Origin of the sequence: Pseudomonas sp. MSSRFD41, from assembly GCF_014230245.1 — a bacterium.
Classification (GTDB): Bacteria; Pseudomonadota; Gammaproteobacteria; order Pseudomonadales; family Pseudomonadaceae; genus Aquipseudomonas; species Aquipseudomonas piscis.
Genome location: NZ_JACKZK010000032.1, coordinates 1 through 55,596 on the forward strand (window position 1 = coordinate 1; position 55,596 = coordinate 55,596).

Sequence of the window (55,596 nt, forward strand, 5' to 3'; positions counted from 1 at the left end):
GTCCCCTTCGTCTAGTGGCCTAGGACACCGCCCTTTCACGGCGGTAACAGGGGTTCGAGTCCCCTAGGGGACGCCAGGTTTACCCGCTATGCGGGATTTCAAGGGTCATTCGATTATTGAATGACCCTTTTGTTTTTCTGGCATCCGGCAATTTCTCTCTCTTCTTTTCCCAGCTTGTCCCTCCTGACCGACGGTCACGCTAGCGACTTGCGGAAAATTATTATGGGAATAATATTTTTCGTAATATTCGGAGGCAACGATGAACGATAAAAAAGCTCAGACCCGGGAGCGCATTCTCCAAGCCGCCAGCTCGGCGTTGATCCAGCGTGGTCCGGCCGAGCCGAGCGTGGGTGAGGTGATGGGGGCGGCCGGGCTCACGGTCGGTGGTTTCTACGCGCACTTCGAGAGCAAGGACGCGCTGATGCTGGAGGCCTTCACCCAATTGCTCGCGCACCGGCGCGGCCTGCTCGACGAAATGGACAGCAACCTGAGCGGTGTGGAGCGTCGGGCGTTGACCGCCGCCTTCTACCTGTCGCGCAAGCATCGTGACTCCACCGAACTGGCCTGTCCGATCCCCGCCTCGGTAGGGGAGCTAGGACGCCTGCCGGATAGCTTCCGCAAGGCCCTGAGCGAGCATATGGAACTGATGGTGGCGCAACTGGCCGAAACTCCCGAGGATACGGATAAAGCCCTGGCGGACATGGCCTTGATGATCGGCGGCCTGTCCTTGGCGCGCGCCCTGGGGCCGGGGGAGTTGTCCGATCGCCTGCTGCGCGCTGCCAAATCCGCCGTGCTCTGACCTGAAGCCGTAGCGAGCCCTGTTGCCACTTGGCCATTCACATCGCGAATGATCATCCAGCCAAGATTCAATACGCCCCCGCGAGCCCCGGTTCGCCAGGTCCTCGAAGCAGCAAGACCCTGAGCCAGAGCTAGCCGGGCCTGGGTGGATGCGCCAATCGGGCTGGCCATCCGTTACACTGCATCGGTCAAAAAACTGACCGGGAGTCGGGCATGAGTTGGGATCTGGCAGCGCCGTTCGTCATCGATCTGCAGGTGGCGGCCGAAGATATCGATGGCTTGGGGCACGCCAACAATGCGGTCTATGTTACCTGGCTGGAGCGTTGTGCCTGGCGCCATTCCCAGCGCCTGGGGCTGGACCTGGCTGAATATCGCCGTCTGGACCGGGCCATGGCCGTGGTGCGGCATGAAATCGACTACCTGGCCTCCGCCTACGAGGGCGATGAGTTGCAATTGGCCACCTGGATCGTCGATTGGGACCAGCGCCTGAAGATGACCCGGCGTTTCCAACTGGTGCGCCCGAGCGATGGCGCGACCCTGCTGCGGGCCCAGACCACGTTCGTCTGCATCGAGCTGTCCAGCGGCAAGCCCAAGCGCATGCCCGCCGAGTTCCTCGACGGCTATGGGCCGGCCCTGCAATCCTGCTGAGGCGTCCCCCGGTGCGTGGAGTGCGGGCTCCGCTTGCCGGCAGTTGCTAACGGCAAGGTACTGCCAGCGTTTGAAACCCAGTAAACTGGCGCCCGTTTTTTCGCCTGTTTTCGTCGAGTGTGTTTCATGCAAATTGCCCTGGCGCCCATGGAAGGGTTGGTCGACAACATTCTGCGGGATGTACTGACCCGTGTTGGTGGGATCGACTGGTGCGTCACCGAGTTCATCCGCGTCAACGACCGCCTGCTGACGCCTGCCTATTTCCACAAGCTTGCTCCCGAATTGCTGCAAGGTGCACAGACGGCGGCCGGGGTGCCGCTACGGGTGCAACTGCTCGGCTCCGATCCGGTCTGCCTGGCCGAGAACGCGGCGCTGGCCTGCGAGTTGGGGAGCGAGGTCATCGACCTGAACTTCGGTTGTCCAGCCAAGACCGTCAACAAGTCCCGCGGCGGTGCGGTGCTGCTCAAGGAGCCCGAGCTGCTCAACCAGATCGTCGAGCATGTGCGGCGGGCGGTTCCGGCGCATATCCCGGTCACGGCCAAGATGCGCCTGGGTTTCGATAGCCCGGATGGTGCTTTGGTATGTGCCACCGCGCTGGCCGAAGGTGGCGCCGAGCACATCGTGGTGCATGCGCGGACCAAGGTCGATGGCTACAAGCCCCCGGCCCATTGGGAGTGGATTCCTCGGGTCCAGGAAGTGGTCAAGGTGCCGGTGTTTGCCAACGGCGATATCTGGAGCGTCGAGGACTGGCGGCGCTGCCGGGAAATCAGCGGGGTCGAGGACATCATGCTGGGGCGCGGGCTGGTTTCACGTCCGGACCTGGCTCGGCAGATCGCCGCGGCTCGGGCTGGCGAAGAAGTGGTGGCGATGTCCTGGGCCGAATTGCTGCCCTTGATTCATGACTTCTGGACCCAGGTGGTGGCGCAATTGACTCCGCGTTCGGCCCCGGGGCGGCTGAAGCAGTGGTTGGCGATGCTGACCCGCAATTACCCCGAGGCGGTCGAGTTGTTCACCGCGTTGCGGCGGGAAACCGAGCTGGACCAGGTTGGCAGGTTGCTGGGTATGCCGTGCAGCGAGACGGCTTGAAGAAATTTCCATGGACGCTCTTGAAATGCCTCGGACGGTCCTTATCTCTTGGGTACGCGACGCCGAACTCGGGTCGCGTAGATAACCACTCGCTGACTATCAGGAGATTTACCCATGAGTACTGCATTTTCCCTGGCTCCGCTGTTCCGTTCCTCTGTTGGCTTCGACCGTTTCAACGAGCTGTTCGAGTCGGCCCTGCGCAACGAACCGGGCAGCAGCTATCCACCCTACAACGTTGAAAAGCACGCCGATGACCAATACCGCATCGTGATCGCCGCCGCCGGTTTCCAGGAACAAGACCTGGAGCTGCAAGTGGAGAAAGGCGTGTTGACCGTGAGCGGTGGCAAGCGTGATGCCAACGAGGGCGTCACCTATCTGCACCAGGGCATCGCCCAGCGGGCTTTCAAGTTGTCCTTCCGTCTGGACGACCATATCGAGGTCAAGGCCGCGGCCCTGAATAATGGGTTGCTGAACATCGACCTGCTGCGGGTCGTACCGGAAGAAGCCAAGCCCAAGCGCATCCCGATCAACGGCATGCAGCAAGCGGTCCTGCAGCACTAAGACCTGCAAGCAGGACAAGGGCGCCCCGCGGGCGCCCTTTTTCGTGCCTGTCATTCCAGCAGTTTCTTGAATTCGCCTAGCGGGAGTGGCCGGCTGTGCAGGTAGCCCTGGTACAGGTGGCACTCCAGGCCCCTCAGGAACTCCAGCTGTTGCGGGGTCTCGACGCCTTCGGCGATCACCTTCAATTCCAGGCTGCGGGCCATGGCGACGATGGCCCGGATGATCTCCGCATCATTGGGATCGTGGGTGGCATCGCGGACGAAGGACTGGTCGATCTTCAGTGTGTCCACTGGCAGGCGCTTGAGGTAGGTCAGGGATGAGTAGCCCGTGCCGAAGTCATCCATGGCGAAGCTGACCCCCAGCTTCTTCAGGCGGCGCATTTTGTTGATGGTGTCTTCCAGGTTCTGGATCACGATGCCTTCGGTGATCTCCAGCTTCAGTAACGAGGAAGGCAGGGCATAGGCCGCCAGGCTGTGCTCGATTCGCTCGACGAAATCGTTCTGGCGGAACTGCCGGGGGCTGATGTTCACGCACAGGCTGAACTGGTGCGGGTCCACCAGGCCTTCTTCGATCAGTTGGCTGAAGGCCAGGCAGGATTCATCGAGGATCCAGGTGCCCACCTCGAGGATCAGCCCGCTGTCCTCGAGCACCTTGATGAACTCGGTCGGCGACTGCGCCCCCAGTTCCGGATGTTGCCAGCGTACCAGCGCCTCGGCGCCGACGATGCGATTGTCGCGAGCATCCACCTGGGACTGGAAGTGCACGCTGAACTCGCCCCGGGACAGCGCCAGGCGCAGGTCGGTTTCCATGCGCAAGCGTTCGCTGGCGGCCTTTTGCATGGTGTTGTGGTACATCTGCGTGGTATTGCGTCCCGAGTCCTTGGCGCGATACAGAGCGATATCGGCACGCTTGAGCAGGTCGGTGGGGGTCGAGCCGTGGTCGGGGATCAGCGCCACGCCAATGCTGGGCGTGACCTGCAGGCGCTGGCCGTCGAGAAACATCGGCTCCGACAGCAGTTCGCGCAAGGTGCCCGCCAGTTGCCGCACCTGTTCGCTGACGTCGTTGCGCGAGCCCTCCAGGCCGCTGAGCAGGACCACGAACTCGTCGCCGCCCAGGCGCGCCACCGTGTCCTCCATGCGTACGCTGGCTTCCAGTCGCGCAGTGATGATCTTCAGCACCGTGTCGCCCACCGGATGCCCCAGGGAATCGTTGATGTGCTTGAAGTGGTCCAGGTCGAGGAATAGCAGGGCGCCGCGCAGGTTATGCCGCTTGAGCAGGGCGATCTGCTGGCTCAGGCGGTCCATCAGCAGGGCGCGGTTGGGCAGGTTGGTCAGAGGATCGTGGTAGGCCAGGTGGCGGATCTGCGCCTGGGCATTCTTCAGCAAGCTGACGTCCCGGGCGGTCAGCAGCAGGCAGGGGGTTTCATTGAGGGTGATCGGCTCTACCGATACCTCGAGGGTGAAGATTTCCCCGCGCTTGTTGCGCCCCAGCATCTCCAGATGGCGCGCCCGACCCTTGAGCTTGAGCTCGGCCAGCAGCGTGGCCAGTTGGGTTTCCTCGGCCCAGATCCCGACCTCGTACAGGGTATGGCCCATCACTTCGTCGGTGCGGTAGCCGGTCAGGCGGCAGAAACCGTCGTTGACCTCCAGGTAGCGGCCGGTATCGCGTTCGGTGATGGTGATGGCGTCGGGGCTGGAGTGGAAGGCCTTGGCGAACTTCTCTTCGCTGGCCTTGAGCGCCGCTTCCGAGCGTTGCTGCTGGGTGATGTCGCGCAGGGTGGTGACGATGCACGGTTGCTTGTCGACGATGATCTGGCGGCTGGAGATGATGCAGGTCAAAGGCTGGCCGTCCTTATGGTTGACCACCACCGCCACGTTGTTCAGCGCCTGTTCGCGGATCACCTGTTCGATTCGCCGCAGGCGCGGCGCAGTGTCTTCCCAGAGGCCGATCTGCTCGGCGCTGCGATTGATCACATCGTCCAGGGTCCAGCCGAAGGTCTGGGTGAAGCTGGAGTTGATCTCGATGAACTGGCCGGTTTCCAGCAGGGTGACGCAGATCGGGTCGGGGCTGACCTGGAACAGGCTGGCGAATTTCTCTTCGGAGGTGATCAGGCGCTGCTCGCGTTCCACCTGCTCGGTGATGTCCAGCAGGGTTCCGGCCATGCGCAAGGGGTTGCCTTGCTCGTCGCGATAGAGACGGGCGCGGCTTTCCAGGTAACGCGAGCTGCCATCGGCCAGTTGCACGCGATAGGTCAGCTGGTAGTTGCCCGCCGGGCCTTCGCGCAGGCTGCGATAGGCGTCGCGCATGGAGTTGCGCTCCTCGGTGGGCACGCCCTCGAAGAAGGCATCGAAGGACTCGTGAAACGGTACAGGCTCCAGGCCGTGCAGCTGCGCGGCTCGTGCCGAGCCATAGAGCATGCCGCTGGGGATGTGCCAGTCCCAGGTGCCCAGTTGCGCCGAGTCCAGGGCCAGGTCCAGGCGTTCCTGGCTGTCCTTGAGGGCCTGTTCGGCGCGTTTGCGCTCGCTGGTATCGAGAAAGGTGCTGAGCAAAAAGGCCTTGCCCTCCAGTTCGACCTTCTGTGCGCTGAGGATGCCGTCGTGGATCTGCCCATTGCTGGCGCGCAGTTGCACTTCGAGGCTGGCGGCCTGGCCCTTCTTTTGTACGGCCTTGATCAGTTGGGCGCGCTGTTCGGGATTGACCCACAAGCCGATTTCCAGGGTGGTGCGGCCGATCACATGCTCGGCGGGCCAGCCGAACTGGCTCTCGAAGTACTGGTTGGCTTCGCTGATCAGGCCATCTTCGAGGCGGGTCAACAGCACCATGTTGGGGCACAAGTGGAAGAGGGTGGCAAAACGCTTTTCCGAGCTGCTCAGGGCCTCTTCGCGCTGGCGCTGGTGGGTGATTTCGCGGATTACCCCGATCATCCGGGGTTTGCCATGCTTGTCAGGCAGCACGCTGCCGTTGATTTCCAGCCAGTGCAGGCTGCCATCGGGCCAGCGGATGCGATGGTGCATGGCCTGTTCCAGGGGCGCGCCGGCCAGCACCGAGTGGAAGGCGCGTACGGTTCGGGCCCGGTCCTCGATGGGCAGCAGGTCGAGATATTCGAGGTTTTCCGGTAGGGGTTGGCGCGGATCGAAGCCGAACAGCGCCTGGGTGCCCCGGGACCAGCTGATTTGCCCGCTTTCGATATCCCAATACCAGGCTCCCAGCCTCGCGCCGTTGAGCGCGGCGAGCAGTTGTGGCGCACTTTCCCAGCTCTGTTCCGACTCCCTGGGGTCGACGGCGTGGATGCGCGGCATGGGCGGAATACGGTCAGCGGGTTTGGGCATGGTGATCAGGCCTTGTGCTGAGTAGTTCGTTTGGCGCGAGGGCTCATGGTGGGAGGCGGCAGGGCACGGGCAATACCCGGAATACTTATGCCGGGTTCCCTGGCCAATCGACCTGTGCGTCCAATAAGGCCATGAAAGCCCGCGCAGCATTCGACAGTGTCCGTTCGGTATGCAGGATATAGCCTAGCTGGCGGTGTAGTTGTATGCCCGGTAAAGGGATGCGCGCCACTTGTTCGTCGAGCATTGTGCGCGGCAGCACACTCCAGGCCAGGCCGATGGAGACCATCATCTTTATGGTTTCCAGATAGTTAGTGCTCATGGCGATGTTCGGCGTCAGCCCCTGGGCCTCGAACAATCGCTGGACGATGTGGTGGGTGAAGGTATTGCCGCCGGGGAAAACCGCCGGATGCAGGGCGATATCCGCCAGGCTGACCTGGCCGTTGCTGACCAACGGGTGTTCCGGGGCGGCGACGAAGTCCAGTGGGTCGTCCCAGACCGCGGTGGCCTTGACCAGGCCGTGGGGCTCGGGAGCCAGGGTGATGACCGCGAGTTCGGCGCGGCCGTGGAGGATTTCCTCATAGGCCACCTCCGAGTCGAGAAACTGGATGTCCAGGGCCACTTGTGGGTAGCGCCGGGTATAGGCCCGCAGCAGGGGCGGCAGGCGATGCAGGCCGATGTGATGGCTGGTGGCCAGGGTCAGGCGCCCGCTGACTTCGCCGGTGAGGTTGGTCAGGGCCCGGCGCGTGTCGTCCAGCACGTTGATGATCTGATAGGCCCGGGGCAACAGGGCCCGGCCAGCCTCTGTAAGGCCGACTTCACGGCCCAGGCGATCGAACAGTCGCACATTGAGCTGTTGTTCCAATGCGGCGATGCGCTTGCTGATGGCCGGTTGGGTCAGGTGCAGGCGCTCGCCCGCGCCAGAGAAGCTGCCGGTTTCGGCGATGGCGATGAAGGCATTGAGGTTGGCCTGGTCCATCTTGCATTCCTGTTGGTTATCCAAATCATGAAAAATATGAATTTGAGTTATTTAATCTAACGCCATAGCATCAGCCTCACAAGCCAAGGGGTTATTGATCGGCGCACGGTCAGGGCCCAGGCGTAGAAACAAGCTGATGAGGAAAGGTCCGATGGCTGGCAAGACGCTCTACGACAAGCTCTGGGAAATGCACGAGGTGAAGCGCCGTGACGATGGCTCGTCGCTCATCTACATCGATCGTCACATTCTTCACGAAGTGACCTCGCCGCAGGCCTTTGAAGGCCTGCGTCTGGCCGGCCGCCAGCCATGGCGCATCGATGCCAACATCGCCACCCCGGACCACAACGTGCCGACCACCCAGGCCGAGCGCAAAGGTGGCCTCGACGCCATCGCCGACGAAGTGTCGCGCATCCAGGTCAAGACCCTGGACGAGAACTGCGACGATTTCGGCATCCTCGAATTCAAGATGAACGACATTCGCCAAGGCATCGTCCACGTGGTCGGCCCTGAGCAGGGGGCCACCCTGCCGGGCATGACCGTGGTCTGTGGCGACTCGCACACCTCGACCCACGGCGCCTTCGGCGCATTGGCCCACGGTATCGGCACTTCCGAGGTGGAGCACGTGCTCGCCACCCAGTGCCTGGTGGCCAAGAAGATGAAGAACATGCAGGTGCGTGTCGAGGGCCGGTTGCCCTTCGGCGTGACCGCCAAGGACATCGTCCTCGCGGTGATCGGCAGGATCGGCACCGCTGGCGGCAACGGCCACGCCCTGGAGTTCGCCGGCAGCGCCATCCGCGACCTGTCCATGGAAGGCCGCATGACCATCTGCAACATGTCCATCGAGGCGGGCGCCCGCGTCGGCATGGTGGCCTGCGATGACAAGACCATCGAGTACGTGAAGGGTCGTCCGTTCTCGCCGCAAGGCAGCGACTGGGACAAGGCCGTGGAGGCCTGGAGCGACCTGGTGTCCGATGCCGACGCGCATTTCGACACCGTCATCGAGCTGCGTGCCGAAGACATCAAGCCACAGGTCAGCTGGGGCACATCCCCGGAAATGGTGCTCGCGGTGGACCAGAACGTACCGGATCCGAGCGTCGAAACCGATGCGGTCAAGCGCGACTCCATCGTCCGGGCGTTGAAATACATGGGCCTGAATGCCAACCAGGCGATCACCGATATCCAGCTGGACCGCGTATTCATCGGCTCCTGCACCAACTCGCGGATCGAAGACCTGCGCGCCGCCGCCGCCGTGGCCAAGGGGCGCAAGGTCGCCTCCACCGTGAAGCAGGCGCTGGTGGTGCCGGGTTCGGGCCTGGTGAAGGCCCAGGCCGAGCAGGAAGGTTTGGACAAGATTTTCCTCGAGGCGGGCTTCGAGTGGCGTGAGCCGGGCTGCTCCATGTGCCTGGCGATGAACCCGGACCGCCTGGAGAGTGGCGAGCATTGCGCGTCCACCTCCAACCGCAACTTCGAGGGCCGCCAGGGCGCCGGCGGGCGTACCCACCTGGTGAGCCCGGCCATGGCCGCGGCTGCCGCGGTGACCGGTCGTTTCATCGATGTACGTGAATTGATGCAGGCCTGAGGAGACCAGAGATGAAAGCATTCACCCAGCACACAGGTCTCGTCGCGCCGCTCGACCGTGCCAACGTCGACACCGACCAGATCATTCCCAAGCAGTTCCTCAAATCGATCAAGCGCACCGGCTTCGGCCCGAATCTGTTCGACGAATGGCGCTACCTCGATGTGGGCCAGCCCAACCAGGACAACTCCAAGCGTCCGGTGAATCAGGAGTTCGTGCTCAACTTCCCGCGCTACCAGGGCGCCAGCGTGCTGCTGGCCCGTGAGAACTTCGGCTGCGGTTCCTCCCGCGAGCATGCGCCGTGGGCGCTGGACGAGTACGGCTTCCGTACGGTGATCGCGCCGAGCTTCGCCGACATCTTCTTCAATAACAGTTTCAAGAACGGTTTGTTGCCGATCATCCTCAAGGATGACGAAGTCGACGAACTGTTCCAGCAGACCGAAGCCACCGAGGGTTACCAGCTGACCGTCGATCTCGCCGCGCAGACCGTGACCCGCCCGGACGGCAAGCAGTACCGCTTCGAGGTGGACGCGTTCCGCAAGCACTGCCTGCTCAACGGCCTGGACGACATCGGCCTGACCCTGCAGGACGCCGACGCCATCCGCCGTTTCGAGGTCGGCTACAAGCAGCGCCAGCCCTGGTTGTTCCGCGACGCCTGAGTGCCTGCGTCCCGGCCCTTGCCGTTCGTTGCAGGGCCGGCCAGTGAGCACCGTTCTCTACGCCCCAAGGAGCCAAGCATGACCAGCAATGCCCATACCCAGGTGGTACAGCAGCAATTCGGCGAACAGGCCGTGGCCTACCTCAACAGCGCAGTGCATGCCCAGGGCGCCGAATTCGCGCTGCTACAGACCGAAGTGACGGGCAAGGACGAGGCCCGGGTGCTGGATCTGGGCTGTGGTGCCGGGCACGTCAGCTTCCATGTGGCGCCGTTGGTCGCACAGGTGGTGGCCTATGACCTTTCGCAGCGGATGCTGGATGTGGTGGCAGCGGCGGCTCGGGAGCGTGGCCTGGAGAACATCCGCACGGTAGCGGGTGCGGCGGAGCGCCTGCCGTTCGCCGATGGCGAGTTCGACTTCGTCTTCAGTCGCTATTCGGCCCACCACTGGAGCGACCTGGGCCTGGCCCTGCGCGAGGTGCGCCGGGTCCTGAAGCCTGGCGGCGTGGCGGCGTTCATCGATGTCCTGTCACCTGGCAGTCCATTGCTGGATACCTACTTGCAGAGCGTCGAAGTGCTGCGCGACACCAGCCATGTCCGCGACTATTCGGCCGGGGAATGGCTGCACCAGCTCAATGAGGCCGGTTTGCAGGCCCGCAGCAGCGCCCGGCAGCGCCTGCGCCTGGAGTACGACTCCTGGGTCGAGCGCATGCGCACGCCCGAGCCGCTGAGGGTGGCGATTCGCCAATTGCAGCAGGCGATGGGCAATGAAGTGCGCGAATATTTTCAGATTGAGGCCGATGGTTCGTTCAGTACGGATGTACTGGTACTGTGGGCCGAGCGATAGAATTTTTCCGGGTGCGCCCAAGGGCGTACCGACAGAACGAACGAGGAACCCCATGAGCAAGCAGATTCTGATTCTCCCTGGCGACGGCATTGGCCCGGAAATCATGGCCGAAGCGGTCAAGGTCCTGGAGTTGGCCAATGACAAGTACGGCCTGGGTTTCGAGCTGAGCCACGATGTGATCGGCGGCGCGGCCATCGACAAGCACGGCGTGCCCCTGGCCGACGAGACCCTGGACCGGGCCCGTGCCGCCGATGCGGTGCTGCTGGGTGCGGTGGGCGGTCCGAAGTGGGACAAGATCGAACGCGATATCCGTCCTGAGCGCGGGCTGTTGAAGATTCGCGCGCAACTGGGGCTGTTCGGCAACCTGCGGCCGGCGATCCTCTACCCGCAACTGGCCGATGCCTCCAGCCTGAAGCCGGAAATCGTTTCCGGCCTGGATATCCTCATCGTCCGCGAACTGACCGGCGGTATCTACTTCGGCGCTCCTCGCGGCACCCGCGAGCTGGAGAACGGCGAGCGCCAGTCCTATGACACCTTGCCCTACAGCGAGAGCGAGATCCGGCGGATCGCCCGGGTCGGCTTCGACATGGCGCGGGTGCGCGGCAAGAAGCTGTGCTCGGTGGACAAGGCCAACGTCCTGGCGTCCAGCCAGCTGTGGCGTGAAGTGGTCGAGCAGGTGGCCAAGGACTATCCGGACGTCGAGCTCAGCCACATGTACGTCGACAATGCGGCCATGCAGCTGGTGCGCGCGCCCAAGCAGTTCGACGTGATCGTCACCGACAACCTGTTTGGCGATATCCTCTCCGACGAGGCCTCGATGCTCACCGGTTCCATCGGCATGCTGCCTTCGGCCTCCCTGGACGCCAACAACAAGGGCATGTACGAGCCTTGCCACGGTTCGGCGCCGGACATCGCCGGGCAGGGCATCGCCAACCCGCTGGCGACCATCCTCTCGGTGTCGATGATGCTGCGCTACAGCTTCAACCTGACCGCAGCGGCGGACGCCATCGAGCAGGCCGTGAGCCGGGTGCTGGACCAGGGCTTGCGTACCGGTGACATCTGGTCGGCCGGTTGTACCCGGGTCGGTACGCAGGAAATGGGCGATGCAGTAGTCGCGGCGCTGCGGAATCTGTAATCTTTCGGGCCCACTGCACTGACAGTGGCCCACTTTTGTATAGGTGTAGTTGCGATGAAACGTGTAGGTCTGATCGGTTGGCGCGGTATGGTCGGTTCCGTGCTCATGCAGCGGATGCTTGAAGAGCAGGACTTCGATCTTATTGAACCGGTGTTTTTCACCACTTCCAATGTCGGTGGCCAGGGTCCGTCGGTAGGCAAGGATATTGCCCCGCTCAAGGACGCCTACAGCATTGAAGAGCTGAAAACCCTCGACGTGATCCTGACCTGCCAGGGTGGCGACTACACCAGCGAAGTCTTCCCCAAGCTGCGCGAAGCCGGTTGGCAGGGCTACTGGATCGACGCTGCTTCCAGCCTGCGCATGCAGGACGACGCGGTGATCATCCTCGATCCGGTGAACCGCAAGGTCATCGACCAGCAGCTGGATGCCGGGACCAAGAACTACGTCGGCGGCAACTGCACCGTCAGCCTGATGCTGATGGGCCTGGGCGGCCTGTTCGAAGCCGGCCTGGTGGAGTGGATGAGCGCCATGACCTACCAGGCGGCCTCCGGCGCCGGCGCGCAGAACATGCGCGAGCTGATCAAGCAGATGGGGGCCACCCATGCCGCGGTCGCCGATGACCTGGCCAACCCGGCCAGCGCCATTCTCGATATCGACCGCAAGGTGGCCGAGGCCATGCGCAGCGATGCCTATCCAACCGAGAACTTCGGCGTGCCGCTGGCCGGCAGCCTGATTCCGTGGATCGACAAGGAGCTGCCCAACGGCCAGAGCCGCGAAGAGTGGAAGGCCCAGGCCGAGACCAACAAGATCCTCGGTCGTTTCAAGAACCCGATTCCGGTGGACGGTATCTGTGTGCGTATCGGCGCCATGCGCTGCCACAGCCAGGCGCTGACCATCAAGCTCAACAAGGACGTGCCGATCGCCGATATCGAAGGGTTGATCAGCCAGCACAACCCCTGGGTCAAGCTGGTGCCGAACCAGCGTGAGATCAGCATGCAGGAGCTGAGCCCGACCAAGGTCACCGGTACCCTGAACATTCCGGTGGGCCGTCTGCGCAAGCTGAACATGGGGTCGCAGTTCCTGGGCGCCTTCACCGTGGGTGACCAACTGCTGTGGGGTGCGGCCGAGCCACTGCGCCGCATGCTGCGGATCCTGCTGGAGCGCTGATTCTTCTGCATCGCCGCGAAAAACCCGCGTTCCCTCAAGGGCGCGGGTTTTTTCATGGGCCGCAAGTTGTGGTCGCTCCGGCGAATTGCCTCGTCCCCGCGTGCCGGGTAAAGTGCCGCTCCCCCCGTTTTGCCTGAGGTAGCACCATGACTCCGTCCTTTGATATTGCCGTGATCGGTGCCACCGGTACCGTCGGCGAAACCCTGGTGCAGATTCTCGAAGAGCGTGATTTTCCGGTCGGCAACCTCTACTTGCTGGCCAGCAGCGAGTCGGCAGGACATTCGGTGCCGTTTCGCGGCAAGAACCTGCGTGTGCGCGAGGTCGACGAGTTCGACTTCGGCAAGGCCCAACTGGCGTTTTTCGCCGCGGGTCCGGCGGTGACCCTGAGTTTTGCGCCGCGGGCGACGGCGGCCAATTGCGCGGTGATCGATCTTTCCGGGGCCTTGCCCTCGGCGCAGGCCCCCAGCGTGGTGCCGGAAGTCAATGCCAAGGTGCTAACCGGCCTGGGCAAACCTGTGCAACTGAGCAGTCCCAGCGCCTCGGCCACGGCGCTGGCGATCGCGCTGGCGCCATTGCAGGAGCTGCTGGACATCCAGCGGGTGGGCCTGAACGCCAGCCTGGCGGTTTCCAGCCAGGGCCGCGAGGCGATCAGCGAACTGGCCCGGCAGACTGCCGAACTGTTGAATGCGCGTCCCCTGGAGCCGCGTTTCTTCGACCGGCAGATGGCCTTCAACCTGCTGGCCCAGGTCGGGACGGCGGATGCCCAGGGCCATACCCTGCTGGAAAAACGCCTGGTCAGGGAGCTGCGCGAAGTACTGGGCCTGCCTTTGCTGAAGATTTCTGTCACATGCATTCAAGCGCCGGTGTTTTTTGGCGATAGCTATAGCGTGACTCTGCAGTCGGCTGCCGATATCGACCTTGCAGCGGTGAATGCCGCGCTGGAGGCGGCGCCTGGCCTGGAGCTGGTGGACGCTGGCGACTATCCGACGGCCGTCGGTGATGCCGTGGGCCAGGACGTGGTCTACGTTGGGCGGGTTCGCGGCGGGGTCGACGATCCGGCGGAACTCAACCTCTGGCTGACCTCGGACAACGTTCGCAAAGGCGCGGCGTTGAACGCGGTGCAGCTGGCTGAATTGTTGATAAAAGACCTGCTGTAAAAGATACTTGGCAACAATTTGCAGAATGAATCTAGCTGGGCGCTATGCTTGGCAAGTTGCTGGAGGCGAGTGGCCGTCAGGTGCTCCCGGGGCATGCAAGAATTAATCGCGCGTAGTGGCCATCCTGGCCCCGCGCAATGCCTTATGGCAGCCGCTACAAAACCTTCTCGCTAGCCGAGGAAAGTTCAAACAAAGGATGAGGCTATGGTTCAAGTTCGCAAACTGGTGTTAGCAATAGCGGCCGCCTCGGCGCTGTCCTCCGGTATGGCGCAGGCGCTTGGGCTTGGGGAGCTGACCCTGAAGTCGAGTCTGAACCAGCCTCTGGTAGCAGAGATCGAATTGCTCGATGTGAAGGACCTCACTGCCGCCGAGGTGGTGCCAAGCCTGGCCCCGGCAGATGAGTTCGCCAAGGCCGGCGTCGATCGCCAGGCCTTTCTCAATGACCTGAGCTTTACCCCTGTCCTCAATCCCGGCGGCAAGAGTGTGCTGCGGGTAACGTCAAGCCGTCCGCTATCCGAGCCAATGGTCAAGTTCCTGGTGCAGGTGATGTGGCCTAACGGTCGCCTGCTACGCGACTACAGCGTCCTGCTGGACCCTTCGAAGTTCTCTCCCGAGGCCGCGGCTGCCCAGGGCGCCCCGGTCTCCGGTCCTGCGGTGAAGGCTCCGGTCACGGCGGCCAGCAAGATCAGCAAGCCCGAGCAATACACCACCTCGGCCCGTGACACCCTGTGGGAGATCGCGGCGAGGAACCGTAATGGCGCGTCGATCCAGCAGACCATGCTGGCGATCCAGGCGCTGAACCCGGATGCCTTCATCGACGGCAATATCAACCGCTTGAAAACCGGCAAGGTGTTGCGCCTGCCGGATGTGGTCCAGAGCACCGCGTTGCCGCAGCCCAAGGCGATCGCCGAAGTGGCCGCGCAAAATGCTGCCTGGCGCCAGGGGCGGCGTGGCGGTGCCCGTGGCCAGCAACAAGTGGACGCGACCCGCCGTGCAGGTGCCGACAAGGCGCCCAAGCAGGCCAATACCCGGGACAACCTGAGCCTGGTCTCCGCCGAGAGTGGCAAGGCCCGCGGCAAAGGCGCCGCAGGCGACAGCAAGGCGTTGAGCAACAAGCTGGCGGTCACCCAGGAAAGCCTGGATTCGACTCGTCGCGACAATGCCGAACTCAAAGAGCGCATGGCAGATCTGCAGAGCCAGTTGGACAAGCTGCAGCGCCTGATCGAGTTGAAGAACAACCAGTTGGCCAAGTTGCAGGCCGAGGGTGCGGCTCCGGCGGCGCCTGCAGCCCAGCCGGCGCCAGCCATGCCGGCGGAACTGGTGAGCAAGCCCGAGGCTCCGGCCCCGGTGGCTCCAGTGGCCCCAGCCAGCGAGCCTGCAGCCACTCCTGCACCTGAGGCGGAGGCGGCCAAGGCCGATGAAGACAAGTACGGCGACCTGCTGACCAATCCGATCCTCTTGGGCCTGGTCGCCGGCAGCCTGGTGGCGGCCCTGTTGCTGTTGCTGCTGTTGCTGGCGCGTCGCCGCAAGGCCCGGCAGGAGGCTGAGAAGCACCTGCGCATGGCCCGGGCATTATCCGAGGAGAACAATTTTTCCGAAGACATGGATCTGCCGCAAAGCAGCTTCGAAGGTCTTGAGGTGCCGCCGCCGAGCGTCAAGCTGGCTCCAGCTCCAGCTCCAGCTCCAGCTCCAGCTCCAGCTCCAGCTCCGGTAGCGGAGCCGAACGTGGCGCCAGCCGCGCCACAGGAGCGGGCGACCGACGTCCTGGGCCAGGCGCAGAACCATATCGCCGGCGGCCGCCTGAACCAGGCTGCGGCGATTCTTGAAGAAGCGGTCAAGATGGAGCCGCAGCGCAGTGAGCTGCGCCTGAAGCTGATGGAAGTCTATGCGCGCCAGGGCGATCGCAGCGCCTTCGTCGCCGAAGAGCGCCAGCTGGTAGCCAATGGCGATAACCATGCGCAGGTCGAGCAACTCAAGAGCCGTTATCCGGCCATGGCCGCAGTGGCGGCCGCGGCAGGCCTGGCCACGGCAGCCGCAGCGGCGGAACTGGATGCCGAGTACGTCAAGGAATTGCTCCAGGACGAACCGCCGGCGGTTGAGCCAAAAGCCCCGCTGGAAGGCCTGGATGAAGACTTCGACCTGAGCCTGGATGACCTGGAGGCCGCTTCGCCGGCGGTGGTGGCGCCTGAGCCCGAACCAGAAGTCGAACTGGAAGATTTCCCTCTCGACGACGACCTGAGCTTCGGTTCGGTGCTCGAGCAGCAGATCGCATCCGAGGAAAACCTGGACGACCTGGGAGATTTCGATCTCGACCTGGGCGCGGATCTGCCTGCGGCCACCCAGAGCGATGACGATTTCCTGCTGAGCCTGGAAGACGATCTCAAGGACCTGCCAGCTGGCGAGGTGCCTACGGTGACCGAGTCGGCCCTGGACGACCTTGACCTGTCGGCGGACTTCGACCTGTCCCTGGCGGACGAGATGGGTGCGGACGAACCCAAGGATGCCTTCACTTCCGAGCTGGATGACGTCAATGCCGAGCTCGAGCGACTCGCCCAGACTCTCGATCAGCCGGAAGCGGGGGCGCCGACCTTCACTGCCGCGGATGCCGCTGCGGCACCCGAGGACAGTGAGTTCGACTTCCTGGCCGGTAGCGATGAAGTAGCGACCAAGCTCGATCTGGCCCAGGCCTACATCGACATGGGCGACAACGATGGCGCCCGGGATATCCTAGGTGAGGTGCTGAGCGAAGGTAACGAAGGGCAGAAGAGCGAAGCACAGGAAATGCTCGCGCGGCTGGCTTGAGTCGACCTGATGCTTGAGCGCAACGGCAGTCCATGAGGCTGCCGTTTTTGTTGGTGCCACCCGGGTTCGGCAGCCGGCCCATGACAGGGGCCTGTTTCTCGGCGGATCGATACAGTCCGGGAGGCGGCCTCATGGCGGTCCCGGACTACTCTCAGGGCAGGCAAGAACAGATCGGCAGCGCCTGCCAGATTCGCTCCGTGCCCGGTTCCCGCGGCATTCATTCATCAGGTCCCGATCAGGTTTTTTGTTATCAGTCGCTGTATGGGCTGATATGTAGCGCGTGGTCGATGATCACTGCAATCTGCAACTAAACCCCCGTGGTGCATGGCATCCGTTTGCGCTGGCCTTATAATGGGCGCCTTTGCGCATATCAGCAGGCTGTAAGTTCTTGGCAAATATAGATAACGCGGCCGCCGAGATGGCGGCCGCAGGCTTTTCCCGGATCGCCCTGGGCGTCGAATACAAAGGCTCGCGCTACCATGGCTGGCAGCGCCAGTCGTCTGGCGTCCCCAGTGTCCAGGAAGCCCTGGAGAAGGCCCTGTCCAGGGTCGCGGACTCCCCGATAACCCTGACTTGCGCGGGGCGTACCGATGCCGGGGTACATGCCAGCGGCCAGGTGGTGCACTTCGACACCCAGGCCGTGCGCCCGATGAAAGCCTGGGTCATGGGGGCCAATATCAATTTGCCCCATGACATCAGTGTCAGTTGGGCCCGGGAGATGCCGGCGCATTTCCATGCGCGTTTCAAGGCGATCGCCCGGCGCTATCGCTACGTCATCTACAACGATCAGATCCGCCCGGCCCACCTCAATGAAGAAATCACCTGGAATCATCGTCCACTGGACACCGAGCGGATGGCCGAGGCTGCCGCCTACCTGGTGGGCACCCACGATTTCAGTGCTTTCCGGGCCGGACAATGCCAGGCGAAGTCGCCGATCAAGGAGATTCACCACCTGCAGGTCATCCGCTGCGGCAAGATGATCGTCCTGGATATTCGCGCCAGCGCGTTCCTGCATCACATGGTGCGCAATATCGCCGGGGTGTTGATGACCATTGGTGCCGGCGAGCGGCCGGTGGAGTGGGCCAGGGAGGTCCTGGAAAGCCGGGTGCGCCGAGCTGGTGGCGTTACCGCCCATCCTTTTGGGCTGTATCTGGTACAGGTCGAATACCGGGATGAGTTCCAGTTGCCTGAGCGCTACATCGGGCCGCATTTCCTCACCGGATTCCCGGAATTTGGCGGCTGACGCCCGGAAAAGCATTTGCTACCATCCGGAACTTTCCGGATTTACCCCAGGGGTTCACACGATATGTCGGCCGTTCGCAGCAAGATTTGTGGGATTACCCGCATAGAAGACGCGCTGGCGGCGGTGGCGGCGGGGGCCGATGCCATCGGCCTGGTGTTCTACGCCAAAAGCCCGCGGGCGGTGAATGTGCAGCAGGCGCGGGCGATCATCGCCGCCTTGCCGCCGTTCGTGACCACGGTCGGGCTGTTCGTCAATGCCAGTCGTTGTGAGTTGGGAGAGATCCTCGACGCCGTGCCGCTGGACCTCTTGCAGTTCCATGGCGATGAATCGGCTGCCGCCTGCGAGGGTTACCATCGCCCCTATATCAAGGCGCTACGGGTCAAGGCGGGGGATGACATCGCCGCGGCCTGCCTGGCCTATCCAGGGGCCAGTGGGATCCTCCTGGATACCTATGTCGAAGGCGTGCCTGGGGGAACCGGCGAGGCCTTCGACTGGTCCCTGGTTCCGCAGGGGCTGAGCAAGCCGATCATCCTCGCCGGCGGCCTGTCTGCCGATAACGTCGCGATGGCCATTGCCCGGGTGCGTCCTTATGCGGTGGATGTCAGCGGCGGCGTGGAGCAGAGCAAGGGCATCAAGGATCCAGCGAGAATCCAGGCGTTTATGCAGGCTGTACGTCGCAGCAGTGAGTCGATGTGACGGCTGGCAGTCTGCCGCCGTCCATAACACCACTGTACAAAACAGGCAGGCGCCGCCATGAGGCGGGGTCTTAATCGAGTGGCAGCCGCTCTATCGCGGGTTGTCGGGATGGCGCAGGAGAGGTTCGCTGCGGGCTGGTCGAGCCAAGTGCTGACCGCGGTAGCGAGTCGATCACCGCCGCATACATGAATTTGGCTCAAGGGCATGCGCGGGGCCGCGAACCACAGTGTTCGGGCCGCCGGTACTGGAGAAAGAAAGCATGAGCAACTGGTTAGTAGACAAACTGATCCCTTCGATCATGCGTTCCGAGGTGAAGAAGAGCTCGGTGCCCGAAGGTCTTTGGCACAAATGCCCGTCCTGCGAGGCCGTGCTCTATCGTCCGGAGCTGGAAAAGACCCTGGATGTTTGCCCCAAGTGCAACCACCACATGCGGATCGGCGCACGTGCCCGCATCGATATCTTCCTTGATGCCGAAGGTCGCACCGAGCTGGGTGCCGACCTGGAGCCAGTGGACCGCCTGAAATTCCGCGACGGCAAGAAGTACAAGGATCGCCTGAGCGCAGCGCAGAAGCAGACCGGCGAAAAAGATGCGCTGGTTTCCATGAGCGGTACGCTGCTGGGGATGCCAGTGGTGGTTTCGGCTTTCGAATTCTCCTTCATGGGGGGCTCCATGGGAGCCATCGTTGGCGAGCGTTTCGTGCGTGCGGCCAACTATGCCCTGGAAAATCGCTGCCCGATGGTCTGTTTCTCCGCTTCCGGTGGTGCGCGCATGCAGGAAGCGCTGATCTCCCTGATGCAGATGGCCAAGACCTCCGCGGTGCTGGCGCGCCTGCGCGAAGAAGGCCTGCCGTTCATTTCCGTGCTGACCGATCCGGTCTACGGCGGCGTCTCCGCCAGCCTGGCGATGCTGGGCGATGTAATCGTCGGTGAACCCAAGGCGCTGGTAGGTTTCGCCGGCCCACGAGTGATCGAGCAGACCGTGCGCGAGAAGCTGCCTGAAGGCTTCCAGCGCAGCGAATTCCTGCTGGAGCACGGTGCGATCGACATGATCATTTCCCGTCAGGAACTGCGTCCACGCCTGGGCAACCTGCTGGCCCAGCTGATGGGCCTGCCGACGCCGGAGTTCGTGGCTGCACCGGTCGAGGCAATTGTGGTTCCCCCGGCCCCTGCAAGCCTATGACCCGACGTACCCTGGGCGAGTGGCTCGCCTACCTCGAGCAGTTGCATCCTTCGGCCATCGACATGGGGCTGGAGCGCTCGCAGCAGGTAATGGCCCGGATGGGGCTGGGCAAGCCGGCACCCCGGGTGATAACCGTCACCGGTACCAATGGCAAGGGTTCAACCTGTGCCTTCATCGCTTCCCTGCTGCGGGCCCAGGGCCTGCAGGTCGGGGTCTACAGTTCGCCGCACCTGTTGCGCTACAACGAGCGGGTGCAGGTCGATGGCGTCGAGGCCACGGACCAGCAGTTGTGCGAGGCCTTCGCCGCGGTGGAGGCCGGGCGTGGCGAGGTCTCCCTGACCTATTTCGAAATGGGCACCCTGGCGGCATTCTGGCTGTTCCAGCGCGCGACCCTGGATGCCGTGGTGCTCGAAGTCGGCTTGGGAGGGCGCCTGGATGCGGTCAACCTGGTGGATGCCGACATCGCCCTGGTGACTAGCATCGGTGTCGATCATGTGGAGTATCTCGGCGACTCTCGCGAGTCCGTGGCCTTCGAAAAGGCCGGGATCTTCCGTCCTGGCGCCCCGGCATTGTGCGGCGACCTCGAGCCGCCGCAGCCCTTGCTGGACAAGGCGCGAGAGCTGGGTTGCCCGTTTTTCCTCCGTGGCCGGGATTTCGATCTGGGAATCACCGACACCCATTGGCAATGGCGTGGCCTGGATAACCAGGGCAAGCCGGTGGAGTTGCGCGACCTGCCGCTGCTCGACCTGCCCATGGAAAACGCGGCCCTGGCGCTGCAGGCCTATCTGCTGACCGGGTTGCCCTGGCAGCCTGAGCGGATCGCCAGCGCGTTGCAGCAGACCCGCGTGACCGGGCGCCTGGATCGTCGCCGGATCAACTGGCAGGGCAAGTCGATCAGCCTGTTGCTGGATGTCGGGCACAACCCCCATGCGGCGCAGTACCTGGCCGAGCGCCTGGCGCGCCGGCCGGTGGCTGGCCGGCGCCTGGCGGTGTTCGGCCTGCTGGCCGACAAGGACCTGGCGGGCGTGGTGGCCTGCCTGCAGGCGTCGATCCAGCACTGGGCCGTGGCTCCGCTGGACTCGCCCCGGGCGCGTCCGGCCGAGGATCTGCAGGTGGCGCTGGAGAACCTTGGCGCTCCCGTGGCGTCTTACGCCAGCGTGGCGGCGGCGCTGGAGGCGCAATGCGCGCAGGCCGCCACCGATGACGAAATACTGCTGTTCGGGTCTTTTTATTGTGTTGCCGAGGCCCTTGAGTGGTTGGCCCGGCGCGCCACGGAGGAAGCTGCACATGGCTATGCTGGATAACGTCTACAAGCAGCGGATGGTCGGGGCGTTGGTGCTGGTGGCACTGGCCGTGATCTTCTTGCCGATGCTGTTCTCGCGAGAAGACGAGCAGCGCCATGTGGTGGTCGAGGCGCCTGCTGCGCCGCAGCCATCGGCGTTGCCCCAGGTCCAGGTCGAGCCGGTGGTGGTTCCGGAGCCGCAGCCATTGCCGCAAGGTTCCGTGCCTGCCGATGAGCCGGTGGTGCAGCAGGCGGCCCCTACGGCGCCGATCGCTCCCAGTGTGCCGGCGGCTCCGGCACCGGTAGTGGTCAACAAGCCAGCCCCGGCGCCCAAGCCCGCGCCAGTGCCGGCGCCAGCGCAGCCGGTGGTGAGCGCCAAGCCCGATACCAGCCAGAGCCGGGTCGATGCCAATGGCTTGTCCGTCAGCTGGTCGGTGCAACTGGCCAGCCTGTCGAGCCGGGAAAGCGCGGAAAACCTGCAAAAGACCCTGCGTAGCCAAGGCTATAACGCTTATATCCGTTCGGCCGAAGGCAAGAACCGGGTATTCGTCGGGCCGCTGATCGAGCGTGCCGAAGCGGATCGCCTGCGTGACCTGTTGGGCCGCCAGCAGAACCTCAAGGGCTTCGTGGTGCGCTTCCAGCCAGAGCGCGGTTGATTTCAAAAGCACAGTGAATCGCGGCTTACCGACAGCCAAGCGCTCTGTTAAAATGCGCCGCCTTATCCGTCTGTAGGCTGCACTGTGCCATTTACCCTGGTTGACTGGGCGATCGTTGCAATAATCGCCATTTCCGCTTTGATCAGCTTGAGCCGTGGTTTCGTCAAAGAAGCCTTGTCGTTGCTTACCTGGATCATCGCAGGAGTCGTCGCCTGGATGTTCGGTGGCTCGCTGTCCGAGTACCTCGGCGCCTATATCGAAACGCCTTCGGCTCGGGTGATTGCGGGCTGTGCAATCATGTTTGTCGCCACCTTGCTGGTGGGCGCAATGGTCAACTATCTCATCGGCGAATTGATTCGCGTCACCGGCCTGTCCGGTACCGATCGATTCCTCGGCATGGCCTTCGGCGCGGCGCGTGGCGCGCTGCTGGTGGTCGTGGCGGTCGGGCTTCTTAGCCTGGGGCCGGTTCAGCAGGATTCCTGGTGGCAGCAGTCGCGGCTGGTGCCACAATTTCTATTGGTTGCAGATTGGTCCAAGAACCTCATATTGGGGTGGAGCAGTCAGTGGCTGGCCAGCGGTATCAGCGTACCCGCTGAAATACCGTTCAAGGAGCACCTCTTACCGGCCAAAACGCCTCAGTAAGATGGGTTCAGTTCAGTTTCATTAAGTAGGGGTTGCGTCGCATGTGTGGCATCGTCGGTATCGTCGGTAAGTCGAACGTTAATCAGGCGCTGTATGACGCGCTAACCGTCCTCCAACACCGCGGCCAGGACGCGGCCGGTATCGTGACCAGTCATGATGGCCGGTTGTTCCTGCGCAAGGACAACGGCCTGGTCCGTGATGTGTTCCAGCAGCGCCACATGCAGCGCCTGGTCGGCCACATGGGCATCGGCCATGTGCGTTACCCGACCGCCGGTAGCTCCACTTCGGCCGAGGCCCAGCCGTTCTACGTCAACTCGCCTTACGGCATCACTTTGGCGCACAACGGCAACCTGACCAACGTCGAGCAGTTGGCCAAGGAGATCTACGAGTCCGACCTGCGCCACGTCAACACCAGTTCCGATTCCGAAGTGCTGCTCAACGTGTTCGCCCACGAGCTGGCCCAGCGCGGCAAGCTGCAGCCCACCGAGGAAGATGTGTTCGCCGCCGTGACCGACGTGCACAACCGTTGCGTAGGTGGTTATGCGGTGGTGGCGATGATCACCGGCTATGGCATCGTCGGTTTCCGCGATCCCCATGGCATCCGTCCGATCGTGTTCGGCCAGCGCCATACCGACGAGGGCGTGGAGTACATGATCGCTTCCGAAAGCGTGTCCCTGGATGTGCTGGGCTTCACCCTGATCCGCGACCTCGCGCCGGGCGAGGCGGTCTACATCACCGAGGAAGGCAAGCTCTACACCCGCCAGTGCGCCACCAATCCGCAGCTCACCCCGTGCATCTTCGAGCATGTGTACCTGGCCCGTCCTGACTCGATCATCGACGGCGTCTCGGTGTACAAGGCGCGCCTGCGCATGGGTGAGAAGCTGGCCGAGAAAATCCTGCGCGAGCGCCCCGAGCACGATATCGACGTGGTGATCCCGATTCCGGACACCAGCCGCACCGCGGCACTGGAGCTGGCTAACCACCTGGGTGTGAAGTTCCGCGAAGGTTTCGTGAAGAACCGCTACATCGGCCGGACCTTCATCATGCCGGGCCAGGCCGCGCGCAAGAAGTCGGTACGCCAGAAGCTCAACGCCATCGAGCTGGAATTCCGTGGCAAGAACGTGATGCTGGTGGACGACTCCATCGTGCGCGGCACCACCTGCAAGCAGATCATCCAGATGGCCCGCGAAGCCGGAGCGAAGAATGTCTACTTCTGTTCCGCTGCCCCGGCCGTGCGTTATCCGAACGTGTACGGCATCGACATGCCGAGCGCCCACGAGCTGATCGCCCATAATCGCTCCACCCAGGATGTGGCCGACCTGATCGGTGCCGATTGGCTGATCTACCAGGACCTGCCGGACCTGATCGAGGCGGTCGGTGGCGGCAAGATCAAGATCGAAAGCTTTGATTGCGCGGTGTTCGATGGCAAGTACGTGACTGGTGATGTCGACGAGGCCTATCTGAACAAGATCGAGAATGCCCGCAACGATGCCTCCAAGGCCAAGACCCAGGCGGTCAGCGCGATCATCGATCTTTACAACAACTGATCCAGAGCATTCACGAAGAGATTGGGAGTAGGCGGCATGAGTCAGGATTGGGATGCCGGTCGGCTGGATAGCGACCTTGAAGGCGTAGCGTTCGATACCCTGGCGGTGCGCGCTGGTCAGCACCGTTCGCCGGAGAGCGAGCACGGTGATCCGATGTTCTTCACCTCCAGCTATGTGTTCCGCACGGCCGCCGATGCGGCCGCGCGTTTCGCTGGCGAAGTACCGGGCAACGTCTATTCGCGCTACACCAACCCTACGGTGCGTTCTTTCGAAGAGCGCATCGCGGCACTCGAAGGGGCGGAGCAGGCGGTGGCTACTGCGACGGGCATGGCGGCGATTCTCTCGGTGGTCATGAGCCTGTGCAGTGCTGGCGACCACGTGTTGGTTTCGCGCAGCGTGTTCGGTTCCACCATCAGTCTGTTCGAGAAGTACTTCAAGCGTTTCGGTGTCGAAATCGACTACGTGCCCCTGGCGGACCTGTCTGGCTGGGACGCGGCGATCAAGAGCAATACCCGATTGCTGTTCGTCGAATCGCCCTCCAATCCACTGGCCGAGCTGGTGGATATCGCCGCGCTGGCTGAAGTGGCCCATGCCAAGGGGGCGATGCTGGTGGTGGATAACTGCTTCTGCACCCCGGCGCTGCAGCAGCCGCTCAAGCTGGGTGCGGACGTGGTGGTGCATTCGGCCACCAAGTTCATCGATGGTCAGGGCCGCTGCATGGGCGGCGTGGTCGCCGGACGCGGCGAGCAGATGAAAGAAGTGGTGGGTTTCCTGCGTACCGCGGGGCCGACCCTGAGTCCATTCAATGCCTGGGTCTTCCTCAAGGGGCTGGAGACCCTCAGCCTGCGCATGCGCGCCCATTGCGCCAATGCCCAGGCCCTGGCCGAGTGGCTGGAGCGCCAGGATGGGGTCGAGAAGGTGCATTACGCCGGGCTCGCCAGTCATCCGCAGCACGAGTTGGCCAAGCGCCAGCAACGTGGCTTCGGCGCGGTGGTGAGTTTCGAGGTCAAGGGGGGCAAGGAGGGCGCCTGGCGCTTCATCGATGCCACTCGCCTGGTCTCGATCACTGCCAACCTGGGTGACAGCAAGACCACCATTACCCATCCAAGCACCACCTCCCACGGACGCCTGGCGCCACAAGAGCGTGAGGCGGCGGGTATTCGCGACAGCCTGATCCGTATTGCGGTCGGCCTGGAAGACGTTGCCGACCTGCAAGCCGACCTGGCTCGCGGCCTGGCAGCCTTGTGATCGAGTTGTCGACGCCCCCGGGGGCGGGCAATGGTCGTGTTGCGCTGGTGACCGGCGCGGCACGGGGTATCGGCCTGGGCATCGCCGCCTGGCTGATCAGCGAAGGCTGGCAGGTGGTCCTCACCGACCTGGATCGCGAGCGCGGCTCCAAGGTGGCCAAGGTGCTGGGCGACAACGCCTGGTTCATCACCATGGATGTGGCCGATGAGGAGCAGGTGGCTGAAGGGGTCGCCGAGGTGTTGGGGCAGTTCGGGCGTCTCGATGCCCTGGTTTGCAATGCTGCCGTGGCCGATCCGCACAATATGACCCTGGAAAGCCTCGACCTGGGGCATTGGAATCGGGTGTTGGCGGTGAATCTTGGCGGGCCGATGCTGCTGGCCAAGCACTGCGCGCCCTATCTGCGGGCCCACGGCGGTGCGATCGTCAACCTTGCCTCCACCCGCGCCCGCCAATCGGAGCCGGACAGCGAAGCCTATGCTGCGAGCAAGGGGGGCTTGTTGGCCCTGACCCATGCGCTGGCGATCAGCCTCGGGCCGGAGATTCGCGTCAACGCGGTAAGCCCGGGCTGGATCGATGCTCGTGACCCGGCCGTGCGGCGCGCGGAGCCCTTGTCCGATGCCGACCATGCCCAGCATCCGGCAGGTCGGGTGGGCACCGTTGAAGATGTGGCGGCGATGGTGGCCTGGCTGCTTTCACGCAGTTCGGGATTCGTCACCGGCCAGGAGTTCGTGGTGGACGGTGGCATGTCCAAGAAGATGATTTACCTGGATTGAATTCTTTCGCGGGCAGGGAGCGGAGCGCTTGCCAATCGCTGGGGATTTTTCCTGGGGCTTGAAGCGTGTCGTTTACAGCTCTTTTGAAAAAAACTTCAATCCTGCTATTGACTTAGCTTCGATACGTGCGTAAATTTCGCGGCCTCAGCGAAGCAAAGGGTGATTAGCTCAGCCGGGAGAGCATCTGCCTTACAAGCAGAGGGTCGGCGGTTCGATCCCGTCATCACCCACCACTTCCTGAGTGCCTTTCGAAAGAAAGGCGGAAGCTTCCAAGGAAGCCTCCAACCGACGCGCAGCGGTAGTTCAGTCGGTTAGAATACCGGCCTGTCACGCCGGGGGTCGCGGGTTCGAGTCCCGTCCGCTGCGCCATATTTTCCAGATCAGGTTCGCCTGGTTTGAGATTGAAGGCCCTAGGGCCTCAGTCAGATGATTCAAGAGTTTCACCTGGATATAAATCCAAGCGATACGCAGCGGTAGTTCAGTCGGTTAGAATACCGGCCTGTCACGCCGGGGGTCGCGGGTTCGAGTCCCGTCCGCTGCGCCATATATGCTTCAAGGACCACTGAACGCCTTGATGCAGCGAAACAGCAAAGACCCCGGTCGCAAGACCGGGGTTTTTGTTTTTGCATTTGTAGCTTCTGTCGTTATGATTCGCCCACAAAAAAACCGCCTGGCTGGCGGTTTTTTTGTGGGTGATGCAAAGCCTCGTCAGAAGCCGAGTTTGTCCCGCAAGCTGTAATACCAGGCTCCCAGGGCGCTGAATGGCACGCGGAGCGCGTGTCCGCCGGGGAAGGGGTAGTGGGGTAGATTGGCGAAGGCGTCGAAGCGCTCCGCCTGGCCTCTCAAGGCCTCTGCCAGGACTTTGCCGGCCAAGTGGGTGTAGGTCACGCCATGGCCGCTGCAGCCCTGGGAGTAGTAGATGTTGTCTCCCAGGCGGCCAACTTGAGGCAGGCGCGACAGGGTCAGCAGGAAATTGCCGGTCCAGGCATAGTCGATCTTCACGTCCTTGAGCTGTGGGAAGGCCTTGAGCATCTTGGGGCGGATGATCGCTTCGATATTCGCTGGGTCCCGGGCGCCATACACCACGCCACCGCCGAAGATCAGGCGCTTGTCGCCGGAGAGCCGGTAATAATCCAGCAGGTAGTTGCAATCCTCGACGCAATAGTCCTGAGGCAGCAGGCTGGCTGCCAGTTCGTCGCTCAAGGGTTCGGTGGTGATCACCTGAGTGCCGCAAGGCATGGACTTGGCTGCGAGCTCCGGAATCAGGTTGCCCAGGTAGGCATTGCCGGCGACGATGACGAACTTGGCGCGGACCTTGCCCAGGGGGGTGTGCACCACGGGATTGACTCCGCGCTCGACCCGCACTGCCGGGGATTGTTCATGGATGACACCGCCCAGGGATTCGACGGCGGCCGCTTCGCCCAATGCCAGGTTCAGCGGGTGGATGTGGCCGCCGCTCATGTCGAGCAGGCCGCCCTGGTACTGGTCGCTGGCCACGACTTCGCGGATCCGCCGCTCATCCAGCAGTTCCAGCTGAGTGTGGCCGTAACGCTCCCACAGGCGTTTCTGCGACTCCAGGTGGGCCATCTGCTTGCCCGTCAGGGCTGCGAACACGCCACCGTCCTTCAAGTCGCACTGAATCTTGTACTTGGCGATGCGTTCGCGAATGATCTTGCCGCCCTCGAATGCCATTTGTCCCAGCAGTTGTGCCTGCTTGGGGGCGACGCTGCGCTCTATTACATCGATGTCGCGGCTGTAGCTGTTGACGATCTGCCCGCCGTTGCGCCCGGATGCACCGAAACCGACCCTGGCCGCCTCCAGCACGGTGACGCGAAAGCCGTTCTCCAGGAGGAAGAGGGCGCTGGACAGGCCGGTGTAACCCGCACCGATCACACAGACGTCGGTTTCCATCTCGCCCTGCAGTTGGGAGCGTTCCGGGGCGGCGTTGGCGGAAGCGGCGTAATAGGACTGTGGGTATGGAATGTGCGCCATCCTGCGACCTCTTGTGTTTAATATATTTTACGAATGCGGCGATGCTACCTGAGTTGTAAATGGGCTGCCAGAGCAGAAGAAAAACTTATTCGCCCCCCGGAAATTAAAAAATTCGCATATTCATAGGCTTAGCTGAAAAAAAGGTGTTGACACCCCTGCGGAATTCCGTAGAATGCCGCCTCACAGCAGGCACGTAGCTCAGTTGGTTAGAGCACCACCTTGACATGGTGGGGGTCGTTGGTTCGAGTCCAATCGCGCCTACCAAACAAAATCCGCTCTGCTGGGCGGTCTGAAAAAGGGTTCACCGAAAGGTGAACCCTTTTTTCGTTATGGGGCTTTTTCACGGCCTTTGCACAACCCTTCCGTTCTTCCTGATACCCGCTGCATGTGGCGTTCCAGCTCCGCTGAGCTTGCACTGGGCGTTGCCCTGACGGTGCCTCGGGTTCTTGTTCTTCGTTGCCTGGCAGTTTGTGTGCCTGGCGCAATGGCGTGTGTAGCTAGCCGGTCGATTCGGCAATGGCTGGCACACAGGTTATGTTGCGGAAATATCAAAGGTGGCGAACAAACTGCGCAAACAAAAGAGAGTTCTCAGTCACTCGGGCGATCATTTCTGCCTGTGCCTATTTTTCGAATACAGCAAAAAATTTGATAACCCCCTGTTTTTTCTGATGAAACCATAGCGCCGCGGTTTTTCCGGTGACGCATTCTTGGAGGCTTTGCCGTTGGCTAGGCAGCGAGCGCATGGCACTTCAGGGCGGCGGTGGGCGAGGCACCGGCGTTAATTATCATCATCAGATAGCGGGGGGAGCGGGGCAGCCTTGGCCGTCGCTCAAGCCCTGCTCGATCATTGTCTGCCGATCTTGTTGATCGAGTGTTTGCGCAATCTAAGGGCGCAATCCAGCTGGCTGATCCAGTTGATGTCGTTCAGGTCCGCGTGCAGCAGGTTCTCTAGGCGCCTTGGCGGTCGCCGTATGGCCCCCGGCGGGACGTCCGGGGACGCTAGATGAGTGGCTCCGGCAGTAGGCTGGAGCGCCTCTGCCGATTCATTGGGGATGAGTTGCAGCCGTATCCGGGGCGAGCCAACTTGATGTTGAAAGCGTCGAGAGATTGCCTACCGGTGCTGTCGCGCAGAGGTGAGGGGCTGCGGCCGTACTGCGGGCAACCTGCGGTTGCACGATGAGGAACTGGCCTCGCTTCCGGGGCGCGTGGTGCTGTGCGCCCCGGGGCAAGGTGTCAGTCCTGGGCGATGAAGGACGGACCGTTGAAGATGCGTACCGGATTGCCGCGTTCCACTTGGTGGTGGGCGTAGCGGCGATCCTGGCGCAGTTGCTCCTGTTCTTGCTGTTGCCGGGCTTCCAGGCGCTGCTGGATCAACAAGCGCGCCAGGCGCTTGTTGTCATGCTGGCTGCGCTCGGACTGCACTTTCACGCTGATACCGGTAGCCAGGTGCGTGGCACGCACGGCGGAATCCGTGGTGTTCACATGCTGGCCACCGGGGCCCGAGGCACGCATGGCTTCGAAGCGGATCTCGCTGTCCTGGGCGCCCTGGGGCGGACTGAACAGCTGGCCGGCGAAATACCAGTTCTTGCGCTTGTGGCCGGGTCGCGAAGGGCTCTTGCAGCTCCAGAGCAGGGTGCCGGTCCAGCGCCGGGCCAGCTCCTCGGCCTGCTCGCCGTCGAGGCGGGTCAGGACCGACTTGCAGTGGTTACCGCCATATCCGGCAACCTGCTCCACGATATCGATACGCACGCCCAGGAACTGGGCCTCGCGATGCAGCTGGCGCAAGGCCTTGCTCACGGCTATTTCACATTCCAGCGGGCCCTGGGCGGAGGAGAGTTGCAGCAACAACATCAGCAGCACCCCCGGCGCTTGTAGGTCAGTACCGGCTTGAGCCGGGCGATGATCTTCACCAGCCCGGCATCACGCAGGCTGCCCACTACGCTGTCGATGCTCTTGTAGGCTTCGGGGGCCTCCTCGTACATCAAGCCGCGGTCTTCGCAGATCACCCGGCTGCCCAGTTGGGTGCGCTTGAGCTGCTCGAAACTGAAGCGCGCATCCAGGCGGCCCTTGCAGTCGCTGCGCAGCCATTTGCGCCCGGCCCCGTGGGCCAGGGAATAGAGGCTGGCGGTTGCCGGGATGGGTCGCACCAGGTAGCTGTAGTCGCCCCGGGAGCCCGGGATGACCACCGGTCCTGCGTCCGAAGGCGTGGCTCCTTTGCGATGCAGCCAGCCGCTGACTCCGTCGACGTTGGCCGGCGATACCAGGTTGTGGTTGATGTCCAGCACGGCATGCCCCTTGGCCCGCAGGTTGCGAAGCAGCCGCTCGGCGATCAAGCGGCGATTGGCCTGGGCGAAGCGCAAGGCTTCATTGTGTTGTTGCAGATACTGGGCACCGGCGACGCTGTCGACGTCCAGGGGCTGATGCCCATGCTGGTCCACATGACGGCGCAGAATGGCTTCCCCCAGGCCCCGGGAACCGCTGTGCACCAGCAGGAGCAGGGCCTTGGGGTTCAGCTCCAGGGCTTGCAGGGCCTCGGTGTCGTACACCTGGTCGAGCTGTTGCAACTCGGCGAAGTGGTTGCCGCCACCAATGGTGCCCAGGGAATGCTCATGGCCGGTCACCGGCAGGTCCAGTTGCTCACGTTCTTCATCCCACTGCTCATCCAGCGGAAGGTCGATGTTGCCGATCTTCTTTTCCAGCTTGTCGAGGTTCGGGCGAATGCTGGAAATATCGGTTTGCCACAGCGCCATGCCGCAGCCGATGTCGTTGCCCACCAGGGCTGGGTAGATCACCTGGGTGGAGAAAAATGCCGCGCCTACCGGGTAGCCTCGGCCGGGATGCAAGTCAGGCATGCCGACGACCTGGCGCATGCCGGGCAGTTGGGCGGTGGTGTGCAGTTGCTGGAGCGCTTTGTCTTCGATCCAGGTGGTGTCGGAGGCGATCAGAGAGACGCCGTTCGACAAATGACGGATGCAAGTGTCCATGTCCAATTCCTGATTGGAAAAAATATTCAGGTAATGGCAGGACGAAGCGGGATTAAGCGAAGGCGCTAACGAATAGCGGGTGCAGCGTTTAAACCAGGCACGTCCTGCAAGGGGTGATCAGCTGTTCCATGATGAGTCTCCTTGTCAAAAGTGTGGGAAGGGGCGCGCAGGTTAATTGTTTGTCCCATGGCTGGCAATGGGCCATTTTACAAAATGGGCACCTTCGCCAATGGCCACGGTCGTAACAACCATCACCTTGTCGAATGAGGATGGTTATGCAGACCTTCGGTGAGCGCTTGAAAGAACAGCGCAAGGCGCTGGGGCTTTCCCAGCAGGAGTTCGGGGCTATCGGCGGGGTCGAGGCCAATGCCCAGGGGCGCTATGAGAGTGGTGAGCGGGTACCCAAGTCGGATTACCTGATGGCGATCGGACGTCATGGGGTAGACCTGCTCTACGTGTTGACCGGCGAGCCTTCACGCTTGCCCGAGGGCAGCCTGAGCGCCGATGAAAGCAGCATCATCCAGAACTACCGCCATCTCGGCGATGACGACCAGGAGGCCATCGCGCAATTGGCGTCGTCCCTGGCCGAATGCTGAACCTTTGCGCGGTTTTTTCTCGTCCCTGGACGGCTTTTTTCCAGCGTCTGAGCGATACTCTCGCGTTTTCACGGACCAGGAGGCAGCATGCGGGTTTTGACGGCAGTAACGGTGGCGGCTCTGTTGGCCGGCTGCGCGAGCTCCAACATGGATGATGCGCGGGCCAAAGCCCCCGCCAAGACCTTGACCTCGGCCAAGGCCGACCAATTGGTGGCGCAGTGCGTGCAGTTCGCCTGGCAGGATGAAGCGGTATTCGGTGTCGACGCCGCAGCCTATCTGGAGTCGGGCAAGGGCGGTGGCTATACGGTGTATAGCCGGTCCGCCGAGTCCTTCGTGGATATCAAGGCCGAGGCGGCGGCGACCACCGTCCGCTTCTACGCCGCCGAAGACAACTTCGTCTCCAAGCGTCGGCTGGCGGCTTTGGCCACCTGCCTGTAGTTTCCCCTGGCGCAAGCCTTCAGCGCGTTTCCCGCAAACCCGGCCCTGGCCGGGTTTTGTCGTTTCTGGAACTTTGATTTTTCGCTCTTAGTTTCAAGTTCTTCTCTGGAATAAACTGGGAAAAGGCATTTTTGCTCCAGAAAAGCGTGTAATACATTGACTCTTCAAATTGTCAGCGCAAATAAGGAGGCCCAAGGTTTAATGGGCTTTGCGCTGTTTTTTGAAAATTGGTCGAAGTGGTTACTTGTCGAGGGCATGAAAAATTCGGAAAAAGTGCGCTAAGTTAAAGGTGCTCGCCAAGAGCGGGTTTTAATTAATCAATGGAGTGAAAGAAATGAATAAGCCACAAACTCAACTTAAACATGGTCGTGTCGTATCTCCTTCCAGCCGCGGTGCGGTTGCGGTGGACCTGGGGCTCTTGGGCACCTGGCAGGTCAACGAAATGGAAGGCGGGAAGAACTTGCCGGCCTTGGGCGCCGGACCGTTCCCGGCCCCTTACGGCAGCGACGAGCCCAGTGTCGCGCCGCCTGCGGATGGCCATATCCTCAGCGGTGGCAAGACCGATGCGCGTGATTGCGTCAACTTCACCGACGAAGAAATGTCGAAGAAACTCAATCGTCCATTCAGCTGGCCGCTGGTGAACGTGGAGCCAGGGCAAGTATTCCGGGTGCAGTGGGTTTACAGTGCTCCACACGTCACTCGTGGTTATAGCTGGTTCATCACCAAAGATGGCTGGGATCCGAAACAACGGATCAGCCGTGCGCAACTTGAGCCCAAGGCTTTTTACCAGGATTTCTATACTCAAGTTCCGTATCACGCCCATGGCCCGGAATTGAAAGCCAAGACCGAACATGAAGTCGTTTTGCCCAAGAACAAGAAGGGGCACCATGTTGTAGTTCTGGCCTGGATTGTTGCCAATACAGGTAACGCTTTCTATCAGGCCTTCGATCTGGACTTCAAATAAGTTGCAGTAGAAGAAACTCTTTAATAGTTCTGAAGGAATAGAACATGGATAAAATCGACTTTTCCTTGATCAAGAGCCTGGCCGCCGATGCCGCATCGCTGATGCCCAGCCTCGCCGGCAAGAAGATCCTCATGGGCTTCTGGCACAACTGGGCCGCTGGCGCCGCCGATGGTTACCAGCGCGGGCAGTTCGCCAACCTGAGCCTGCTGGATGTACCCAAGGAGTACAACGTGGTGGCGGTAGCCTTCATGAAAGGCAACGGCATTCCCACCTTCAAGCCCTACAACCTGTCTGACGCCGAGTTCCGGCGTCAGGTGGGCATACTCAACAGCCAGGGGCGGGCGGTGTTGATCTCCCTGGGTGGCGCCGATGCGCATATCGAGCTGCACAAGGGCAACGAACAGCCCTTGGCCAACGAGATCATCCGCCTGGTCGAAACCTATGGCTTCGATGGCCTGGACATCGACCTGGAGCAGAGCGCCATCGACTTCGCCGATAACAAGAGCGTGCTGCCAGCGGCATTGAAACTGGTGAAGGATCATTACGCCGGCCAGGGCAAGCACTTCATCATCAGCATGGCGCCGGAGTTCCCGTACCTGACCAGCAGTGGCAAGTACCTGCCGTACTTGCAGGCGCTGGAGGGCTACTACGACTTCATCGCCCCGCAGTACTACAACCAGGGCGGTGACGGCCTCTGGGTGGCGGAGGCCAACGGTGGTCGTGGGGCCTGGCTTGCCCAGAGCAACGACCAGGTGAAGGAGGACTTCCTGTTCTACCTCACCGACAGCCTGGCTACCGGCACCCGTGGCTTCACCCGCATCCCGGCGGACAAGCTGGCGATCGGCCTGCCGAGCAACGTCGATGCCGCGGCTACCGGGTATGTCATCGATCCGGCGGCATTGACCAATGCCTTCAAGCGCCTGCAGAAGGCTGGTCATGCCATCAAGGGGCTGATGACCTGGTCGGTGAACTGGGATGCCGGCATCAACCGGCAGGGAGCGCACTACAACTGGGAGTTCTGCAATCGTTACGCGCCGCTGATCCATGGCGATGGCGGTGAGCCGGAGCGCCCACCGGCACCCGGCAACCTGGCGGTATCGGGCCGTAGCCGCAACAGCATCGGCCTGGAGTGGAGCGTGGTCGGCGGCGAACGTCCGGTGGAGTTCTATACCCTGTATCGCGACGGTCGGTCAGTGGCCAAGACGCCTGCTCCAGGGGTCGAGGACCAGGGCCTGCAACCCGATACCGAGTACAGCTACTTCGTCACTGCCACCGACATCCGGGGGCAGGAGTCGTTGCCCAGCCGCAGCGTGACCGCCAGGACCGCCGGTGGCGAGGTGGACCCGGGCTTCCCGCAGTGGCGCGTCGGCCAGCACTACCGCAAGGACGACGGCGTGAGCCATGAGGGCAATCGTTACCTGTGCCTTCAAGAGCACACCTCCAACCCGGCGTGGACGCCTTCGGTGGCTTTCACCTTGTGGCGCAAGGTATTGCTGGAGCGCCATGCTTGAGCATGGCGGGTCATTGCAGGAGCGGATGGCCAGGCGACCCAGGTGCGGATCTTCCGATCCGTGCCTGGGTCGTTTTTTGCCTTGCGCATTTCCCTGCAGCGGCGGATGCCGCGCCCATGAACCATTCACTGAGCTGCCCGGATGTTTCGATCAATCGGATGGAGGTGAGCGCAAAGCTGATGCAGTGGATGTTGGCGATTGTGCACCCGCTGGCGTTTGCCGGCGGTGCAGGCCCGTGCCGCAGCCTTTGGGCGCCTGGTCCGTGGCGAGTCCAGCTACCGGTCGGTGTTGCTGGTCGACAATGCCTGGAGGCTGATCGCCCTGGTGTTGCTGCTGGTCGCGGCCAGTGGCAGGGCGCGAGGAGTGGGGCTGGCGCAGCTGCAGGCTGGAACTTTGTAATCAATGGTAAGCGCTACTGCATTGGCCTGGGCTTGGGAGTAGTCTCGCGACTCGATCAATGAGCGATGTATGCCGCGATGTCCCCAGGGTTTCAGATGAACAAGCTGGTCCCGGAACTGCTGGTCACGAACCTGGACCGCAGCCTGGAATTTTATTGCACCACCCTGGGCTTCAGGGTCGAGTACCAGCGACCTGAGTCCGGCTTCGCCTTTCTTGATTTCAACGGTGCCCAGCTGATGTTGGAAGAGGACGACCAGGAGTCGTCGCCGTGGCGTGTCGAGCCCTTGGAAGTACCTTTCGGACGCGGGATGAACCTGTCGATCGAGTGCCCGGACATTCGTACCTTGGCGCAGGCCCTGGCACACGCTGGCATCATGTTGCGCCGGGATATCCAGGAGTGCTGGTATCGGCAAGAGGATCGTCTGTGTGGGCAGTCGAACCTGCTGGTGCTCGACCCGGATGGCTACCTGCTGCGTTTCACCCAGGCGCTGGGTTTCAGGCCGGCCTAGTCCGGGTCTGGGGCGACGCCTGCAGAGCGGGGCGTCGCGTATCGGGAGTCAGGGATGGAGTGTGAGTCGGGGAGGAGAGTCGTCAGTGGTGAAGGGGGTTCTGGTGCCTGGGAATCTGTGGTGCTTGCCGCCCTGTCGGGGCATGCAGCGGGGTTGCGGGAAAAAGCTCAAGGCGAACAAGGTATACGCCGCGCCAATCGTAGCGCGCGGGCCGAAAACTGATGCTCATGGGGCTCAAGGGGTTTCGCGTTTGTCCGGTGCGGTGAGGCCCGCCTGGATCCGTTGGTAGATTTCTTCACGGTGGACCGCGACGTCTTTTGGCGCATTGATGCCGATACGGACTTGTTGGCCGCTGACGCCGAGGATGGTGATCGTAATGTCGTCACCGATGTTGATGCTTTCACCGACTTTGCGGGTGAGTATCAGCATGGTCTTCTCCTTGATAGCTTGGTAGGGCACCAGATTGAAACAGTGCAGAGGTCGGTCTTAGGTATAGATTAGTGCGAAGTTCCACTAAGTGGGTGCCTCTTTCTGACGCGCAGAGGATCTATAAATTCCCAAGGCGCAACTATACAGATGCAATAAATATCATTCTTCCTGTTTCGGCTCGATTTTGTGACGAGGTCTCTCGAGCCTTGGGTGGTAAAATCGCCGAGTCAGATTTTCTAGGGGTAGGTTGTGCGCACGATAGCGATGATGTTAGCCGCATTGGCAGTGGTGGGCTTGGCCGGTTGTGGCGAAGGCAAGCGAGTCGAGGTGAGCAAGAATGCCGCGGGAGCGGCGCAGGATCAGCCGGCGGTGATCGCCACTTCTGCACAATGGGATGTGCTGGTGGGCAGCGAGTTGCCCCAGGCGGTGAGCGACCTCACCGGCTGGTTGATCGAGCACGGGATCATGTCCAACGTGGTGACGGTGGACGGCAAGCAGCGAGTGCTGGTCGGGCCTTTTGCATCCCGGGCCGAAGCCGAGGCGAAGAAGGCCGAAGTGGTCGAGAAGCTGGTCAAGGCGAAAAAGCGCGATATCGATGTCACGGTGATCGAGCACCAGAGCGCGCAGTAGGCCAGGATTTCCTTTCTGGAGTATCGCCCGCGTCCTGCGGGCGATTGCAGGTCAACCGCAAACCTTGAGGTTGACCGTCCCGACGAATTCGTTACCGCGTCCCATCACGCACGCCACGCTCTGGTTGCGTTGGCGCTCCCAGTCCTGCACCGGATAGGTCTTGTTCCAGGCTTCGAAAAGTTGCCGGTCCTGCTTTGACAGGCGCAAGCCGTATTGCTTGCTCATGTAGAAGTAGGTGCGGGCGATCATGCCGCGGATCGATGGCCTGGGCATGACCTTCTTGGCCTTGAAGTCCACCTGGGTCAGGCAGGAGCCATATTGACCCGGTTGTTCGGGGAGCCAGCCGAAGCTGAAGTTGCTGCGGTCGCCATTCACTTCGCCGATGCTCGGTACCAGGTTGTGCAGGTCGGCCTCGGCACGTTGATAAGTCGTATCGTTGCGCGAGCAGTTCTTGCGGCCGCCTTGTTGCCAGCACTGGCGTTGGTGGCCGATTTGCCAGGCCGGCACTATGTGTTCCCATTCGATGCGCTCGGCGCGCTTGGCATTCTTGCGGGGTACATAGCCGCAGGCGGCCAGGTTCACCCGATTGCCCTTGTACTTGCAGCCGCAATAGAACTCGGTGGACTGTGGGGCATAGAGTTTCCAGGCAACCTTCTTGGCTTCACTGAAAGTGCGAGGGGCATCGGCCTGGGCGCTGAAGCAAAGGAACAACAGCAGTACAGCGAAGCAACGAACGATCATCAGCTCAATCTTCCTTCGGCACGACCCAGAAAATCTGCACGCCACCATCGTCGCGATAGGCGAGGGTGACGTTGTCGTTTTCGGCGATCTCTTCCAGCAGGCGTTCCCATTCGTCCTGGGGTTCATCGGCGAGGCGGAAGATCAAGGCAGCCTTGGCTTTTTGGGCGGTAGGAGAGTTGATGATCTTTTGGATGCGCACACCCAGGCGTTCATAGGAGCTGAGGGGTGTTTGGGATGAGGCCACGGAACAATCCTTATTAAGCTGTACGTGCATACAGTATTTAACTGTAGGAAATTTCGCAACTGCTTAAAATTCAAGAAGTTCTTCTGACAACGCTTTGCGCGTTTGTCTCATGGCTGCCGGAAATTTTTTAAGGTGGGAGAAGAAGCGGAGTGATCTGAAATCAAGGACCACTCGCCCGGGCGGGCGAGTGGCGGCAAGCCTGCTCGACCGGGGCCGGTCGAGCAGTGGGAATCAGTATTCCCAGAACATGCGTTGCAGTTCCTTGCTGTCCTGGGTCTTGGTCAGGGCGACCATGGCCAGGATGCGGGCTTTCTGCGGGTTCAGGTCATGAGCCACGACCCAGTCGTACTTGTCATCAGGTTGTTCGGCGTTGCGCAGTACGAAACCACCGGCATTGACGTGGGAGGAACGGATGATCTGCACGCCATTCTTGCGCAGCTCCTGCAGGGCCGGTACCACGCGGGAAGATACCGAGCCGTTGCCGGTGCCAGCGTGGATGATGGCCTTGGCGCCGCTTTGAGCCAGGGCCTTGTAGGCGGTGTCGCTGACGTTGCCGTAGCCATAGGCGATTTCTACGTCAGGCAGGCTCTTGATGTTCTTGATGTCGAATTCCGAATCCATGGTGTGGCGCTTGGCTGGCAGGCGGAACCAGTAGGACTTGCCTTCCACCACCATGCCCAGCGGGCCCCATGGGCTCTTGAAGGCTTCGGTCTTGATGTTGATCATCTTGCTGACGTCGCGACCGGACTGGATCTCGTCGTTCATGGTCACCAGTACGCCTTTGCCCCGGGAGCTTTTGTTGCCGGCCACGGATACGGCGTTGTACAGGTTGAGCATGCCGTCCGCCGACATGGCGGTACCAGGACGCATGGAGCCGACTACGACGATTGGCTTATCGGTTTTTTCCACGAGGTTGAGGAAGTAGGCGGTCTCTTCCAGGGTGTCGGTGCCGTGGGTGATGACGATGCCGTCCACGTCCTTGCTGTCGGCCAGCTCGGCTACGCGGCGGCCCAGTTGCAGCAGGTTTTCGTTGGTGATGCTTTCCGAGGCGATCTGCATCACCTGCTCGCCACGGACGTTGGCCACTTGGCTCAACTCGGGAATACCGGCGATCAGTTGCTCGATGCCGACCTTGGCTGCCTGGTAGGTGGCGCTGTTGGCGGCGCTGGCGCCAGCGCCGGCAATGGTGCCGCCGGTGGCGAGGATCACCACGTTGGAGAGTTTCTGTTGGGTTTCAGCTTCCTTGGCCTGCAGGGCTGCGGGTAGGAGCATGAGCAGGGCCAAAGCGCCCGGAACGAAGGTTTTGAAGGCAGATTTCATTGTTTTCTCTCTAGTAGTGAGACAGTGCTGATGCAGGTTCATCTAGAAACACCTCGGCTGCAGATCTGTATGCGGCAGGGCACCGCAGGTTGAGCAGGATTTGTACCAGCGCTACCTTGGCCAGATATTTATTTTAAGTTACTGATTTATATCAATTTTATTTCTATCTTTGACGAGCCTTGACAAGCATCTGTCCGGGTTTCCGAACGTTTGCGGGTGTGATGTTCGGCAAACCGAAAGCGACAGTCGAAAGCCGTGCGCGGGCTTTTCGCTCATGAATTAAAGATTGTTCTGAAGCGGTCGATGAGTCTTTTAGGATTTTTTTTAACTAGGAGTTCACATGTCGCTGTCAGTCGGATTTCCAGGGCCGGGGGCTATTCTGATCAATGGCAAGTCGCCCGCGACCATCAATGCGTTGAGCGACGCCAGTGCCGAGGGTGCTCCGGCAGCGCTGGGCACTGAAGACCCGGGTACTTTGCGCGTCGGCTCGGCCAAGCAGGCGGAAAAGGCCGAGAATGGCGATGCGGGTGGCGAGGGCGACACTCACAGCATCGCGGTCAAGATGTTGCTCAAGCGCATGCAGGAGCTGCAAGAGCAGCTCAAGCAGCAGCAACAGCAGCTGGCCGCTGCCCAGGCCGCCAGCTATCCGACCCCCGAGGCCAAGCAGACCGCCGTCATGGCCATCCAGGGGCAGGTCGCGCAAACCAACGCCGCACTGGCTGAAGTTTCGGGCAACCTGGTGCGCGAACTGGCCAAGGAGTCAGGCTCCTCCGGCAAGCTGGTGAATACCTCCGCTTGATCTTGCCCGCCCAGTGCCGGGCACTGGGCGGCTACCTCTTTTTAGCTATCGGCTGCCCTGTGCGTCGATGGCCTTCCCACGCTGTGAACATCATTGACAAACCCCATTCTGGTTCGCATAGTTCGCCTTACGCAAACGTTTGCGCTGAATTCCGGCAAGGATAATCGACTATCTTTTCCGAACCTCCAGGCCGTTTAGCGATACCCGGCACCTGGTTCCGCATGCCATGCAAGCGTTGCCCACAATAATCATAAGATCGGAGTGAACCCATGAAGCTGCCCTTTGCTGGACGTCTACTCGCTGCTGCGGTCCTGGCTGCTACCTGTGCAGCGCTGCCCCTCTCTTCGGCCTATGCCGATACCCCGCAGAAACCCAAGGTCGCCCTGGTCATGAAGTCCCTGGCCAACGAGTTTTTCCTGACCATGGAAGACGGTGCCAAGGCCTACCAGAAAGAACACCCGTCCGACTTCGACCTGGTGTCCAACGGCATCAAGGATGAAACCGATACCGCCAACCAGATCCGCATCGTCGAGCAGATGATCGTCTCCAAGGTCAATGCGCTGGTGATCGCGCCTGCCGACTCCAAGGCGATGGTGCCGGTGATCAAGAAGGCGGTGGATGCCGGGATCACGGTGATCAACATCGACAACCAACTCGACCCCGGCGTGCTCAAGAGCAAGAACATCAGCGTGCCGTTCGTAGGTCCTGACAACCGCAAGGGCGCTCGCCTGGTGGGCGAATACCTGGCCAAGCAGCTCAAGGCCGGGGACGAAGTGGCGATCATCGAAGGTGTCTCCACCACCACCAACGCCCAACAGCGTACCGCTGGCTTCAAGGACGCCATGGAGGCCGCGCAGATCAAGGTAGTATCCCTGCAGTCCGGTGACTGGGAGATCGACGCGGGCAACCGTGTCGCCGCGGCCATGCTCAGCGAATACCCGAACCTCAAGGCACTGCTGGCCGGTAACGACAGCATGGCCGTGGGCGCGGTATCCGCGGTGCGCGCCGCTGGCAAGGCCGGCAAGGTGCAAGTGGTCGGCTACGACAACATCAATGCCATCAAGCCGATGCTAAAGGATGGCCGGGTCCTGGCCACCGCCGACCAGTTCGCCGCCAAGCAGGCGGTGTTCGGCATCGAGGCCGCGCTGAAGATTCTCAAGGGCGAGAAGGTCGACAGCGGCGCCAATGGCGTGATCGAAACTCCGGTCGAACTGGTCACCAAGTAATCCTCCCGGCGGTACAACGGCGCCCATCCTGCGGATGGGCGCATGGAGAGTCTTTATGCCTGTTTCCGCTGCGAACGCTGTCCTCTCGGTCAGCGCTATCGGCAAGACCTATGCGCAACCGGTACTGACCGGTATCGACCTGACGCTGCTGCGTGGTGAAGTGCTGGCGCTGACTGGCGAGAACGGCGCCGGCAAGAGTACCTTGTCGAAGATCATCGGGGGTCTGGTCAGCCCCACCACCGGCCATATGCGTTTCAATGGCCAGGATTACCGCCCGGGCAGTCGTACCCAGGCCGAGGAGCTGGGCATCCGCATGGTCATGCAGGAGCTCAACCTGCTGCCGACCCTGTCGGTGGCCGAGAACCTGTTCCTCCACAACCTGCCCAGCCAGGGCGGCTGGATCAGCCGCAAGCAGCTGCGCAAGGCGGCGATCGAGGCCATGGCCCAGGTCGGCCTGGACGCCATCGATCCCGACACCCTGGTGGGTGAACTGGGGATCGGCCACCAGCAGATGGTGGAGATCGCCCGCAACCTGATCGGCGACTGCCATGTGCTGATCCTCGACGAGCCGACCGCGATGCTCACCGCTCGCGAGGTGGAAATGCTCTTCGAGCAAATCACCCGGCTGCAGGCCCGCGGGGTATCGATCATCTATATCTCCCATCGCCTGGAAGAGCTGGCCCGGGTGGCCCAGCGCATTGCCGTGCTGCGCGACGGTTGCCTGGTCTGCGTCGAGCCGATGGCCGATTACAACAGCGAGCAGTTGGTGAACCTGATGGTGGGGCGCGAGCTGGGCGAACATATCGACCTGGGCGAGCGCAACATCGGCGCGCCGGCGCTGACCGTCAGCAACCTCAGTCGTGCGGACAGGGTCCGCGATGTGTCCTTCCAGGTGCGCAGCGGCGAGATCTTCGGTATTTCCGGATTGATCGGGGCAGGGCGCACCGAGTTGCTGCGCCTGATCTTCGGCGCCGACATCGCCGACAGCGGCAGCATTGCCCTGGGCGCTCCGGCGCGGACGGTGAGCATCCGCTCCCCGGTGGACGCGGTGGCCAACGGCATTGCCCTGATCACCGAGGATCGCAAGGGCGAGGGCCTGCTACTGACCCAGTCCATCAGCGCGAATATCGCCCTGGGCAACATGCCAGCGATTTCCAGCGGCGGCCTGGTCAATGCCGAGGATGAAGAACAGCTGGCGCGCCGGCAGATCGACGCGATGCGGATTCGCAGTTCCAGTCCGGCGCAGTTGGTGTCCGAACTCTCCGGCGGCAACCAGCAGAAGGTGGTGATCGGTCGGTGGTTGGAGCGCGACTGCTCAGTGCTGCTGTTCGATGAGCCGACCCGTGGTATCGACGTTGGCGCCAAGTTCGACATCTATGGCCTGTTGGGTGAACTGACGCGCCAGGGCAAGGCCTTGGTGGTGGTCTCCAGCGACCTGCGGGAATTGATGCTGATCTGCGATCGCATCGGCGTGCTGTCGGCTGGACGGTTGATCGATACCTTCGAGCGCGACAGTTGGACCCAGGACGAATTGCTTGCCGCCGCGTTCGCCGGCTATCAAAAACGAGATGCGTTGCTCAATGAAGCGGCGCCTAGGAATGCATCATGAAAATTGCACCTGCAAGCGGCAAGCGAGGCGGCCAGTATTACGGTCTCGGCACCTACCTGGGGCTGGCGGGGGCATTGTTGGGGATGATCGTCCTGTTCTCCCTGCTCAGCAGCCACTTCCTGTCCTACGACACCTTCAGCACCCTGGCCAACCAGATCCCGGACCTGATGGTGCTGGCGGTGGGCATGACCTTCGTCCTGATCATCGGCGGCATCGACCTGTCCGTAGGTTCGGTGCTGGCCCTGGCGGCGTCCACTGTCAGCGTGGCGATCCTCGGCTGGGGCTGGAGCGTGGTGCCGGCGGCCCTGCTGGGCATGGCCTGTGCCGCGCTGGCCGGCACCCTCACCGGCTCGATCACTGTGGCCTGGCGCATCCCGTCGTTCATTGTGTCCCTGGGGGTGCTGGAAATGGCCCGGGGCGTGGCCTACCAGATGACCGGTTCGCGCACGGCCTATATCGGCGACGCCTTCGCCTGGCTGTCGAATCCGATTGCCTTTGGCATTTCGCCGTCGTTTATCATTGCCCTGCTGATCATCTTCCTGGCCCAGGCGGTGCTGACCCGCACCGTGTTCGGTCGCTACCTGATCGGCATCGGCACCAACGAAGAGGCAGTGCGCCTGGCGGGAATCAATCCCAAGCCTTACAAGATCCTGGTATTCAGCCTGATGGGGTTGTTGGCGGGCATCGCTGCGCTGTTCCAGATTTCCCGCCTGGAGGCGGCTGACCCGAACGCGGGCTCCGGCCTGGAGCTACAGGTCATCGCTGCGGTGGTGATCGGCGGCACCAGCCTGATGGGCGGGCGCGGCTCGGTGATCAGCACCTTCTTCGGCGTCTTGATCATCTCCGTGCTGGCTGCAGGTCTTGCGCAAATCGGCGCAACCGAACCGACCAAGCGCATCATCACCGGTGCGGTCATCGTGATTGCCGTGGTGCTCGATACCTACCGCAGCCAGCGCTCCAACCGGCGGGTTTGACTCATGGCAACAATCAAGGATGTGGCAGCGCTGGCGGGAATTTCCTACACCACGGTGTCTCATGTACTGAACAAGACACGGCCGGTCAGCGAAGAAGTGCGGCTCAAGGTCGAAGCGGCGATCCAGCGCCTGGACTACGTGCCCAGCGCGGTGGCTCGTTCGCTCAAGGCCAAGACCACCGCCACCATCGGTTTGCTGGTGCCCAACAGTCTCAATCCGTACTTCGCCGAGTTGGCTCGGGGTATCGAGGATTACTGCGAGCGCAATGGCTATTGCGTGATCCTCTGCAACTCCGACGATGATCCGGACAAGCAGCGCAACTATCTGCGAGTACTGCTGGAGAAACGCATCGACGGGCTGATCGTGACCTCCGTCGGTGGCGACAGCGGCCTGGCCCAAGGGCTGGTCGGGGTGCGTACGCCCATGGTGATCGTCGACCGTGGCCTGGAGGGCGTGGATGCCGACCTGGTGCGCATCGATCACCAGTACGGCGCCTACCTGGCGACCCGGCATTTGCTGGAGCTGGGGCATCGCGACATCGCCTGTGTGGGCGGCCCGGCCAATACCAGCGTGACCCAGATGCGCCTGGCGGGCTTTCACCAGGCGTTGCGCGAGGCGGGGGTCGAGGTGCCGGCACGGCGCATCCTGGAGAGCGATTTCAGTAGCACCGGGGGGTACCTGGCGGCGGCGCAGCTGCTGGATGAGAGTCCGCCGAGCGCGATCTTCGCCACCAACGACATGATGGGTATCGGCGTGTTGCGCGCTGCGGCGGAGCGCAATATCCGCGTGCCCGGCGAATTGTCGGTGATCGGTTTCGACGACATCCTGTTGAGCCGCTATGTCTATCCGGCGCTGACCACCGTGGGTCAGTCGATCCTGCAGCTAGGCGAGACCGCGGCTGAGCTGTTGCTGCGCCGTATCGCCACGCGGGACCTGCCGCTGGACCAGCGCATCGTCACGCCGAGTCTCGTCTTGCGGGAATCGACCGCGCCCGTCGCTGGCGCGTTTGTGCAATACCGCTGAACCTTATTGATTGAGTATCGATGTATGCCAGCAAAAGTAGTGGTAGTGGGTAGCCTCAACATGGACCTGGTGACCCGGGCCGAGCGCCTGCCTCGGGGGGGCGAGACGCTGGCGGGCAAGTCCTTCGCCACGGTGTCCGGCGGCAAGGGGGCCAACCAGGCGGTGGCGGCAGCCAGGCTGGGCGCGGAAGTAGCGATGGTGGGCTGCGTGGGTGACGATGCCTATGGCGTGCAGTTGCGTGATGCGTTGCTCGCCGAGGGCATCGATTGTCAGGCCGTGAGCGTGGTCGAGGGTTCCAGTGGCGTGGCCCTGATCGTGGTGGATGACAGCAGCCAGAACGCCATCGTCATCGTTGCCGGTGGCAACGGCCAGCTTGTGCCCGAGAAGGTAGCGGCCGTGGACGCGGTATTGCAGCAGGCCGAGGTGATCATTTGCCAGCTCGAGGTGCCGCTGGCCACGGTGGGCTATAGCCTCCAGCGCGGTCGTGAGCTGGGCAAGACAGTGATTCTCAACCCGGCGCCAGCCAGCGGGCCGTTGCCGGAACACTGGTATGCCTGGATCGACTACCTGATTCCCAACGAAAGCGAGGCCGGCGCACTCAGTGGCGTGGTCGTCGATTCGCTGGAAAGCGCCGAGCAGGCGGCCAGCCGCTTGCTCGCCGCGGGTGCCGGCAAGGTCATCATCACCTTGGGTGCCCAGGGCTCATTGTTCGCCGATGGCAGCCGCTTCGAGCAGTTTCCGGCGCCCAAGGTGCAGGCCATCGATACCACGGCGGCGGGGGACACCTTCGTCGGTGGCTTCGCTGCCGCGTTGGCGGCCGGCAAGAGCGAGGCCGAGGCCATCCGTTTCGGCCAGGTGGCGGCGGCTCTGTCAGTGACTCGTGCCGGCGCCCAGCCTTCCATTCCCACGCAGTCCGACGTCGAGGCGTTCATTCCCGCATGAAAAAGACCCCTTTGCTCAACATCGCCCTGTCACGCCTCATCGCTTCTTTGGGGCATGGCGATATCGTGGTGATCGGTGATGCCGGTTTGCCGGTGCCGCCCGGAGTCGAGTTGATCGACCTGGCGCTGACCCATGGCGTTCCCGACTTTCTCGCTACCCTCAAGGTGCTGCTCAGCGAGATGCAGGTGGAGCGCCATGTGCTGGCCGAGGAAATCCTGCTCAAGCGACCGACGCCGCTACCAGCCCTCGACGCCTTGGCCGCGGCCGGCGAGCTGGGGCAGCGTCAGCTCCTGGGCCATGAAGAGTTCAAGGCGCTCAGTCGCCAGGCCCGTGCCGTGGTCCGCACCGGTGAGTGCCAGCCTTATTGCAACATCGCCCTGATCGCCGGCGTGACTTTCTAGGTCGCCAACCGGTTTTTTCCCACTTTGCACAAGGAGTGCGCTATGCGCCGCTATGCTCAGCTGTTCCACCACTGGTTCCGGAGTCTACTGCTCTTGTCTTTGCTCACTGCTACCGGCGCCCAGGCGGCGGAAAAGATCGACCTGATCATCGATACCGACCCGGGGGCCGACGATGTGGTGGCCCTGTTATTCGCCCTGGCGTCGCCCGAGGAGCTGCATGTCCGCGCCTTGACCACCGTGGCCGGCAACGTGCGCCTGGACAAGACCTCGCGCAATGCGCGCCTGGCGCGTGAGTGGGCCGGGCGCGAGGAGGTTCCGGTGTACGCTGGTGCCCCTACGCCTTTGCTGCGCACGCCCATCTATGCCGAGAACATCCATGGCAAGGAAGGTATTTCCGGGGTCACGGTGCATGAGCCCAAGGCTCCCCTGGCCAAGGGCAGTGCGATCAATTACCTGATCGACACGTTGCGGGCGGCCAAGCCCCACAGCATCACCATCGCCATGCTCGGCCCTCAGACCAACCTGGCGCTGGCGCTGATCCAGGCTCCCGACATCACCCAGGGCATCAAGGAGGTGGTGGTCATGGGGGGGGCGCACTTCAACGGCGGCAATATCACTCCGGTGGCGGAGTTCAACCTGTACGCCGATCCCCAGGCCGCCGAAGTGGTGCTCAAGAGTGGCGTCAAGCTGACCTACCTGCCGCTGGATGTCACCCACAAGATCTTGACCAGCGATGCGCGCCTGCAGAAGATCGCGGCATTGAACAACAATGCCAGCAAGGTGGTGGGCGATATCCTCAATGAGTACGTCAAGGGCGATATGGAACACTACGGTATTCCAGGTGGCCCGGTGCACGATGCGACCGTGATCGCCTACCTGCTCAAGCCAGAGCTGTTCACCGGGCGTCAGGCCAACATGGTCGTCGACAGCCGCGAAGGTCCTACCTTCGGCCAGACCATCGTGGACTGGTATGACGGCCTGAAGCAGCCTAAGAACGTGTTCTGGGTCGAGAACGGCAATGCCCAGGGCTTCTTCGACCTGCTCACCGAGCGCCTGGCTCGCCTGAAGTAAGCATCGCCCCCGCAGGCACCTGCCTGCGGGGCTCTAGTCCCGACGGCTTGCCGGGTATTTCTCGAATACCGCTCCATGAACGCCAAGGCCGACCCCACCCTCAGATCCCTGACCAGCAGGTCGACGCCGATGATCGCCAGTTCTTCCGGGCTTGCAGGGCTATAGGTGAATTGGCCCTGGGGCCATCTGGCCTTGATGTCGGCGTCGATGTCGGCGATGGGCATGCAGTCTCGCTGGTTCTAGGGAAGAGGGCAGGTAAGCTTGCGGAGTTAAGCCTGTCGTCCTGGTTGGCGCACCGCGGCTTAGGCATCAGGCGAGGGCTGTGCGACACTGCGGCTTTTCCGTGCTCAAGGACGCCCCTGTGCAAATCGACCTGACCCAGCCTGATGCCCTGACTCCGCAAGCGGTACGCCAATTGCTGGCTTCGGCCAGCGACAAGGTCCACACCCAGTTGCGCGTGAGCAAGGCCGGTATCGCTTATATTTCCTCGGGAGTGGTGGGCGGAGCCCAGATCGATGGCGTGCTGTTTCGCCTGGAGACCTGGGCTGCTGGCTCCGGTTACGTAGGGGAGGTGGCCGCTAGCGATGAGGCCTGGGTGATGCAGGTCCTCAATGCGCTCAAGCAGAACTGGCCGAAGCCGGCATTCGACTACATCGATATCTACTGAGCGTCATTCATATCCAGTGACGATTGTCCGCTGAAACCGGCAGGTTGGCTGAGGCAGACTTGTCCGCCGCGTGCGATGGGGCAAAATGCCATTTCGTTTTGCAACCAAACGCAAAATTGACTGTCGCACGATCTCTGTACATTTTTAAAAGGAGGCTTCATGCCTTGGAAGTTCGCTTCATTCGCAACCTTGTTGGCCGTGGCAGTCCTGAGTGGTTGCAGTACCGATGGGTCGACCAAGGAACCCGTGGCTGCAGCCGAGGCTGGGCATACTCGTTGTGAAGCAACCGCCGCCGAATTCGCCATCGGCAAGAAGGCCTCCGCGGAGCTGCTCGAGCAAGCCCGTACCCGCGCTGGCGCGCAGTATGCGCGCTTCCTCAAGCCCAGCGACATGATCACGTTGGAATATCGCTCTGATCGCCTGAACCTCAATACCGACGCCGACCTGGTGATCACCCGGGTCAATTGTGGCTAAAGACTGCAGGTTTTACTTGCCCACAAAAAACCCCGTCACATGGACGGGGTTTTTAGTTCGCTGAGAAATTACTCAGGGCGAACTTGTGCAGCTTGCATACCCTTTTGGCCTTTCTCAGCCACGAAGGAAACGGTTTGGCCTTCTTTCAGGCTTTTGAAACCGTCGCATTCAATAGCTTTGAAGTGTACGAACAGGTCGTCACCGCCACCTTGAGGAGTGATGAAACCGAAGCCTTTTTCATCGTTGAACCATTTTACGGTGCCGGTTTGGCGATTAGACATGGTGTATCTCCAAGAAACATATATTTTCAGTAGTGCTGTGTTGCTCAGGCCAACTGGGCACACCGAGCTATCATAGTCGAAATGTTCGGCTTGGGAGCCCCCTGTGGAGGCTGTTTGCCTGATGCGCTGGTGAGTTTTCCTGCTTGGGCTGGCTACAGGCCCCGGTTTAAGGGGCTCCTGCAGAAAAACATACGGTGATAAAAAAACCGTAAAAGCTGTATTCCAGTGTCGGAAGGCCGCGCTCAGCCTGCTTGGCTAACATCGGCGCGGCTCGTTCCTGGCAGTGTCGGGTTATTTCGTCACCCGGCATGCGGCGATGGCGTCGAGTGCCCGGGTGCGTAGGTCGGCACTGGGTTGTTTGGTCTTGCTCATCAGTTCCTTGATTTCCTCGGTCGTGAATTTTTCATTCAGTTTTTCTGCACCGCAGGCGCAATGCTGCTCGGCGCTTTTGGCATCGATGCTCTGGCTGGCCGCTGCAGTGCAGTCCTTCATGTAGTCGGCACGGGTGCCGGCTGGCCAGGCGGCCTGGGCGCTCAGGGGCAGCAGCAGGGCGAACGGAGCGGCTAGGGCAAGCAGGTTGTTGAGGCGCATGGGGCGATTTCTCCTGAAGTCGGTAGCAAAGACGACGATTCTCGGGGTGTTTGAGGGCTGGCGTACATGCCAAGTTCACTTTCTTCAATAAAAGACCGGAAACTGCAAATTGCGAAGTTCGCCACGCGATGATTGTGATTTTTCTGTGCTAGCATGCGCCGCTTGGGTGTTTTCAGGCTTTGGGTGTTTCACTGTCCCTCGCGGTCGATGCCTTTTTTGATTTGAATTCCAGTCACTCTGGTTCGTCCCTGGCAGGCCGAAAGGTCTCTGCCACTGTGAGGCAGGCTTTCCCGTGGGAAAGGCAGGGCGGATCTTGTACTGGCTCATCCCAACCCACGTGACCTTTGGTAGGGGTCACCACTAGGAGAGGAGGCGCCATGCCCACTATTACTCTTCCCGATGGCAGTCAACGTTCGTTCGACAAGGCCGTATCCGTAGCCGAAGTCGCCGCCTCGATCGGCGCTGGCCTGGCCAAGGCCACCCTGGCCGGCAAGGTCGACGGCAAGTTGGTCGATGCTTGCGACCTGATCGAACACGATGCCACCTTGCAGATCATCACCCCCAAAGATGAAGAGGGACTGGAGATCATTCGTCACTCGTGCGCCCACTTGATCGGCCACGCGGTGAAGCAGCTGTATCCGACCGCCAAGATGGTGATTGGCCCTGTGATCGACGAAGGCTTCTATTACGACATCGCCTATGAGCGTCCCTTCACTCCGGACGACCTGGCTGCCATCGAGCAACGCATGCAGCAGCTGATCGACAAGGACTACGATGTCGTCAAGAAGATGACTCCGCGTGCCGAAGTCATCGATGTGTTCCAGAGCCGTGGCGAAGACTACAAGTTGCGCTTGGTGGAAGACATGCCCAACGAAACCGCCATGGGTCTGTACTACCACGAAGAATATGTTGACATGTGCCGCGGTCCACATGTGCCGAACACGCGTTTCCTCAAGGCTTTCAAGCTGACCAAGCTGTCGGGTGCCTATTGGCGCGGCGATGCCAAGAATGAGCAGCTGCAGCGCGTCTATGGCACTGCCTGGGCCGACAAGAAGCAATTGGCGGCATACATCCAGCGTATCGAAGAAGCCGAAAAGCGCGACCATCGCAAGATCGGCAAGCAACTGGACCTGTTCCACCTGCAGGAAGAAGCGCCAGGCATGGTGTTCTGGCACGCCAACGGCTGGACCATTTACCAGGTGCTCGAGCAGTACATGCGTAATGTGCAGCGCGAAAACGGTTATCTCGAGATCAAGACTCCGCAAGTGGTCGACCGTATTCTTTGGGAGCGTTCCGGCCACTGGTCCAACTACGCCGAGAACATGTTCACCACGTCCTCGGAAAGCCGTGACTACGCGGTCAAGCCGATGAACTGCCCATGCCACGTGCAGGTGTTCAACCAAGGCCTGAAGTCCTACCGTGACCTGCCACTACGTCTGGCCGAGTTCGGTGCCTGCCACCGCAATGAGCCATCTGGCGCCCTGCATGGCATCATGCGCGTGCGTGGCTTCGTACAAGACGATGCGCACATTTTCTGCACCGAAGAACAGGTGAAGAAAGAAGCCGCCGACTTCATCAAGCTGACCCTGGACGTCTACAAGGACTTCGGCTTCAGCGACATCGCCATGAAGCTGTCGACCCGCCCGGCCAAGCGCGTGGGCTCCGAAGAGCTGTGGGATCGTGCCGAGGGTGCCTTGGCCGATGCCTTGAACGAGTCTGGCCTGGAATGGGAATACCAGCCGGGAGAGGGCGCGTTCTACGGCCCGAAGATCGAGTTCACCCTGCGCGACTGCCTGGGTCGTAACTGGCAGTGTGGTACCCTGCAGTACGATCCAAACCTTCCAGAGCGCCTGGATGCCAGCTATATCGCCGAAGATAACAGCCGTGTTCGCCCGGTCATGCTGCATCGCGCGATCCTTGGGTCGTTCGAGCGTTTCATCGGCATGCTGATCGAGCATTACGCAGGCGTATTCCCGGCTTGGCTGGCGCCAACCCAGGCGGTGATCATGAACATCACCGACAAACAGGCCGATTTCGCCCTTGAGGTGGAAAAAACCCTCAACCAAAGCGGATTTCGTGCCAAGTCCGACTTGAGAAATGAAAAGATCGGCTTTAAAATCCGCGAGCATACTTTGCTCAAGGTTCCCTATCTCTTGGTTATTGGAGATCGGGAAGTCGAGATGCAGACTGTCGCTGTGCGTACCCGTGAAGGTGAAGACTTGGGCTCGATGCCTGTCGCCCAGTTCTCGGCGTTGCTCGCACAAGCGGTTTCCCGGCGTGGTCGCCAAGATTCGGAGTAATTATTATTAAGCGTGATATGAGACAAGATAAACGAGCTGCACCGAAAGCCCCGATCAACGAGAATATCTCGGCACGCGAGGTTCGGTTAATTGGCGCTGACGGCGAGCAGATTGGCATCGTCTCGATTGATGAAGCGCTTCGTATAGCTGAAGAAGCCAAACTGGATCTGGTGGAAATTTCCGCCGACGCAGTCCCACCTGTTTGCCGGGTGATGGACTACGGCAAGTCGATCTTCGAAAAGAAGAAGCAACTTGCTGCTGCGAAAAAGAACCAGAAGCAAATTCAGGTTAAAGAAATCAAGTTTCGTCCAGGGACGGAGGAAGGGGATTACCAGGTAAAACTACGCAACCTGGTACGTTTCCTGAGTGACGGGGACAGGGCCAAGGTTTCCTTGCGATTCCGCGGCCGTGAGATGGCCCACCAGGAGCTGGGGATGGAACTCCTCAAGCGGGTTGAAACTGACCTGCAAGAGTACGGTTCGGTCGAACAGCATCCTAAGATGGAAGGACGCCAGCTGATCATGGTCATCGCCCCGAAAAAGAAGAAGTAATCAACAGGGCACGGCAGGCCTTCTGATTATGTTTATCAATTGAATGCGGAGTATCCGAACATGCCAAAGATGAAAACCAAAAGCGGTGCTGCTAAGCGGTTTCTGAAAACTGCTAACGGTATCAAGCACAAGCACGCTTTCAAGAGCCACATCCTGACCAAAATGTCGACCAAGCGTAAGCGTCAACTGCGCGGTAGCAGCTTGCTGCATCCGTCTGACGTGGCAAAAGTCGAGCGCATGCTGCGCCTTCGTTAATTTTTGGATCAAGAATAGAGGAAGTAACTCATGGCTCGTGTAAAGCGTGGCGTCATTGCCCGTAAGCGTCACAAGAAAATTCTGAAACTTGCTAAAGGCTACTACGGCGCTCGCTCGCGCGTATTCCGTGTTGCCAAGCAAGCGGTAATCAAGGCAGGCCAATACGCCTACCGCGACCGTCGTCAGAAAAAACGTCAGTTCCGCGCTCTGTGGATCGCTCGTATCAACGCTGGTGCTCGTACCAACGGCCTGTCCTACAGCCGTCTGATCGCTGGTCTGAAAAAGGCGTCCATCGAGATCGACCGTAAGGTTCTGGCTGATCTGGCAGTGAACGAAAAAGCGGCGTTTGCTGCGATTGTCGAGAAAGCTAAAGCCACCTTGGCTTAAGTACCCCCGACAGTCATCCGGGCCTACCCTCGTGGGCTCTGGTGTTAAACGTCATAAATAGGGGAAGAGCCTTCAAGCTCTTCCCCTATTTTGTATCTGGAGTCTGTACATGGAAAACCTGGATGCGCTGGTTTCTCAAGCACTTGAGGCCGTGCAACACGCAGAAGACATCAATGCCCTGGAACAGATCCGGGTTCACTTCCTTGGCAAGAAGGGCGAGCTGACTCAGGTGATGAAGACCCTGGGCAACCTGCCAGCCGAAGAGCGCCCGCAAGTCGGTGCGCTGATCAACGTTGCCAAGGAGCGTGTAACAGAGGTTCTCAATGCTCGCAAAGCGGCTTTCGAGGAGGCGGAACTCAGCGCCAAGCTCGCCGCCGAGTGCATTGACGTAACCCTGCCGGGCCGTGGCCAGACCTCTGGTGGTCTGCATCCGATCACGCGGACCCTGGAGCGTATCGAGCAGTTCTTCACCCATATTGGCTACGGCATTGCCGAAGGCCCTGAGGTCGAAGACGACTATCACAACTTTGAAGCGCTCAACATCCCAGGCCACCACCCGGCCCGGTCGATGCACGACACCTTCTATTTCAATGCGAACATGTTGTTGCGCACCCATACCTCGCCGGTACAGGTCCGCACCATGGAGTCGCAGCAGCCGCCGATCCGCATCGTCTGCCCAGGCCGTGTGTATCGCAGCGACTCCGATATCACCCACTCGCCGATGTTCCATCAGGTAGAAGGCCTGCTGGTGGATCGCGGGATCAATTTCGCCGACCTGAAGGGCACCATCGAGGAGTTCCTGCGGGTGTTCTTCGAGAAGGAACTGGCTGTGCGTTTCCGTCCTTCCTACTTCCCATTCACCGAGCCGTCCGCTGAAGTCGATATGGAATGCGTGATGTGCAGTGGTAAAGGCTGCCGCGTCTGCAAGCAGACCGGATGGCTGGAAGTGATGGGGTGCGGCATGGTTCACCCGAACGTGCTGCGTATGTCCGGGATCGATCCGGAAGAATTCCAGGGCTTTGCCTTCGGCATGGGCGCCGAGCGCCTGGCCATGCTGCGTTACGGTGTCAATGACTTGCGCCTGTTCTTCGACAACGACTTGCGGTTCCTTGCGCAATTTCGCTAGTCGCGCGTCCGTAACGAATCTATTAGGAGAGCAGGATGAAATTCAGTGAACAATGGCTGCGCGGCTGGGTTAGCCCGCAGGTAAGTCGCGACGAGCTGGTCGCTCGTCTGTCCATGGCCGGCCTTGAGGTGGACAGTGTTACGCCAGCTGCCGGTGATTTCAGCGGTGTGGTGGTGGGGGAGGTACTAAGCACCGAGCAGCACCCTGATGCCGACAAACTGCGGGTCTGCCAAGTCAGCAACGGAGCCGAGACTTTCCAGGTTGTCTGTGGTGCGCCGAACGTACGCCCCGGCCTGAAGGTTCCGTTCGCGATGATCGGTGCCCAGTTGCCCGGCGACTTCAAGATCAAGAAGGCCAAGCTGCGTGGCGTCGAATCCAACGGCATGCTGTGTTCCCAGGCGGAGCTGCAGATCGGCGAAGGCAACGACGGCTTGATGGAGTTGCCGGCTGACGCGCCAGTGGGTGAGGACATTCGTGCCTACCTGAGCCTGGACGATGCCAGTATCGAGGTCGACCTGACCCCTAACCGCGGTGACTGCCTGTCGTTGGCTGGTATTGCACGCGAAGTTGGTGCCCTTTATGCGGCTAAGGTGCAGCGACCGGAAGTCAAGGCAGTTCCTGCGGTGCACGATGAAGTGCGTCCAGTTGACGTGTTGGCGCCGGCAGCCTGCCCGCGTTACCTGGGACGGGTGATCCGTAACGTGGACCTGTCCAAGCCGACCCCGTTGTGGATGGTCGAGCGCTTGCGCCGTGCTGAAGTTCGCAGCATCGATGCCGCAGTGGATATCACCAACTACGTGATGCTTGAGCTGGGGCAGCCGCTGCATGCGTTCGACTTGGCCGAGATCAACGGTGGCATCCGTGTGCGCATGGCCGAAGAGGGCGAGAAGCTGGTATTGCTCGATGGTCAGGAAGTGGCCCTGCGCAGCGACACCCTGGTGATCGCCGACCATACCCGCGCCCTGGCGATTGCTGGTGTGATGGGGGGTGAGCACAGCGGCGTCACCACCAAGACTCGCGATGTATTCCTGGAAAGCGCGTTCTTCGACCAGATCGCCGTGGCTGGCAAAGCCCGCTCCTACGGCTTGCATACCGATGCTTCCCATCGTTATGAGCGTGGCGTGGATTGGCAGTTGGCCCGTGAGGCGATGGAGCGTGCTACTGGCCTGCTGCTGGAAATCACCGGCGGTGAAGCCGGCCCGATCATCGAAACCGTCAGCGAGCAACATCTGCCATTGGTGGCGCCTGTCACCCTGCGGGCCGAGCGCATCAGTCAAATGCTGGGCATGGAACTCGAAGGTTCCGAGGTCGAGCGTTTGCTCACCGCGTTGGGTCTGACGGTAGCTGCCGATGGGGCCGGGCAGTGGCGCGTTGAAGTCCCGAGCCATCGTTTCGATATCAGCCTCGAGGTCGATCTGATCGAGGAACTGGCACGCCTTTACGGTTACAACCGCCTGCCGGTTCGTTATCCGCAAGCCCGCCTGGCTCCACAGGCCAAGGCCGAGGCGCGGGGCGACTTGCCGGCACTGCGGCGCTTGCTGGTGGCTCGTGGTTACCAGGAAGCCATCACCTACAGCTTCATCGATCCGAAACTGTTCGACCTGTTCAGCCCTGGCGTCGAGCCCTTGCTGCTGGCCAACCCGATTTCCGCCGACATGGCGGCCATGCGCTCGTCCCTATGGCCAGGCCTGGTCAAGGCGCTTCAGCACAACCTGAATCGTCAACAGGATCGCGTCCGCATGTTCGAAAGCGGCCTGCGGTTCGTTGGTCAGCTGGAAGGCCTGAAACAGCAGCAGATGCTGGCAGGTATCGTTTGTGGTACTCGGTTGCCTGAAGGTTGGGCCCAAGGCCGCGATAGCGTGGACTTCTTCGACGTCAAGGCGGATGTAGAGGCGGTGCTGGGTTTTGCCGGCGCCTTGGATGCGTTCACTTTCGTACCGGGCAAGCACCCTGCGCTGCACCCGGGCCAGACAGCGCGCATCGAGCGCGAGGGACGTGAAGTCGGTTACTTGGGAGCCATTCATCCGGAGCTGGCCAAGGAGCTCGGCCTGGATCGCGCGGTTTTCGTGTTCGAACTGGTCCTGAGCGAAGTGGCCCATGGTCGTTTGCCGAAGTTCCACGAGCTATCGCGCTTCCCTGAAGTGCGTCGTGACTTGGC

At 61.5% G+C, this 55,596-nt stretch carries 54 protein-coding genes, 5 tRNA genes and 1 pseudogene (1 of these 60 only partly in view); 48 read left to right on the forward strand and 12 right to left on the reverse strand.

The genetic code is table 11. From position 1 onward, the window contains the following. From H7A76_RS28970 to H7A76_RS28990, 5 genes are all read left to right on the forward strand, one after another. Nucleotides 1-76 (forward strand) — tRNA-Glu (locus tag H7A76_RS28970). Nucleotides 77-259: 183 nt separating this feature from the next. Beyond that, on the forward strand, nucleotides 260-799 hold the full coding sequence (locus H7A76_RS28975) for a TetR/AcrR family transcriptional regulator (protein ID WP_185701685.1): 540 nt from the start codon (nucleotides 260-262) through the stop codon (nucleotides 797-799). Nucleotides 800-1,011: 212 nt separating this feature from the next. After that, nucleotides 1,012-1,446 (forward strand): thioesterase family protein, encoded by a 435-nt coding sequence (locus tag H7A76_RS28980; protein WP_185701686.1) that lies wholly within the window; start codon nucleotides 1,012-1,014, stop codon nucleotides 1,444-1,446. A gap of 126 nt (nucleotides 1,447-1,572) precedes the next feature. Next, on the forward strand, nucleotides 1,573-2,532 hold the full coding sequence (locus tag H7A76_RS28985) for a tRNA dihydrouridine synthase (RefSeq protein ID WP_185701687.1): 960 nt from the start codon (nucleotides 1,573-1,575) through the stop codon (nucleotides 2,530-2,532). 114 nt (nucleotides 2,533-2,646) lie between these two features. Then, on the forward strand, nucleotides 2,647-3,093 hold the full coding sequence (locus H7A76_RS28990) for an Hsp20 family protein (protein WP_185701688.1): 447 nt from the start codon (nucleotides 2,647-2,649) through the stop codon (nucleotides 3,091-3,093). A 50-nt stretch (nucleotides 3,094-3,143) separates the two neighbouring features. Here H7A76_RS28990 and H7A76_RS28995 read toward each other — a convergent pair whose 3' ends face one another. Next, entirely contained in the window at nucleotides 3,144-6,422 is a 3,279-nt protein-coding gene (locus tag H7A76_RS28995) for an EAL domain-containing protein (RefSeq protein WP_185701689.1), read from the reverse strand. A gap of 85 nt (nucleotides 6,423-6,507) precedes the next feature. After that, nucleotides 6,508-7,398 (reverse strand): LysR family transcriptional regulator, encoded by an 891-nt coding sequence (locus tag H7A76_RS29000; protein WP_085599503.1) that lies wholly within the window; start codon nucleotides 7,396-7,398, stop codon nucleotides 6,508-6,510. A gap of 151 nt (nucleotides 7,399-7,549) precedes the next feature. On the opposite strand from H7A76_RS29000, the gene leuC reads away from it, so the two are divergent. The 19 genes from leuC (at nucleotide 7,550) to H7A76_RS29095 (ending at nucleotide 26,548) form a co-directional block, all read left to right on the forward strand. Beyond that, the gene (leuC, locus tag H7A76_RS29005; RefSeq protein WP_185701690.1) at nucleotides 7,550-8,977 is read left to right on the forward strand and encodes a 3-isopropylmalate dehydratase large subunit; all 1,428 of its coding nucleotides are present in this window, start codon (nucleotides 7,550-7,552) and stop codon (nucleotides 8,975-8,977) included. A gap of 11 nt (nucleotides 8,978-8,988) precedes the next feature. Further along, nucleotides 8,989-9,633 carry a 3-isopropylmalate dehydratase small subunit gene (gene leuD, locus H7A76_RS29010; RefSeq protein WP_185701691.1) on the forward strand — a complete coding sequence of 215 codons (645 nt, stop codon included), beginning with the start codon at nucleotides 8,989-8,991 and terminating at the stop codon, nucleotides 9,631-9,633. A 78-nt stretch (nucleotides 9,634-9,711) separates the two neighbouring features. Further along, the gene (locus H7A76_RS29015; RefSeq protein ID WP_185701692.1) at nucleotides 9,712-10,476 is read left to right on the forward strand and encodes a class I SAM-dependent methyltransferase; all 765 of its coding nucleotides are present in this window, start codon (nucleotides 9,712-9,714) and stop codon (nucleotides 10,474-10,476) included. A 52-nt stretch (nucleotides 10,477-10,528) separates the two neighbouring features. Continuing rightward, the gene (gene leuB / locus H7A76_RS29020; RefSeq protein ID WP_185701693.1) at nucleotides 10,529-11,611 is read left to right on the forward strand and encodes a 3-isopropylmalate dehydrogenase; all 1,083 of its coding nucleotides are present in this window, start codon (nucleotides 10,529-10,531) and stop codon (nucleotides 11,609-11,611) included. Between the two features lie 54 nt (nucleotides 11,612-11,665). After that, nucleotides 11,666-12,778: an aspartate-semialdehyde dehydrogenase gene (gene asd, locus H7A76_RS29025; RefSeq protein ID WP_053138885.1), complete on the forward strand. Its 1,113-nt coding sequence runs from the start codon at nucleotides 11,666-11,668 to the stop codon at nucleotides 12,776-12,778. Between the two features lie 146 nt (nucleotides 12,779-12,924). Then, nucleotides 12,925-13,935 carry an aspartate-semialdehyde dehydrogenase gene (locus H7A76_RS29030; protein ID WP_185701694.1) on the forward strand — a complete coding sequence of 337 codons (1,011 nt, stop codon included), beginning with the start codon at nucleotides 12,925-12,927 and terminating at the stop codon, nucleotides 13,933-13,935. A gap of 204 nt (nucleotides 13,936-14,139) precedes the next feature. Beyond that, nucleotides 14,140-16,737 (forward strand): FimV family protein, encoded by a 2,598-nt coding sequence (locus H7A76_RS29035; protein ID WP_185701695.1) that lies wholly within the window; start codon nucleotides 14,140-14,142, stop codon nucleotides 16,735-16,737. A gap of 418 nt (nucleotides 16,738-17,155) precedes the next feature. After that, nucleotides 17,156-17,980, forward strand: coding sequence for a tRNA pseudouridine(38-40) synthase TruA (gene truA, locus H7A76_RS29040; RefSeq protein ID WP_185701726.1), 825 nt, complete (start codon nucleotides 17,156-17,158; stop codon nucleotides 17,978-17,980). Between the two features lie 63 nt (nucleotides 17,981-18,043). Further along, entirely contained in the window at nucleotides 18,044-18,676 is a 633-nt protein-coding gene (locus H7A76_RS29045) for a phosphoribosylanthranilate isomerase (RefSeq protein ID WP_185701696.1), read from the forward strand. A gap of 259 nt (nucleotides 18,677-18,935) precedes the next feature. Then, complete coding sequence (gene accD, locus H7A76_RS29050; RefSeq protein WP_185701697.1) at nucleotides 18,936-19,856, forward strand: acetyl-CoA carboxylase, carboxyltransferase subunit beta; 921 nt, start codon at nucleotides 18,936-18,938, stop codon at nucleotides 19,854-19,856. Next, on the forward strand, nucleotides 19,853-21,160 hold the full coding sequence (folC, locus tag H7A76_RS29055; protein ID WP_185701698.1) for a bifunctional tetrahydrofolate synthase/dihydrofolate synthase: 1,308 nt from the start codon (nucleotides 19,853-19,855) through the stop codon (nucleotides 21,158-21,160). Before accD ends, folC begins: the two co-directional genes overlap by 4 nt. Further along, nucleotides 21,144-21,794: an SPOR domain-containing protein gene (locus H7A76_RS29060; protein ID WP_185701699.1), complete on the forward strand. Its 651-nt coding sequence runs from the start codon at nucleotides 21,144-21,146 to the stop codon at nucleotides 21,792-21,794. Before folC ends, H7A76_RS29060 begins: the two co-directional genes overlap by 17 nt. Before the next feature lie 84 nt (nucleotides 21,795-21,878). Beyond that, nucleotides 21,879-22,436, forward strand: coding sequence for a CvpA family protein (locus tag H7A76_RS29065; protein WP_185701700.1), 558 nt, complete (start codon nucleotides 21,879-21,881; stop codon nucleotides 22,434-22,436). 41 nt (nucleotides 22,437-22,477) lie between these two features. Beyond that, a complete protein-coding gene (purF, locus tag H7A76_RS29070; protein ID WP_031321374.1) occupies nucleotides 22,478-23,983 on the forward strand; it encodes an amidophosphoribosyltransferase in 1,506 nt (501 codons plus the stop codon). 36 nt (nucleotides 23,984-24,019) lie between these two features. Beyond that, nucleotides 24,020-25,231, forward strand: coding sequence for an O-succinylhomoserine sulfhydrylase (locus tag H7A76_RS29075; protein ID WP_185701701.1), 1,212 nt, complete (start codon nucleotides 24,020-24,022; stop codon nucleotides 25,229-25,231). Nucleotides 25,232-25,236: 5 nt separating this feature from the next. After that, nucleotides 25,237-26,004: an SDR family oxidoreductase gene (locus H7A76_RS29080; protein WP_185701727.1), complete on the forward strand. Its 768-nt coding sequence runs from the start codon at nucleotides 25,237-25,239 to the stop codon at nucleotides 26,002-26,004. 157 nt (nucleotides 26,005-26,161) lie between these two features. Continuing rightward, nucleotides 26,162-26,237, forward strand: a tRNA-Val gene (locus H7A76_RS29085). 59 nt (nucleotides 26,238-26,296) lie between these two features. Further along, nucleotides 26,297-26,373: transfer RNA gene (locus H7A76_RS29090), tRNA-Asp, on the forward strand. Between the two features lie 98 nt (nucleotides 26,374-26,471). Further along, nucleotides 26,472-26,548: transfer RNA gene (locus tag H7A76_RS29095), tRNA-Asp, on the forward strand. 164 nt (nucleotides 26,549-26,712) lie between these two features. Here the strand turns inward: H7A76_RS29095 and H7A76_RS29100 are convergent. Further along, on the reverse strand, nucleotides 26,713-27,996 hold the full coding sequence (locus H7A76_RS29100; protein ID WP_185701702.1) for an FAD-binding oxidoreductase: 1,284 nt from the start codon (nucleotides 27,994-27,996) through the stop codon (nucleotides 26,713-26,715). Between the two features lie 187 nt (nucleotides 27,997-28,183). Here H7A76_RS29100 and H7A76_RS29105 point away from each other — a divergent pair. Continuing rightward, nucleotides 28,184-28,260: transfer RNA gene (locus H7A76_RS29105), tRNA-Val, on the forward strand. A 969-nt stretch (nucleotides 28,261-29,229) separates the two neighbouring features. Here H7A76_RS29105 and prfH read toward each other — a convergent pair. Both prfH and H7A76_RS29115 read right to left on the reverse strand, forming a co-directional pair. Further along, nucleotides 29,230-29,847, reverse strand: coding sequence for a peptide chain release factor H (gene prfH, locus H7A76_RS29110; protein WP_185701703.1), 618 nt, complete (start codon nucleotides 29,845-29,847; stop codon nucleotides 29,230-29,232). Further along, nucleotides 29,847-30,980 carry an RNA ligase RtcB family protein gene (locus tag H7A76_RS29115; RefSeq protein ID WP_185701704.1) on the reverse strand — a complete coding sequence of 378 codons (1,134 nt, stop codon included), beginning with the start codon at nucleotides 30,978-30,980 and terminating at the stop codon, nucleotides 29,847-29,849. Before H7A76_RS29115 ends, prfH begins: the two co-directional genes overlap by 1 nt. A 275-nt stretch (nucleotides 30,981-31,255) precedes the next feature. Between H7A76_RS29115 and H7A76_RS29120 the strand changes: the two genes are divergently transcribed. From H7A76_RS29120 to H7A76_RS29145, 6 genes are all read left to right on the forward strand, one after another. Further along, a complete protein-coding gene (locus H7A76_RS29120; RefSeq protein ID WP_053138141.1) occupies nucleotides 31,256-31,576 on the forward strand; it encodes a helix-turn-helix domain-containing protein in 321 nt (106 codons plus the stop codon). Nucleotides 31,577-31,663: 87 nt separating this feature from the next. After that, nucleotides 31,664-32,014: a hypothetical protein gene (locus H7A76_RS29125; RefSeq protein WP_185701705.1), complete on the forward strand. Its 351-nt coding sequence runs from the start codon at nucleotides 31,664-31,666 to the stop codon at nucleotides 32,012-32,014. 334 nt (nucleotides 32,015-32,348) lie between these two features. Continuing rightward, nucleotides 32,349-32,978 (forward strand): lytic polysaccharide monooxygenase auxiliary activity family 9 protein, encoded by a 630-nt coding sequence (locus H7A76_RS29130; protein WP_031321399.1) that lies wholly within the window; start codon nucleotides 32,349-32,351, stop codon nucleotides 32,976-32,978. A gap of 44 nt (nucleotides 32,979-33,022) precedes the next feature. Further along, on the forward strand, nucleotides 33,023-34,489 hold the full coding sequence (locus H7A76_RS29135; RefSeq protein WP_185701706.1) for a carbohydrate-binding protein: 1,467 nt from the start codon (nucleotides 33,023-33,025) through the stop codon (nucleotides 34,487-34,489). A 198-nt stretch (nucleotides 34,490-34,687) separates the two neighbouring features. Then, nucleotides 34,688-34,888, forward strand: a complete 201-nt coding sequence (locus tag H7A76_RS29140) for a hypothetical protein (protein ID WP_185701707.1) — start codon at nucleotides 34,688-34,690, stop codon at nucleotides 34,886-34,888. A gap of 95 nt (nucleotides 34,889-34,983) precedes the next feature. After that, nucleotides 34,984-35,397, forward strand: a complete 414-nt coding sequence (locus tag H7A76_RS29145) for a bleomycin resistance protein (RefSeq protein ID WP_260498107.1) — start codon at nucleotides 34,984-34,986, stop codon at nucleotides 35,395-35,397. A gap of 234 nt (nucleotides 35,398-35,631) precedes the next feature. On the opposite strand, the gene csrA is transcribed toward H7A76_RS29145, so the two are convergent. After that, nucleotides 35,632-35,826, reverse strand: coding sequence for a carbon storage regulator CsrA (gene csrA / locus H7A76_RS29150; protein ID WP_007920550.1), 195 nt, complete (start codon nucleotides 35,824-35,826; stop codon nucleotides 35,632-35,634). 267 nt (nucleotides 35,827-36,093) lie between these two features. On the opposite strand from csrA, the gene H7A76_RS29155 reads away from it, so the two are divergent. Beyond that, entirely contained in the window at nucleotides 36,094-36,456 is a 363-nt protein-coding gene (locus H7A76_RS29155; protein WP_409299483.1) for an SPOR domain-containing protein, read from the forward strand. A gap of 51 nt (nucleotides 36,457-36,507) precedes the next feature. On the opposite strand, the gene H7A76_RS29160 is transcribed toward H7A76_RS29155, so the two are convergent. From H7A76_RS29160 to H7A76_RS29170, 3 genes are all read right to left on the reverse strand, one after another. Continuing rightward, nucleotides 36,508-37,197 carry an endonuclease gene (locus tag H7A76_RS29160; RefSeq protein WP_185701710.1) on the reverse strand — a complete coding sequence of 230 codons (690 nt, stop codon included), beginning with the start codon at nucleotides 37,195-37,197 and terminating at the stop codon, nucleotides 36,508-36,510. Between the two features lie 4 nt (nucleotides 37,198-37,201). Further along, nucleotides 37,202-37,471 (reverse strand): DUF1654 domain-containing protein, encoded by a 270-nt coding sequence (locus tag H7A76_RS29165; RefSeq protein ID WP_053138153.1) that lies wholly within the window; start codon nucleotides 37,469-37,471, stop codon nucleotides 37,202-37,204. Nucleotides 37,472-37,672: 201 nt separating this feature from the next. Next, nucleotides 37,673-38,761, reverse strand: a complete 1,089-nt coding sequence (locus H7A76_RS29170; RefSeq protein WP_185701711.1) for an asparaginase — start codon at nucleotides 38,759-38,761, stop codon at nucleotides 37,673-37,675. A 340-nt stretch (nucleotides 38,762-39,101) separates the two neighbouring features. Between H7A76_RS29170 and H7A76_RS29175 the strand changes: the two genes are divergently transcribed. From H7A76_RS29175 to H7A76_RS29210, 8 genes are all read left to right on the forward strand, one after another. After that, nucleotides 39,102-39,560 (forward strand): hypothetical protein, encoded by a 459-nt coding sequence (locus H7A76_RS29175; RefSeq protein ID WP_185701712.1) that lies wholly within the window; start codon nucleotides 39,102-39,104, stop codon nucleotides 39,558-39,560. Between the two features lie 269 nt (nucleotides 39,561-39,829). After that, a complete protein-coding gene (locus tag H7A76_RS29180; protein ID WP_185701713.1) occupies nucleotides 39,830-40,786 on the forward strand; it encodes a sugar ABC transporter substrate-binding protein in 957 nt (318 codons plus the stop codon). 55 nt (nucleotides 40,787-40,841) lie between these two features. Then, nucleotides 40,842-42,395, forward strand: a complete 1,554-nt coding sequence (locus H7A76_RS29185; RefSeq protein ID WP_185701714.1) for a sugar ABC transporter ATP-binding protein — start codon at nucleotides 40,842-40,844, stop codon at nucleotides 42,393-42,395. Next, nucleotides 42,392-43,369, forward strand: coding sequence for an ABC transporter permease (locus H7A76_RS29190; RefSeq protein WP_185701715.1), 978 nt, complete (start codon nucleotides 42,392-42,394; stop codon nucleotides 43,367-43,369). Before H7A76_RS29185 ends, H7A76_RS29190 begins: the two co-directional genes overlap by 4 nt. A gap of 3 nt (nucleotides 43,370-43,372) precedes the next feature. Next, complete coding sequence (locus H7A76_RS29195) at nucleotides 43,373-44,392, forward strand: LacI family DNA-binding transcriptional regulator (protein ID WP_185701716.1); 1,020 nt, start codon at nucleotides 43,373-43,375, stop codon at nucleotides 44,390-44,392. Nucleotides 44,393-44,416: 24 nt separating this feature from the next. Then, nucleotides 44,417-45,334, forward strand: a complete 918-nt coding sequence (gene rbsK, locus H7A76_RS29200; protein WP_185701717.1) for a ribokinase — start codon at nucleotides 44,417-44,419, stop codon at nucleotides 45,332-45,334. Then, nucleotides 45,331-45,735: a D-ribose pyranase gene (gene rbsD, locus H7A76_RS29205; protein WP_185701718.1), complete on the forward strand. Its 405-nt coding sequence runs from the start codon at nucleotides 45,331-45,333 to the stop codon at nucleotides 45,733-45,735. Before rbsK ends, rbsD begins: the two co-directional genes overlap by 4 nt. 42 nt (nucleotides 45,736-45,777) lie before the next feature. Further along, complete coding sequence (locus H7A76_RS29210; RefSeq protein WP_185701719.1) at nucleotides 45,778-46,806, forward strand: nucleoside hydrolase; 1,029 nt, start codon at nucleotides 45,778-45,780, stop codon at nucleotides 46,804-46,806. Between the two features lie 33 nt (nucleotides 46,807-46,839). Here the strand turns inward: H7A76_RS29210 and H7A76_RS32905 are convergent. Beyond that, a pseudogene (locus tag H7A76_RS32905) lies at nucleotides 46,840-47,030 on the reverse strand (hypothetical protein). Between the two features lie 137 nt (nucleotides 47,031-47,167). Between H7A76_RS32905 and H7A76_RS29215 the strand changes: the two are divergent. Together H7A76_RS29215 and H7A76_RS29220 are read left to right on the forward strand one after the other, a co-directional pair. Further along, nucleotides 47,168-47,473 carry a hypothetical protein gene (locus tag H7A76_RS29215; RefSeq protein ID WP_185701720.1) on the forward strand — a complete coding sequence of 102 codons (306 nt, stop codon included), beginning with the start codon at nucleotides 47,168-47,170 and terminating at the stop codon, nucleotides 47,471-47,473. 159 nt (nucleotides 47,474-47,632) lie between these two features. Further along, entirely contained in the window at nucleotides 47,633-47,947 is a 315-nt protein-coding gene (locus H7A76_RS29220; RefSeq protein ID WP_185701721.1) for an I78 family peptidase inhibitor, read from the forward strand. Between the two features lie 68 nt (nucleotides 47,948-48,015). Here the strand turns inward: H7A76_RS29220 and H7A76_RS29225 are convergent, their stop codons facing one another. Together H7A76_RS29225 and H7A76_RS29230 are read right to left on the reverse strand one after the other, a co-directional pair. Next, nucleotides 48,016-48,228: a cold-shock protein gene (locus tag H7A76_RS29225; RefSeq protein WP_185701722.1), complete on the reverse strand. Its 213-nt coding sequence runs from the start codon at nucleotides 48,226-48,228 to the stop codon at nucleotides 48,016-48,018. A 291-nt stretch (nucleotides 48,229-48,519) separates the two neighbouring features. Next, nucleotides 48,520-48,819, reverse strand: a complete 300-nt coding sequence (locus H7A76_RS29230; protein WP_185701723.1) for a hypothetical protein — start codon at nucleotides 48,817-48,819, stop codon at nucleotides 48,520-48,522. Nucleotides 48,820-49,196: 377 nt separating this feature from the next. Here H7A76_RS29230 and thrS point away from each other — a divergent pair, with 377 nt between their 5' ends. From thrS to pheT, 6 genes are all read left to right on the forward strand, one after another. Beyond that, nucleotides 49,197-51,119 (forward strand): threonine--tRNA ligase, encoded by a 1,923-nt coding sequence (gene thrS / locus H7A76_RS29235; protein WP_185701724.1) that lies wholly within the window; start codon nucleotides 49,197-49,199, stop codon nucleotides 51,117-51,119. Continuing rightward, on the forward strand, nucleotides 51,119-51,670 hold the full coding sequence (infC, locus tag H7A76_RS29240) for a translation initiation factor IF-3 (protein WP_176719736.1): 552 nt from the start codon (nucleotides 51,119-51,121) through the stop codon (nucleotides 51,668-51,670). Before thrS ends, infC begins: the two co-directional genes overlap by 1 nt. Nucleotides 51,671-51,730: 60 nt before the next feature. Then, complete coding sequence (rpmI, locus tag H7A76_RS29245) at nucleotides 51,731-51,925, forward strand: 50S ribosomal protein L35 (RefSeq protein ID WP_002553160.1); 195 nt, start codon at nucleotides 51,731-51,733, stop codon at nucleotides 51,923-51,925. A gap of 30 nt (nucleotides 51,926-51,955) precedes the next feature. After that, nucleotides 51,956-52,312 (forward strand): 50S ribosomal protein L20, encoded by a 357-nt coding sequence (rplT, locus tag H7A76_RS29250; RefSeq protein ID WP_016963673.1) that lies wholly within the window; start codon nucleotides 51,956-51,958, stop codon nucleotides 52,310-52,312. Between the two features lie 109 nt (nucleotides 52,313-52,421). Then, a complete protein-coding gene (pheS, locus tag H7A76_RS29255; RefSeq protein ID WP_068585791.1) occupies nucleotides 52,422-53,438 on the forward strand; it encodes a phenylalanine--tRNA ligase subunit alpha in 1,017 nt (338 codons plus the stop codon). A gap of 35 nt (nucleotides 53,439-53,473) precedes the next feature. Then, nucleotides 53,474-55,596, forward strand: partial view of a phenylalanine--tRNA ligase subunit beta gene (gene pheT / locus H7A76_RS29260; protein ID WP_185701725.1) — the 5' portion only. Its footprint extends 256 nt past the window's final position; 2,123 of the gene's 2,379 nt are visible here — the first part of the coding sequence; its start codon is at nucleotides 53,474-53,476; its stop codon lies off the right edge, out of view.

Coding starts and splice junctions, on each gene's coding strand:
- asd (WP_053138885.1), top strand. CDS start 11,666: ATGAAACGTGTAGGTCTGATCGGTTGGCGCGGTATGGTCGGTTCCGTG.
- purF (WP_031321374.1), top strand. CDS start 22,478: ATGTGTGGCATCGTCGGTATCGTCGGTAAGTCGAACGTTAATCAGGCG.
- H7A76_RS29000 (WP_085599503.1), bottom strand. CDS start 7,398: ATGGACCAGGCCAACCTCAATGCCTTCATCGCCATCGCCGAAACCGGC.
- H7A76_RS29220 (WP_185701721.1), top strand. CDS start 47,633: ATGCCTTGGAAGTTCGCTTCATTCGCAACCTTGTTGGCCGTGGCAGTC.
- H7A76_RS29160 (WP_185701710.1), bottom strand. CDS start 37,197: ATGATCGTTCGTTGCTTCGCTGTACTGCTGTTGTTCCTTTGCTTCAGC.
- H7A76_RS29130 (WP_031321399.1), top strand. CDS start 32,349: ATGAATAAGCCACAAACTCAACTTAAACATGGTCGTGTCGTATCTCCT.
- H7A76_RS29115 (WP_185701704.1), bottom strand. CDS start 30,980: ATGGACACTTGCATCCGTCATTTGTCGAACGGCGTCTCTCTGATCGCC.
- H7A76_RS29185 (WP_185701714.1), top strand. CDS start 40,842: ATGCCTGTTTCCGCTGCGAACGCTGTCCTCTCGGTCAGCGCTATCGGC.
- H7A76_RS29100 (WP_185701702.1), bottom strand. CDS start 27,996: ATGGCGCACATTCCATACCCACAGTCCTATTACGCCGCTTCCGCCAAC.
- H7A76_RS28985 (WP_185701687.1), top strand. CDS start 1,573: ATGCAAATTGCCCTGGCGCCCATGGAAGGGTTGGTCGACAACATTCTG.
- H7A76_RS29155 (WP_409299483.1), top strand. CDS start 36,094: ATGTTAGCCGCATTGGCAGTGGTGGGCTTGGCCGGTTGTGGCGAAGGC.
- truA (WP_185701726.1), top strand. CDS start 17,156: ATGGCGGCCGCAGGCTTTTCCCGGATCGCCCTGGGCGTCGAATACAAA.
- H7A76_RS28995 (WP_185701689.1), bottom strand. CDS start 6,422: ATGCCCAAACCCGCTGACCGTATTCCGCCCATGCCGCGCATCCACGCC.
- H7A76_RS29210 (WP_185701719.1), top strand. CDS start 45,778: ATGCGCCGCTATGCTCAGCTGTTCCACCACTGGTTCCGGAGTCTACTG.
- prfH (WP_185701703.1), bottom strand. CDS start 29,847: ATGTTGTTGCTGCAACTCTCCTCCGCCCAGGGCCCGCTGGAATGTGAA.
- H7A76_RS29120 (WP_053138141.1), top strand. CDS start 31,256: ATGCAGACCTTCGGTGAGCGCTTGAAAGAACAGCGCAAGGCGCTGGGG.
- H7A76_RS28975 (WP_185701685.1), top strand. CDS start 260: ATGAACGATAAAAAAGCTCAGACCCGGGAGCGCATTCTCCAAGCCGCC.
- folC (WP_185701698.1), top strand. CDS start 19,853: ATGACCCGACGTACCCTGGGCGAGTGGCTCGCCTACCTCGAGCAGTTG.
- H7A76_RS29075 (WP_185701701.1), top strand. CDS start 24,020: ATGAGTCAGGATTGGGATGCCGGTCGGCTGGATAGCGACCTTGAAGGC.
- rbsK (WP_185701717.1), top strand. CDS start 44,417: ATGCCAGCAAAAGTAGTGGTAGTGGGTAGCCTCAACATGGACCTGGTG.
- pheS (WP_068585791.1), top strand. CDS start 52,422: ATGGAAAACCTGGATGCGCTGGTTTCTCAAGCACTTGAGGCCGTGCAA.
- thrS (WP_185701724.1), top strand. CDS start 49,197: ATGCCCACTATTACTCTTCCCGATGGCAGTCAACGTTCGTTCGACAAG.
- H7A76_RS29195 (WP_185701716.1), top strand. CDS start 43,373: ATGGCAACAATCAAGGATGTGGCAGCGCTGGCGGGAATTTCCTACACC.
- H7A76_RS29125 (WP_185701705.1), top strand. CDS start 31,664: ATGCGGGTTTTGACGGCAGTAACGGTGGCGGCTCTGTTGGCCGGCTGC.
- H7A76_RS29035 (WP_185701695.1), top strand. CDS start 14,140: ATGGTTCAAGTTCGCAAACTGGTGTTAGCAATAGCGGCCGCCTCGGCG.
- H7A76_RS29175 (WP_185701712.1), top strand. CDS start 39,102: ATGTCGCTGTCAGTCGGATTTCCAGGGCCGGGGGCTATTCTGATCAAT.
- H7A76_RS29230 (WP_185701723.1), bottom strand. CDS start 48,819: ATGCGCCTCAACAACCTGCTTGCCCTAGCCGCTCCGTTCGCCCTGCTG.
- H7A76_RS29190 (WP_185701715.1), top strand. CDS start 42,392: ATGAAAATTGCACCTGCAAGCGGCAAGCGAGGCGGCCAGTATTACGGT.
- leuC (WP_185701690.1), top strand. CDS start 7,550: ATGGCTGGCAAGACGCTCTACGACAAGCTCTGGGAAATGCACGAGGTG.
- H7A76_RS29045 (WP_185701696.1), top strand. CDS start 18,044: ATGTCGGCCGTTCGCAGCAAGATTTGTGGGATTACCCGCATAGAAGAC.
- H7A76_RS29170 (WP_185701711.1), bottom strand. CDS start 38,761: ATGAAATCTGCCTTCAAAACCTTCGTTCCGGGCGCTTTGGCCCTGCTC.
- rbsD (WP_185701718.1), top strand. CDS start 45,331: ATGAAAAAGACCCCTTTGCTCAACATCGCCCTGTCACGCCTCATCGCT.
- H7A76_RS28990 (WP_185701688.1), top strand. CDS start 2,647: ATGAGTACTGCATTTTCCCTGGCTCCGCTGTTCCGTTCCTCTGTTGGC.
- H7A76_RS29030 (WP_185701694.1), top strand. CDS start 12,925: ATGACTCCGTCCTTTGATATTGCCGTGATCGGTGCCACCGGTACCGTC.
- H7A76_RS29135 (WP_185701706.1), top strand. CDS start 33,023: ATGGATAAAATCGACTTTTCCTTGATCAAGAGCCTGGCCGCCGATGCC.
- H7A76_RS29060 (WP_185701699.1), top strand. CDS start 21,144: ATGGCTATGCTGGATAACGTCTACAAGCAGCGGATGGTCGGGGCGTTG.
- rpmI (WP_002553160.1), top strand. CDS start 51,731: ATGCCAAAGATGAAAACCAAAAGCGGTGCTGCTAAGCGGTTTCTGAAA.
- csrA (WP_007920550.1), bottom strand. CDS start 35,826: ATGCTGATACTCACCCGCAAAGTCGGTGAAAGCATCAACATCGGTGAC.
- H7A76_RS29165 (WP_053138153.1), bottom strand. CDS start 37,471: ATGCACGTACAGCTTAATAAGGATTGTTCCGTGGCCTCATCCCAAACA.
- H7A76_RS29015 (WP_185701692.1), top strand. CDS start 9,712: ATGACCAGCAATGCCCATACCCAGGTGGTACAGCAGCAATTCGGCGAA.
- H7A76_RS28980 (WP_185701686.1), top strand. CDS start 1,012: ATGAGTTGGGATCTGGCAGCGCCGTTCGTCATCGATCTGCAGGTGGCG.
- leuD (WP_185701691.1), top strand. CDS start 8,989: ATGAAAGCATTCACCCAGCACACAGGTCTCGTCGCGCCGCTCGACCGT.
- accD (WP_185701697.1), top strand. CDS start 18,936: ATGAGCAACTGGTTAGTAGACAAACTGATCCCTTCGATCATGCGTTCC.
- H7A76_RS29225 (WP_185701722.1), bottom strand. CDS start 48,228: ATGTCTAATCGCCAAACCGGCACCGTAAAATGGTTCAACGATGAAAAA.
- H7A76_RS29180 (WP_185701713.1), top strand. CDS start 39,830: ATGAAGCTGCCCTTTGCTGGACGTCTACTCGCTGCTGCGGTCCTGGCT.
- rplT (WP_016963673.1), top strand. CDS start 51,956: ATGGCTCGTGTAAAGCGTGGCGTCATTGCCCGTAAGCGTCACAAGAAA.
- H7A76_RS29145 (WP_260498107.1), top strand. CDS start 34,984: ATGAACAAGCTGGTCCCGGAACTGCTGGTCACGAACCTGGACCGCAGC.
- leuB (WP_185701693.1), top strand. CDS start 10,529: ATGAGCAAGCAGATTCTGATTCTCCCTGGCGACGGCATTGGCCCGGAA.